This window comes from Pseudoalteromonas sp. T1lg88, assembly GCF_002964765.1.
GTDB lineage: Bacteria > Pseudomonadota > Gammaproteobacteria > Enterobacterales > Alteromonadaceae > Pseudoalteromonas.
In genome coordinates this window covers 846893-902316 of the sequence record NZ_PQCF01000032.1, presented here as the reverse complement: position 1 = coordinate 902316, position 55424 = coordinate 846893, and the positions used below count along the sequence as shown (strand labels likewise).

At 49.8% G+C, this 55424-nt stretch carries 52 protein-coding genes, 1 rRNA gene and 1 pseudogene; 29 read left to right on the top strand and 25 right to left on the bottom strand.

The window, feature by feature from the left end; translation table 11 throughout:
• The first annotated feature begins 158 nt into the window (after positions 1–158).
• From rrf to C2M34_RS15590, 14 genes are all read left to right on the top strand, one after another.
• A 5S ribosomal RNA gene (gene rrf / locus C2M34_RS15655) occupies positions 159–273 on the top strand.
• Positions 274–618: 345 nt separating this feature from the next.
• On the top strand, positions 619–1665 hold the full coding sequence (locus C2M34_RS15650) for a DUF2066 domain-containing protein (protein ID WP_105199775.1): 1047 nt from the start codon (positions 619–621) through the stop codon (positions 1663–1665).
• 6 nt (positions 1666–1671) lie between these two features.
• On the top strand, positions 1672–2373 hold the full coding sequence (gene hda, locus C2M34_RS15645; RefSeq protein WP_105199918.1) for a DnaA regulatory inactivator Hda: 702 nt from the start codon (positions 1672–1674) through the stop codon (positions 2371–2373).
• 93 nt (positions 2374–2466) lie between these two features.
• Positions 2467–3447, top strand: coding sequence for a phenylalanine--tRNA ligase subunit alpha (gene pheS / locus C2M34_RS15640; protein WP_105199776.1), 981 nt, complete (start codon positions 2467–2469; stop codon positions 3445–3447).
• Positions 3448–3460: 13 nt separating this feature from the next.
• Positions 3461–5848: a phenylalanine--tRNA ligase subunit beta gene (gene pheT, locus C2M34_RS15635; RefSeq protein WP_105259282.1), complete on the top strand. Its 2388-nt coding sequence runs from the start codon at positions 3461–3463 to the stop codon at positions 5846–5848.
• Between the two features lie 2 nt (positions 5849–5850).
• Positions 5851–6153 (top strand): integration host factor subunit alpha, encoded by a 303-nt coding sequence (gene ihfA / locus C2M34_RS15630; RefSeq protein WP_105189518.1) that lies wholly within the window; start codon positions 5851–5853, stop codon positions 6151–6153.
• Positions 6154–6475: 322 nt separating this feature from the next.
• The gene (locus C2M34_RS15625; protein WP_105199778.1) at positions 6476–7921 is read left to right on the top strand and encodes a glyceraldehyde-3-phosphate dehydrogenase; all 1446 of its coding nucleotides are present in this window, start codon (positions 6476–6478) and stop codon (positions 7919–7921) included.
• 119 nt (positions 7922–8040) lie between these two features.
• Positions 8041–9168: a M14 family metallopeptidase gene (locus C2M34_RS15620; RefSeq protein ID WP_105213517.1), complete on the top strand. Its 1128-nt coding sequence runs from the start codon at positions 8041–8043 to the stop codon at positions 9166–9168.
• Positions 9169–9535: 367 nt separating this feature from the next.
• Complete coding sequence (locus C2M34_RS15615; RefSeq protein ID WP_105259281.1) at positions 9536–11050, top strand: alanine/glycine:cation symporter family protein; 1515 nt, start codon at positions 9536–9538, stop codon at positions 11048–11050.
• A gap of 170 nt (positions 11051–11220) precedes the next feature.
• A complete protein-coding gene (locus C2M34_RS15610) occupies positions 11221–11550 on the top strand; it encodes a hypothetical protein (protein WP_105199781.1) in 330 nt (109 codons plus the stop codon).
• Positions 11547–11828, top strand: a complete 282-nt coding sequence (locus C2M34_RS15605) for a YeaC family protein (protein ID WP_105199782.1) — start codon at positions 11547–11549, stop codon at positions 11826–11828. Before C2M34_RS15610 ends, C2M34_RS15605 begins: the two co-directional genes overlap by 4 nt.
• Positions 11818–14520: a DUF349 domain-containing protein gene (locus tag C2M34_RS15600; protein ID WP_105259280.1), complete on the top strand. Its 2703-nt coding sequence runs from the start codon at positions 11818–11820 to the stop codon at positions 14518–14520. Before C2M34_RS15605 ends, C2M34_RS15600 begins: the two co-directional genes overlap by 11 nt.
• On the top strand, positions 14517–15086 hold the full coding sequence (locus C2M34_RS15595; protein ID WP_105259279.1) for a DUF1439 domain-containing protein: 570 nt from the start codon (positions 14517–14519) through the stop codon (positions 15084–15086). Before C2M34_RS15600 ends, C2M34_RS15595 begins: the two co-directional genes overlap by 4 nt.
• Positions 15087–15166: 80 nt before the next feature.
• Positions 15167–16597, top strand: coding sequence for a sigma-54 interaction domain-containing protein (locus C2M34_RS15590; protein ID WP_105259278.1), 1431 nt, complete (start codon positions 15167–15169; stop codon positions 16595–16597).
• 82 nt (positions 16598–16679) lie between these two features.
• On the opposite strand, the gene C2M34_RS15795 is transcribed toward C2M34_RS15590, so the two are convergent.
• The gene (locus C2M34_RS15795; protein WP_199878813.1) at positions 16680–17117 is read right to left on the bottom strand and encodes a hypothetical protein; all 438 of its coding nucleotides are present in this window, start codon (positions 17115–17117) and stop codon (positions 16680–16682) included.
• Between the two features lie 13 nt (positions 17118–17130).
• Complete coding sequence (locus C2M34_RS15790) at positions 17131–17328, bottom strand: hypothetical protein (protein WP_199878812.1); 198 nt, start codon at positions 17326–17328, stop codon at positions 17131–17133.
• A 361-nt stretch (positions 17329–17689) separates the two neighbouring features.
• Here C2M34_RS15790 and ccoG point away from each other — a divergent pair.
• Positions 17690–19068, top strand: a pseudogene (ccoG, locus tag C2M34_RS15580) (cytochrome c oxidase accessory protein CcoG).
• Between the two features lie 95 nt (positions 19069–19163).
• Here ccoG and C2M34_RS15575 read toward each other — a convergent pair.
• Both C2M34_RS15575 and C2M34_RS15570 read right to left on the bottom strand, forming a co-directional pair.
• Positions 19164–20075: a M14 family metallopeptidase gene (locus C2M34_RS15575; RefSeq protein ID WP_105259277.1), complete on the bottom strand. Its 912-nt coding sequence runs from the start codon at positions 20073–20075 to the stop codon at positions 19164–19166.
• Positions 20076–20222: 147 nt separating this feature from the next.
• Entirely contained in the window at positions 20223–20630 is a 408-nt protein-coding gene (locus C2M34_RS15570) for a hypothetical protein (protein WP_105213524.1), read from the bottom strand.
• Between the two features lie 185 nt (positions 20631–20815).
• Between C2M34_RS15570 and C2M34_RS15565 the strand changes: the two genes are divergently transcribed.
• The 5 genes from C2M34_RS15565 to C2M34_RS15545 all read left to right on the top strand — a co-directional run bounded on the left by C2M34_RS15565 (position 20816) and on the right by C2M34_RS15545 (position 25884).
• On the top strand, positions 20816–21373 hold the full coding sequence (locus tag C2M34_RS15565; RefSeq protein WP_105199789.1) for a GbsR/MarR family transcriptional regulator: 558 nt from the start codon (positions 20816–20818) through the stop codon (positions 21371–21373).
• A gap of 268 nt (positions 21374–21641) precedes the next feature.
• Entirely contained in the window at positions 21642–23810 is a 2169-nt protein-coding gene (locus C2M34_RS15560; protein WP_105259276.1) for a prolyl oligopeptidase family serine peptidase, read from the top strand.
• Between the two features lie 69 nt (positions 23811–23879).
• A complete protein-coding gene (locus C2M34_RS15555; protein ID WP_158681470.1) occupies positions 23880–24395 on the top strand; it encodes a GNAT family N-acetyltransferase in 516 nt (171 codons plus the stop codon).
• Positions 24396–24749: 354 nt separating this feature from the next.
• Complete coding sequence (locus C2M34_RS15550; protein ID WP_105199792.1) at positions 24750–25304, top strand: cytochrome b; 555 nt, start codon at positions 24750–24752, stop codon at positions 25302–25304.
• A gap of 1 nt (position 25305) precedes the next feature.
• The gene (locus tag C2M34_RS15545; RefSeq protein WP_267894362.1) at positions 25306–25884 is read left to right on the top strand and encodes a YceI family protein; all 579 of its coding nucleotides are present in this window, start codon (positions 25306–25308) and stop codon (positions 25882–25884) included.
• Positions 25885–25901: 17 nt separating this feature from the next.
• Here C2M34_RS15545 and C2M34_RS15540 read toward each other — a convergent pair whose 3' ends face one another.
• Complete coding sequence (locus tag C2M34_RS15540; RefSeq protein ID WP_105259274.1) at positions 25902–26783, bottom strand: TIGR02285 family protein; 882 nt, start codon at positions 26781–26783, stop codon at positions 25902–25904.
• Positions 26784–26992: 209 nt separating this feature from the next.
• Between C2M34_RS15540 and C2M34_RS15535 the strand changes: the two genes are divergently transcribed.
• On the top strand, positions 26993–28183 hold the full coding sequence (locus C2M34_RS15535) for an isocitrate/isopropylmalate family dehydrogenase (RefSeq protein WP_105259273.1): 1191 nt from the start codon (positions 26993–26995) through the stop codon (positions 28181–28183).
• A 21-nt stretch (positions 28184–28204) separates the two neighbouring features.
• Here the strand turns inward: C2M34_RS15535 and C2M34_RS15530 are convergent, their stop codons facing one another.
• The 3 genes from C2M34_RS15530 to C2M34_RS15520 all read right to left on the bottom strand — a co-directional run bounded on the left by C2M34_RS15530 (position 28205) and on the right by C2M34_RS15520 (position 31094).
• Entirely contained in the window at positions 28205–28594 is a 390-nt protein-coding gene (locus C2M34_RS15530) for a hypothetical protein (protein ID WP_105199795.1), read from the bottom strand.
• A gap of 115 nt (positions 28595–28709) precedes the next feature.
• A complete protein-coding gene (locus C2M34_RS15525) occupies positions 28710–29642 on the bottom strand; it encodes a LysR family transcriptional regulator (protein WP_105213530.1) in 933 nt (310 codons plus the stop codon).
• Positions 29643–29852: 210 nt separating this feature from the next.
• Positions 29853–31094 carry a DNA-binding protein gene (locus tag C2M34_RS15520; RefSeq protein WP_105259272.1) on the bottom strand — a complete coding sequence of 414 codons (1242 nt, stop codon included), beginning with the start codon at positions 31092–31094 and terminating at the stop codon, positions 29853–29855.
• Between the two features lie 175 nt (positions 31095–31269).
• Here C2M34_RS15520 and C2M34_RS15515 point away from each other — a divergent pair, with 175 nt between their 5' ends.
• Positions 31270–32238 carry an NAD(P)H-quinone oxidoreductase gene (locus C2M34_RS15515; protein ID WP_105259271.1) on the top strand — a complete coding sequence of 323 codons (969 nt, stop codon included), beginning with the start codon at positions 31270–31272 and terminating at the stop codon, positions 32236–32238.
• Between the two features lie 52 nt (positions 32239–32290).
• Here C2M34_RS15515 and metG read toward each other — a convergent pair whose 3' ends face one another.
• Entirely contained in the window at positions 32291–34324 is a 2034-nt protein-coding gene (gene metG / locus C2M34_RS15510) for a methionine--tRNA ligase (RefSeq protein WP_105259270.1), read from the bottom strand.
• A 168-nt stretch (positions 34325–34492) separates the two neighbouring features.
• Here metG and apbC point away from each other — a divergent pair, with 168 nt between their 5' ends.
• Positions 34493–35578 (top strand): iron-sulfur cluster carrier protein ApbC, encoded by a 1086-nt coding sequence (gene apbC / locus C2M34_RS15505; protein ID WP_105199799.1) that lies wholly within the window; start codon positions 34493–34495, stop codon positions 35576–35578.
• Between the two features lie 2 nt (positions 35579–35580).
• Complete coding sequence (gene dcd / locus C2M34_RS15500; RefSeq protein WP_105199800.1) at positions 35581–36171, top strand: dCTP deaminase; 591 nt, start codon at positions 35581–35583, stop codon at positions 36169–36171.
• A gap of 67 nt (positions 36172–36238) precedes the next feature.
• On the opposite strand, the gene C2M34_RS15495 is transcribed toward dcd, so the two are convergent.
• Positions 36239–37015 (bottom strand): CLCA_X family protein, encoded by a 777-nt coding sequence (locus tag C2M34_RS15495; protein WP_105259269.1) that lies wholly within the window; start codon positions 37013–37015, stop codon positions 36239–36241.
• Entirely contained in the window at positions 37012–37593 is a 582-nt protein-coding gene (locus C2M34_RS15490) for a tRNA-uridine aminocarboxypropyltransferase (RefSeq protein ID WP_105199802.1), read from the bottom strand. Before C2M34_RS15490 ends, C2M34_RS15495 begins: the two co-directional genes overlap by 4 nt.
• Before the next feature lie 115 nt (positions 37594–37708).
• Here C2M34_RS15490 and C2M34_RS15485 point away from each other — a divergent pair, with 115 nt between their 5' ends.
• Both C2M34_RS15485 and C2M34_RS15480 read left to right on the top strand, forming a co-directional pair.
• Positions 37709–38062 (top strand): Hpt domain-containing protein, encoded by a 354-nt coding sequence (locus C2M34_RS15485; RefSeq protein ID WP_105199803.1) that lies wholly within the window; start codon positions 37709–37711, stop codon positions 38060–38062.
• 74 nt (positions 38063–38136) lie between these two features.
• On the top strand, positions 38137–39354 hold the full coding sequence (locus C2M34_RS15480; RefSeq protein WP_105199804.1) for a pyridoxal phosphate-dependent aminotransferase: 1218 nt from the start codon (positions 38137–38139) through the stop codon (positions 39352–39354).
• Positions 39355–39413: 59 nt separating this feature from the next.
• On the opposite strand, the gene C2M34_RS15475 is transcribed toward C2M34_RS15480, so the two are convergent.
• From C2M34_RS15475 to C2M34_RS15450, 6 genes are all read right to left on the bottom strand, one after another.
• Positions 39414–40088 carry a M15 family metallopeptidase gene (locus C2M34_RS15475; protein ID WP_105199805.1) on the bottom strand — a complete coding sequence of 225 codons (675 nt, stop codon included), beginning with the start codon at positions 40086–40088 and terminating at the stop codon, positions 39414–39416.
• Positions 40085–41212 carry a succinyl-diaminopimelate desuccinylase gene (dapE, locus tag C2M34_RS15470; protein ID WP_105199806.1) on the bottom strand — a complete coding sequence of 376 codons (1128 nt, stop codon included), beginning with the start codon at positions 41210–41212 and terminating at the stop codon, positions 40085–40087. The genes C2M34_RS15475 and dapE overlap by 4 nt, the downstream gene beginning before the upstream one ends.
• An 8-nt stretch (positions 41213–41220) precedes the next feature.
• On the bottom strand, positions 41221–41568 hold the full coding sequence (locus C2M34_RS15465) for an ArsC family reductase (RefSeq protein ID WP_105199807.1): 348 nt from the start codon (positions 41566–41568) through the stop codon (positions 41221–41223).
• A gap of 176 nt (positions 41569–41744) precedes the next feature.
• On the bottom strand, positions 41745–42128 hold the full coding sequence (locus C2M34_RS15460; RefSeq protein WP_105199808.1) for an ACT domain-containing protein: 384 nt from the start codon (positions 42126–42128) through the stop codon (positions 41745–41747).
• Between the two features lie 250 nt (positions 42129–42378).
• Positions 42379–44529: a phosphate acetyltransferase gene (gene pta, locus C2M34_RS15455; protein ID WP_105259268.1), complete on the bottom strand. Its 2151-nt coding sequence runs from the start codon at positions 44527–44529 to the stop codon at positions 42379–42381.
• 3 nt (positions 44530–44532) lie between these two features.
• Complete coding sequence (locus C2M34_RS15450) at positions 44533–45732, bottom strand: acetate kinase (RefSeq protein WP_105259267.1); 1200 nt, start codon at positions 45730–45732, stop codon at positions 44533–44535.
• 177 nt (positions 45733–45909) lie between these two features.
• On the opposite strand from C2M34_RS15450, the gene yfbV reads away from it, so the two are divergent.
• Positions 45910–46356, top strand: coding sequence for a terminus macrodomain insulation protein YfbV (gene yfbV / locus C2M34_RS15445; RefSeq protein WP_105199811.1), 447 nt, complete (start codon positions 45910–45912; stop codon positions 46354–46356).
• Here yfbV and rlmA read toward each other — a convergent pair.
• The 8 genes from rlmA to C2M34_RS15405 form a co-directional block, all read right to left on the bottom strand.
• Positions 46341–47150: a 23S rRNA (guanine(745)-N(1))-methyltransferase gene (gene rlmA, locus C2M34_RS15440; RefSeq protein WP_105259266.1), complete on the bottom strand. Its 810-nt coding sequence runs from the start codon at positions 47148–47150 to the stop codon at positions 46341–46343. The genes yfbV and rlmA overlap by 16 nt on opposite strands.
• Positions 47147–47776, bottom strand: coding sequence for an energy-coupling factor ABC transporter permease (locus tag C2M34_RS15435; protein ID WP_105259265.1), 630 nt, complete (start codon positions 47774–47776; stop codon positions 47147–47149). The genes rlmA and C2M34_RS15435 overlap by 4 nt, the downstream gene beginning before the upstream one ends.
• A gap of 5 nt (positions 47777–47781) precedes the next feature.
• Positions 47782–48591, bottom strand: a complete 810-nt coding sequence (xthA, locus tag C2M34_RS15430) for an exodeoxyribonuclease III (RefSeq protein WP_105259264.1) — start codon at positions 48589–48591, stop codon at positions 47782–47784.
• Between the two features lie 127 nt (positions 48592–48718).
• Complete coding sequence (glsA, locus tag C2M34_RS15425; RefSeq protein ID WP_105259263.1) at positions 48719–49726, bottom strand: glutaminase A; 1008 nt, start codon at positions 49724–49726, stop codon at positions 48719–48721.
• A 59-nt stretch (positions 49727–49785) separates the two neighbouring features.
• Positions 49786–50550 carry a hypothetical protein gene (locus C2M34_RS15420; protein ID WP_158681468.1) on the bottom strand — a complete coding sequence of 255 codons (765 nt, stop codon included), beginning with the start codon at positions 50548–50550 and terminating at the stop codon, positions 49786–49788.
• Positions 50454–51257, bottom strand: coding sequence for a hypothetical protein (locus tag C2M34_RS15415; RefSeq protein WP_105259261.1), 804 nt, complete (start codon positions 51255–51257; stop codon positions 50454–50456). The genes C2M34_RS15420 and C2M34_RS15415 overlap by 97 nt, the downstream gene beginning before the upstream one ends.
• A gap of 8 nt (positions 51258–51265) precedes the next feature.
• Positions 51266–52357, bottom strand: coding sequence for a DUF481 domain-containing protein (locus tag C2M34_RS15410; protein WP_158681466.1), 1092 nt, complete (start codon positions 52355–52357; stop codon positions 51266–51268).
• A 287-nt stretch (positions 52358–52644) separates the two neighbouring features.
• Positions 52645–53937, bottom strand: a complete 1293-nt coding sequence (locus tag C2M34_RS15405) for an anti-phage deoxyguanosine triphosphatase (RefSeq protein WP_105259259.1) — start codon at positions 53935–53937, stop codon at positions 52645–52647.
• Between the two features lie 160 nt (positions 53938–54097).
• On the opposite strand from C2M34_RS15405, the gene C2M34_RS15400 reads away from it, so the two are divergent.
• Positions 54098–54916 (top strand): glucosaminidase domain-containing protein, encoded by an 819-nt coding sequence (locus C2M34_RS15400; protein WP_105259258.1) that lies wholly within the window; start codon positions 54098–54100, stop codon positions 54914–54916.
• The coding region (locus C2M34_RS15395) for a DUF2987 domain-containing protein (RefSeq protein ID WP_199878811.1) at positions 54909–55424 on the top strand (516 nt) is incomplete at its 3' end. The genes C2M34_RS15400 and C2M34_RS15395, both read left to right, overlap by 8 nt.

The following is a 55424-nucleotide window of genomic DNA, read 5'->3' as shown; positions in this document are numbered from 1 at the left end:
TAACCTGTACTAATTACCCGTGAGGCTTAACCATACAACACCAAAATGGTGTGAGACTGTTAAGTTAGAAGTTAGAAATTAAAGACTGAAGTAGACACATTACTTATAAAGCTTTCCGAATTTAATACTGATTGCAACAGCGATTAGTAACCAATTTGCTTGGTGACAATAGCGTTCTGGACCCACCTGACCCCATGCCGAACTCAGCAGTGAAACGGAACAGCGCCGATGATAGTGTGGCATTTGCCATGTGAAAGTAGGTCATCACCAGGCTCCTATTCAGAAAAACCCGCTCAATGAGCGGGTTTTTTGCTTTCTGGCGTTTATGCTTTTTATTCCAATATATTCGATTGCAGCAATAAAGCGGGTTTTTTGCTTTCTGAATTTTAGGTTTTACACAGCGTTTATTGTTTTGCTGGGGTAAACTCATTAAGTCGCTTCATTAGTTCCTTACTCAAAAATTCAGAAAAAAGTAGGGGAGCAATTGCACCAAAATTAGCCGCCTGTGAGTAGCTAATTAACCAGGGATTCAGCTAGTTAACTAATCTTGGCTAACCCTTTGCTTTGTCACTGGCTTTGTTTTAGGATCAGGGCATTCACACTAAGGTTTAAGACGACGTGATCCGTAATTTATTACTGTTAGTTATAGCTTTTGGCGCTTTGCCGCTGCAGGCAATTGAAGTAAAAGACTTATACCAATATCGCCAGCCGGTCGAAGATAAAACCCGGACTAGTCGAGCTACCGCGAGCCAAAATGCGCTGCTTAATGTCCTTGTTAAAGTGACAGGTGACGCCAATGCGGCCGAAAACTCTAAGGTGCGTGCTGCCTTGCCCGATATCGCTAGTTACATGACTAAATATGAGTACGCGGATAATAAGGGTGAATCTTATTTACAGGTAGAATTCGATGGCAACAAGGTTAACGCCTTGGTGCGTGACGCAGGCCTTCCCTTATGGGGCAATCGTCGTCCCTTGGTGGCTATCTGGTTAGCCATAGAAGATGGTTGGCGTCGTGAACTTATGACCGCCGACTCTTACCCGCAAATTCAAGAGCAAATTGCCGAGCGAGCATCCCGTCGTGGTGTCCCCGTGGTAACGCCGTTATTTGATTTAGAGGATCACCAACATGTGACCGTGGCCGATGTTTGGGGTAACTTCAGTGACTCTCTGGATATTGCCTCTGAGCGCTATATGGCTGAGCGGGTTGTATCTGCGCGTCTTTATAAAGATGAAAACACCGACGGCTGGGCCTTGGAGTGGCGTTTTACCAATGAAGATCAGTTTGAAGGAGTAAAGCATCAGGGCGAACAACAAGAGGTTGTGGGCGATATGATTGATGCCTTAGCCAGCGCTTTGGCGAGCGAATATGCAATTGATGCTAGCTCCAGCTATGAAGCGCAACAGCAAACCCTAAAGCTATATAACACTCAGAATTTTGTCGATATTGAATATGCCGTGCGCCGTTTAAAAAGCTTAAGTGTAGTGACCGATGCGGCGGTGACGCACATCAGTCAGGAGCTGGTTGAAATCCGTATTAGCCACACAGGTGGTGTGGAAGATCTCAAGAAAGCGTTAACCCTGGATTCTTACTTTAGTGACTATCGCGATCCGCAGAAGTTTTACTACTCCAATAGTAATGATGCGCTCGAGTACGCGTGGCAGTAATCTATGATGCTTAGCTCGCAATTAGCACTGCCGGTGACCTTGCCGGATGACGAAACCTATGCCAGTTATTTTGGCGGTGAGGATTCCCTAGAGGTTAGTCATCTGCGCTCGTCATTTAATCAGTTGAACGAGCAGTTTCAATATACCTATTTATGCGGTTTAGGTGATTCCGGAAAATCGCATTTGCTTTATGCCACCTGTGTTCATGCTCAGGAGCTTGGCTTGTCCAGCATGCTGTTATCACTGAGCGAAGTGCAGCATTACGGCCCGCAAGTGCTTGAAGGGGTGGATGCCCTCGATGTGGTCTGTATCGATGATTTACATCTTATTGCCGGGGATGAAGCCTGGGAAAAAGCGCTTTTTAACTTCTTTAACCGCTTTAACGAGCCAGGTAAGCTCTTACTTATCTCCGCCGACTTGCTGCCTGATATGTTGCATTTGGATCTGCCTGATCTCGAGTCGCGCTTAAAGTGGGGCACCACCTTGCAAATTCGCTCCATGAGCGATGATGATAAGGCGCAGGCACTGACCAACCGCGCCAAGATGCGCGGCCTGGAGCTATCCGATGAATGTGCGCGTTTTTTACTGACGCGTCTTAGTCGTGATATGCGTGCCTTACTGGATGTACTCGATACTTTGGATCATGCATCCATGGCGGCACAACGCAAGCTCACCATTCCTTTTATAAAAGCCACACTAAAGCTGTAGAAACAGGCGCGCGGGGCTAGAATCAATGCGGCCCTTTGGTTATCATAAGTGGCTAAATAAACACTTTAAATTATCACCCTAGTCAGGTATCCGATGAACTTAGAAGCGATTTTGGCTGACGCCTTAAAGGCGGTTGAAACAGCCAGCGAAATCGCGCACCTAGAAGATGTGCGCGTAAACTACCTTGGTAAGAAAGGTGAAATAACCGGGCTACTTAAAACACTTGGGCAAATGGCGCCAGAAGAGCGTAAGAGCGCAGGCCAAGTAATTAACCAAGCAAAACAAGAAGTTACTGAAGCAATCAATGTTAAACGTGAAGCACTGAGTGCTGCTGCGTTAGAAGCTAAACTTGCCGCTGAAACAATTGATGTCACCTTGCCGGGTCGCAATATGGCCTCAGGCGGTGTGCACCCGGTTACCCGCACCATAGAGCGTATTGAATCCTTCTTCGGCGAGCTTGGCTTTGCCGTTAAGTCGGGCCCTGAGGTAGAAGATGATTTCCACAACTTCGATGCCCTGAATATTCCGGCTCATCACCCGGCCCGTGCGGATCACGATACCTTTTACTTCAATCCTAAGTTGGTATTGCGCACCCAGACCAGTGGCGTGCAAATTCGTACCATGGAAACCGAGCAACCGCCGCTGCGTATTATCTCGCCAGGCCGCGTATACCGTAACGACTACGACCAAACTCATACGCCTATGTTCCACCAGGTTGAAGGCTTGATGGTAGATACGGACGTCAGCTTCACCGAGCTTAAAGGTATTCTGCACGACTTCCTGCGTAACTTCTTTGAAGAAGACATGGAAATCCGTTTCCGTCCGTCATATTTCCCATTTACCGAGCCTTCGGCGGAAGTAGATGTAAAGGGTAAAGACGGTAAATGGCTTGAGGTATTAGGCTGTGGCATGGTGCACCCGAACGTATTACGTGCGGTAAACATCGACCCTGAAAAATACACTGGCTTTGCCTTTGGTATGGGTGTAGAGCGCCTGACCATGCTGCGCTATGGCGTTAACGACCTACGCGCTTTCTTCGAAAATGATATGAAATTCCTAAACCAGTTCCGTTAAGAGGTCGTGATAAATGAAATTCAGTGAAAAGTGGTTACGCGAATGGGTTAACCCGGCCATCGACGCGAATGAACTGGCAGAGCAACTTTCTATGGCTGGCCTTGAAGTAGACGGTGTTGATGCCGCTGCGGGTCAATTTGAAGGTGTAGTTGTAGGTGAAGTGGTTGAATGTGGCCAACACCCGGATGCAGATAAACTGCGTGTGACCAAGGTTAACGTGGGCGAAGACGAGCTACTCGATATCGTCTGTGGCGCGCCAAACTGTCGCCAAGGCCTAAAAGTGGCCGTAGCGAAAGTGGGTGCCGTTCTTCCGGGTGACTTTAAAATCAAAAAAGCCAAGCTTCGTGGCCAGCCTTCACACGGCATGTTATGTGCGTTTGTTGAGCTAGGTATCAGCGAAGAAGGCGACGGCATCATGGAATTGCCTCTTGATGCGCCTATCGGTCAGGACCTACGTGAATATCTTGCTCTCGACGACAAGATTATCGACGTTGATTTGACGCCAAACCGCAGCGACTGTTTAGGTATTAAAGGCCTGGCTCGTGAAGTGGGTGTACTGAACAACCTAGACGTTAAAGAGCTTGAAATTCCTGCGGTTGAACCAACAATCGACGATAAGATCAGCATCGAGCTGGTGAATGAAGAAGCATGTCCGCGTTATCTTGGTCGCGTGCTAAAGGGCATTAACCTGGATGCGCAAACACCACTGTGGATGGTTGAAAAACTGCGTCGCAGTGGCATTCGTTCAATCGACCCGGTCGTAGATGTGACCAACTATGTGTTGATTGAGCTAGGTCACCCTATGCACGCCTTTGATCTTAATGCCATCGAAGGTGGTATCAAGGTACGTAGCGCCAACGCCGGTGAAGAGCTGGTATTGCTTGACGGCAACACGGCGAAATTAAACGAATCAACTCTAGTGATCGCCGATCATAACAAAGCCCTGGCCATGGCCGGTATCTTTGGCGGTGAGCACTCGGGTGTAACCGAAAAGACCTCAGACATCCTGCTTGAAAGTGCTTTCTTCAACCCAGTTGCGATTGCCGGCCAAGCACGCAGCTATGGTTTGCATACAGATGCCTCACACCGCTATGAGCGTGGTGTAGATTTCGCTCTGCAGCGCGATGCCATGGAGCGTGCTACTGCCTTGCTGCTTGAAATCGTTGGCGGTCAGGCTGGCCCAATCGTTGAAGCGGTTGCCCCTGAGCAATTGCCTAAGGTAACGGCGGTAACACTTCGTCGCGAGCGTCTAGACCGCGTAATTGGTTATCATATCGATGATGAAACTGTTACCAATATCTTGCGCCGCCTAGGTCTGGATGTGCAGTTCGAAAACAACACCTGGCAGGCGGATGTGCCTAGCTACCGTTTTGATATTCGCATCGAAGAAGATCTAATCGAAGAAGTGGCACGCGTATTCGGTTACAACAATATTCCTAACGAGGCGCCATTAGCCAAGTTGAATATGACCCGTCATAACGAAGGGGACGTAGCCATCAAGCGTATGCGCGACACCTTGGTAACCCGTGGCTATCAAGAAGCAATTACCTATAGCTTCGTTGATCCTAAGGTGCAAAATGCCATTCACGGTGAAGAAAACAGCCTGGTATTACCGCATCCTATCTCTATCGAAATGTCGGTGATGCGTAAGTCTTTAATGCCTGGCCTACTTAATACTTTGGTGTATAACCAGAATCGCCAACAGCCACGTATTCGCTTCTTCGAGCAAGGACTGAAGTTTATTGCCGATGAAAACGCCGAAAACGGCGTGCAGCAGCAGGCTGTGATTGGCGGCGTGGTTGCCGGCAGTTGTTATGGTGAACATTGGAATCTTGATAGCCGTGCGGCGGATTTCTTCGATGTCAAAGGCGATGTAGAGGCTTTATTGGCGCTGTGCAATACCAGTGCACGCTTTAGCTTTAAAGCCGAGGCCTGTGATGGTTTGCACCCAGGTCAAAGCGCGGCCATTTATGCAGATGGCGTAAAGGTTGGCTTTATTGGCGCTTTACACCCACAATTGCATAAGCAATTGGGTATTAACGGCACCGCATTTGTGTTTGAAATTGAAATCGCCGCGCTTAACAACCGCGTGTTGCCACAGGCTAAGGCTATTTCAAAGTTCCCATCGAACCGCCGCGATATCGCGATTTTAGTCAAAGACGAAGTAAATGCCGGTGATGTTTTGGCCGCGATAGAAAAAGTTGGCGGAAATCAATTGGTTGACCTAAACTTATTCGATGTGTATAAGGGCAAAGGTATAGAGCCAGATTATAAGAGTTTGGCAATTGCTCTGACACTGCAGGCGGTTGATAGAACGCTCGAAGAGAAGGATATCAACCAAGTTGTCGACAACGTCGTAGCCACTTTGGCTAAAGAGTTTAATGCATCGTTGAGGGACTAGATATGGCGCTTACCAAAGCCGACATAGCTGAACACCTATTTGAGAAGTTGGGGATCAATAAAAAGGATGCCAAAGAACTAGTTGAAGCGTTTTTTGAAGAAATCCGCTCAGCTTTAGAGAATGGGGAGCAGATCAAGCTTTCTGGCTTTGGCAATTTTGATCTTCGCGATAAGAAAGAGCGACCGGGTCGTAACCCAAAAACCGGAGAGGATATTCCTATTTCGGCGCGCCGTGTGGTTACCTTTAGGCCTGGGCAAAAACTGAAAACCCGTGTTGAAGTCGGTACCAGTAAGCTTGAGTCTTAATCATAAAAAGCAGCCTTAGGGCTGCTTTTTTAATGCCTGAAATTGGCCGCTATTCCTTGCCTGCACATTTATTTAAGTGCCCCTGTCCGGCACTGTGTTTTTGAACGCCGCTATTTCTTATCCCAATCTTTTAATTTTTCACCGTCTCTTATTGGGCTAATGAGTTAACAATAACTAGAGGTGGTTATTGTCGCCACTTTGCATTAGAATATGGGCGCCCGGCAACAGGCATATTGTCCTTGATCACGCTCTCACTTTGTGGTCGGAACAATGAAGTGCTGGGGTTGATATCCGTTCAAATCAAATTTCAAAGGCAGAAACAATGACCTTATCTCACGAGCAAGAATACTTAAACAGCTGGCAGGAACGCCAAGACTTCGCTGAAAGTATGCAACCTATTATTGGTAAACTGTACCGCAACCGTGGTATCGAAATTGCTGTATATGGCCGTCCGCTAGTAAGTGCCAGCACCATCGATATCATCAAAGCGCACAAAACCGTCGCTCAATTTGAAGATTCAAAACTGCGTTTACGTGAAAGCTTCCCATTCCTAGAAGCCATTAGCAAAATGGAGTTAAACTCTGCTCGTATCGATATCGGTAAGTTAGCCTACAACTACCTATACAAAGATGCAGCCAATGGTCGCTCTGTTGAAGAATACCTAAACGATGAACTAGCTGAAATCGTTAACGCCGGTGCAGCGAAAGAGCCGCGCGATGTAGTACTTTACGGTTTCGGTCGTATCGGTCGTCTACTAGCTCGTCTACTTATCGAAAAATCAGGTCCTTATGCTGATCTTCGCCTTCGTGCCATCGTTGTTCGTGGCGGTAAAGACGGTGACCTTGAAAAGCGTGCCAGCCTGTTGCGTCGTGATTCAATCCACGGTCCTTTCAACGGTTCAATCACTGTTGATCATGAGCGTAATGCTATTAAAGCAAACGGCAGCTACATCCAGGTGATCTACGCGAACTCACCAAGCGAAGTTGATTACACGGCTTACGGTATCAAAGACGCACTCGTTGTTGATAACACAGGTATCTGGAAAGACGAAGCGGGCCTAGGTCAGCACCTTGAAGCTAAAGGCGCGGCGAAAGTACTACTTACCGCTCCTGCTAAGGGCAATATCAAGAACATCGTATACGGTGTTAACAACAGTGATATCAAAGCAGAAGACAAGATCGTGTGTGCGGCAAGCTGTACAACTAACGCCATCACACCTACTTTGAAAGCTCTTAACGACAAGTTCGGTATCAAGAATGGTCACGTTGAAACTGTACACTCGTACACCAACGACCAGAACCTGATCGACAACTACCACTCGGCTGAGCGTCGTGGTCGTGCTGCTGCATTGAACATGGTTATCACCTCTACTGGTGCAGCTAAAGCGGTATCTAAAGCGCTTCCAGAGCTTGAAGGCAAGCTAACTGGTAACGCTATCCGCGTACCTACGCCTAACGTTTCAATGGCTATTTTGAACCTGAACCTTGAGACCGCAACGAACGTAGAAGAGCTTAACGCCTTCCTACGTGACACGGCGCTTTACTCAGACCTGCGCGACCAAATCGACTACACAGCATCGACTGAAATCGTATCGACTGACCTTGTAGGCAGCCGTTACGCCGGTGTGGTTGACTCAAAAGCAACGATTGTTGACGGTGACCGCGTAGTACTTTACGTTTGGTACGATAACGAGTTCGGCTACAGCTGTCAGGTTGTACGTTGTATGCAAGACATGGCTGAGGTTACTCACCCAAGCTTGCCACGCTAATAAGCGTATAGAACAAGACTAGCCGGCACCGAGTGTCGGCTTTTTTATTGCTAAAACTGGCTTTACCGACCTATTACTAGGGAAGGGCCAGGTTATCTCATTAACAATAAGGATCAGCAATGAAGATCACCAGTAATTTCGACAGTGGTAATATCCAGGTTATCGCTTGTGAAAACCCGATGAATATCCAGCTAGAGATCAATAAGGACAACCAGTCTGATTTTTATCAGTGGTTTCATTTTCGCCTAGAAACCACGCCATTTGTTGAGCACCGTTTGCAGATCAACAATCTGGCGCAGTCGGCCTATCCGGAAGGTTGGGACGATTACCAGGCGGTTGCTTCTTATGATCGTCAAACCTGGTTCCGCGTTCCTACCCGTTATGAAGACGGCACCCTGGTTATCGACGTTGAGCCGGAATGCTCACAGATGTTCTTCGCCTATTTTGCACCGTACAGCTACGATCGTCACCTGGACCTGATTTACTGGGCACAAAGCCACGCCATTTGTGAAGCGCAAAACCTAGGCCTAACACTGGATGGTCGCGATATGACGGTTTTGCGTATTGGTGAGCCGAGCGCTGAGAAGAAAAATATCTGGATCACTGCGCGTCAGCACCCGGGTGAAACCATGGCCGAGTGGTTCGTTGAAGGTTTGCTGCACAAGTTACTGGACGACGAAGACCCCCATGCTGCTGCACTGCTATGCAAAGCCGTATTCTACGTAGTGCCGAACATGAACCCGGACGGCAGCGTTCGTGGTCATTTGCGTACCAACGCCGCCGGTGTAAACCTTAACCGTGAGTGGGCCACACCAAGCATGGAAAAGAGCCCGGAAGTCTTCTTGGTGCTTAACAAGATGCGCGAAGTGGGTCTGGATATGCACCTGGATATTCACGGTGATGAGTCTATCCCTTATAACTTTGTCGCCGGTAGTGAGGGGATCCCAAGCTATGACGCACGCCTAGAAGAGTTAGAAAATACCTTTAAGCAAGCGCTATTAACCATCACGCCGGAGTTCCAGGATGAGGTTGGTTACGATAAGGATGCACCGGGCGAGGCCAACTTGACCGTGGCATCCAGTGCGGTTGCCGAAGAGTTTAAGGCCTTGGCTTACACGGTAGAAATGCCGTTTAAAGACAATAACAACCTGCCAGACTTGGATTATGGTTGGTCAGACCGTCGCTCTTACCAGTTCGGTCAGGATACCCTCAGCGCCATAGTTGCTGTGGTTGATAAGTTGAGATAACAGGCTTTAACTTGGGCATTGGCTATTGCTGTGCCCATCATTGAGTTTAAAGCGATAAAGGCATGGTTTGGTTAACGATCCATGCCTTTTTTATTGCTTTCAATTTAGCCGGGATAAACCCAGCTAAAAGTTTAACGCATTAAAATGAAACAAGATTTACTTACGGGGTAAGCTCTACTCGAGCCCATAGGTCGAACGGATTGAAAATTAAGTGTTAACAAACTTAGGCAGTATAAGTTAATATTCCAAAGGTTGAAGAGTGAGGTAAGTATGCTTGCTAATTCTCACTGCCTTATGTCGCGCATTCTCAGTAGCTAACGCAGAGTATCGTAACTAAGAATAAGAAATATAATTATAGAGGATATCTATGGAAGCTTTTGTAAGCGCCGTTAATGACATTGTGTGGAGTAGTGCACTCATTTATCTCTGTCTAGGTGCAGGTCTATTTTATTCCGTATTAACCCGTTTCGCCCAGGTTAGGCATTTCAAAGAAATGTGTAAATTGCTGCTGAGCTCGAATGAATCGAGCCGAGGCATCTCATCTTTTCAGGCCTTGGCGGTTTCCTTATCAGGTCGCGTAGGTGTAGGTAATATCGCCGGCGTTGCTGCTGCCATAGGCTTTGGTGGTCCGGGTGCTATTTTCTGGATGTGGATAGTGGCATTTTTGGGTGCCAGTACTGCGTATGCCGAGTCTACTCTGGGGCAAATTTATAAAACAGAAGAAGATGGTCAATATCGCGGTGGCCCGGCTTACTATTTTGACCGTTGCTTGCAGCAAAAATGGTTGGCCATTTTATTTGCCGTATCGGCCATCGTTGCTTGTGGTGTCTTTTTACCCGGCGTGCAGGCCAATGCGGTAGGTAACGCCTTTACCCAGGTATTTGGTAACGGTGAGATGGTAGCGACTGGCTTTGGCGAGGTAGGCACCTATAAGCTGGTAGCTTTGGCTGTTATTCTGATTGTTCTGGCCTTTATTATCTTTGGTGGTATTAAACGCATCGCCCACTTTACCCAATTTGTCGTGCCATTTATGGCCTTGGGTTACATAGTTCTGGCTTTAATCGTGGTATTTCTAAACCTGGATAAAGTGCCTGGAATCTTCTCGCTGATCATCTCCGATGCCTTTACCGCCCAAGCCGGTTTCGGTGCGGCCATCGGCTGGGGTGTAAAACGTGGTATTTATTCGAATGAAGCCGGTCAGGGTACGGGCCCGCATGCAGCCGCTGCGGCTGAAGTTGACCATCCGGCGCAGCAAGGTTTGGTACAAGCGTTTTCTGTCTATGTAGATACGCTGTTCGTTTGTACGGCGACCGCGTTAATGATCCTTATTACCAAGCAATACAATGTGGTAGGCGACTTGCCAGCGGGCCAGTTTATTGTCCAAAACGTTGATGCAGCAACTGAGATTGGCTCTGCAGCCTTTACCCAAATGGCCTTGTTTAATGTCTTTGGTGACTTTGGTCATGCCTTTGTTGGTATCGCTTTGTTCTTCTTTGCGTTTACTACAATACTGGCGTACTTCTACATTGCCGAAACGAACGTTGCCTACTTAAATCGTTATGTCAAAGGCGGTATCCCGTTGGTGCTGGTGAAGCTGGTGATCATGTTTATGGTTTCATACGGCATGGTTAACAGCTCTGGTTATATCTGGAATATTGGTGACATTGGTGTTGGCCTAATGGCGTGGATCAACATTGTTGGTATCTTGGCGATTCTCTTTGTCGCTAAACCGGCTCTAATGTGTTTACGCGATTATGAAGACCAGAAAAAAGCAGGCGGCAAGATCACCTTTGATCCGGTTAAACTTGGCATTAAAAATGCGACTTTCTGGGAAGAGCGTCTTGCCAAGCAATCGACCAAACAATCGAAAGATGCCCAGTAAGAAGGGTCGCTTTGTTGATGGAAAGGGCGAGCTCAGAGCCATTTTTGAATCTCAGCGATTGGCTTAAATTCAAAAAAGACATCGACAAATAAAACCAGTACAATGAGGCGCCAAGTGGCGCCTTTTTTATTGGCGCGTGTATTGGCACCTAATTGCACCTAGGAGTAAGCATGGCAATAATTTCATGTCCGCAATGTCAAAAGTCGATATCCGACAAACATCAAGCCTGTCCCCATTGCAATGCCGTTTTTGGCGAAATGGATGCCGAGACCAAAAACCGTATGGCGGCGCGTTCTAAAACGCAAAAGCAGCAGTCGCTGATGAACCAGTCTTTTATCGCCTTAATTCTCTTCCTCGGTGGCTTTTTCGTGCTTTACTGGCATCATCCTGTGCCGGGCTCTTGGCAGCAAACGACCTGTTATGTGGCAATCGCCATAGGGGTTGTTTGGTATCTAGTTAATCGTGTTCGTCTCGTGCTTTTGAAAAGAAAAAAATTATGAATATTGACCAGTTAGTTCAGTCTATCACCCCTGAAGTTTACGAACGTTTGCAATATGGCGCCGCCACCGGCAAGTGGCCAGACGGTAACCCTTTAAGCGAACAACAAAAAGAGCAAACCGTGCAACTGGTTATGCTCTATCAAGCCAAGGTGCTCAAAAGCGACGAACAATTTACCGTTGGCGCCGACGGCCAGTTGGTGCAAAAGTCGAAAAAAGAATTAAAGCAGCAATTTAAGGCCGAAAACGAAATAGCCAGGTTCAGTGAAAATGATCTTTAAACAGTTATTCCAACCCAAGTGGAAGCATCCAAAAGAAACCACCCGACTCGGCGCATTAGCCCAGCTGGACAAACAACAGGATGCACACATAATCACAACCTTGGCCTGTGAAGATCCCAGTGCCAATGTGCGTACCGCGGCGCTGAAAAAGCTCAACGATGTGGGTCTTTGGTGGCAGGCGTGCCAACAGGACGGTGAGCCGAGCATCAAACGTCTTGCTAACCAAAAAGTGGCCGAGGCCATTTTGGCCAGCCCAGACGTCCTGAGCGATAGCGACAAAGAGCGTTATATCGATCGCTTTGCCGCCGATAAAACCTTGGAGCAACTGGCGCTGCAAGAAAAAACCGCGGCCGTCAAAATTAAACTGTTAACCCGTTTAAACAAAGCACCTTTGCTGGAGCAGGTATTTCGCAGCGCCGACGATGCATTGCAACTGCAATTGTGTGAGCTGGTGCTGAAATTACAGCTGACGGAAAAACTGCTCAAGGTCGCTAAGGGTGAGGCCAAGGACAAGCTGCAAAAGGTAATTGACGAGCAGCAACGCCAAGAGCAGATGCCGCTAGAGGTGGCAGAGCAAGTTAAGCTGATTCTAGCCAAGCTCAATGCCTTGCGTGAAAAAACCGATTATCAGTTGGTTAACAGCCAGTTTCTGCAGCTGGAAAAGCAATTCCAGCAGTTAGAGCTAGAGTGGCTGGACGAAGAGCTGCGCGGGCAAACACAAAGCAAGTATAAGCAGCTGGCGGCCAAACTCAGCGCGCACAGCGACAAACTAAAGGTCGCGTATGAGCAAGAGCAAGCGCAGCAACTAGCCAAGCAGCGCAGCGTTTTGGCGCTGGCTAATCTCAGTGCCTTGGCGGAAGAGATCAGCAATGCCATGGCCCTGCGTTTCGATGGTAATGAGCAAATTCAAACCGACTGGCTTTATGCGAAAGTAGCGCAGGCCAAGGACATGTTGCAAAGCCAAGACCTGCAGGCAGGTAGTGAGCTGCAAAGTCAGCAGCAAGAGCTAGAGCGTCTGTTTAAGCAGGTTGAGCAGCTGGCGGCCTACGAGCAAGACGTGGATGCCCTGCGTGAGCAGCTGGCCAGTTATGGCAACCTAAGTGTCCCCACTGATATCAGCGAGCTTGACGCGGCGCTTAGCGCTGAAGCCGAGCAACGCGCGCAACTGCAACAGGCCATTAAGGCGCTTCCCAAAGAGCTGGCGGCGCTTTGGCAACAACAATTTAATCAGGCCAAAAAGCACTGGCAGAGCCAGAATGACACCCTGATTCAGGAGCAAAAGCAACTGCAGAGCGTGGCGCGTAAAAAGGCGCGAGATATTCGCCGCCTTATTAATCAAGGTCGTTACCGCGTTGCCTTTGGCGTGTTTAATGGTCTGCAAGAAGCATATGCGCAATTGGCAGTACATTTTCAAAATGATCTAAGCCGCGAATACGAAAGCCTTGCCAAAACCCTGGATGATGCCAAAGACTGGCACCAGTATGCCGGTGAAGCGCAGCAGGAGCAGTTACTTGAAGCGGCGAAAGAGCTGGCACAGGGTGACTGCGATGATGCCAACGAGCGTTTAGCTCAGGTAAAGCGTTTGCGTAAAAGCTGGCAGTTGCTGGGCCCAGAGGTGGCGCAGCAGGCGAAAGAGGCGTTTGAGCAGGCGATCGAGGCGGCCTTTGCCCCTTGTCGCGAGTATTTTGCGGAGCAACAAGCGCTTAAAGAGCAGGCGATGGCCGAGCGCGAACAGTTAATCGCACAGATGCAAAGCCTGAGTGAGCGTGCCGCCGAGCTTGAGACGCGGGAGCTGGAACATCAGTTCAACGCGCTATTAAAACAATGGCGCGCCGCCAAGCACATAGAAAGTAAGCTTTATCATAAATTGAGTAAGGCATTTGGCAATGCGCAAGGTGATATGGCCGAGCGTGTAGCCAAATTCTATCAAGACAATGCTCATGCCAAAGAAGCGCTTTTGCAGCAGGCGGAAGCTTTGGACACCAGTGATGTGTTTGCAGCCACCAACAAGCTAAAAGAGCTACAACAGCAATGGCAACAAATTGGTTTTGCCGGTAACGCTAAAGAGCGTAAGTTGTGGCAGGCGTTTCGTCGTGTAAATGACGGTATTTTCAACCAGCGCGATGCCGCTAAGGCACAGCAGCAACAAGCCCATGCTGAGCAAAAGGCGGAGCAGGTGAGTGCCCTTGAAGCCCTTGAGCAACAACTGGCGCAGGCGCAAAGCAATGCGGATTTACAACACTTGCTCAATGATGTGCAGCAGCTGCAATTGGTGCGCGAACTGCAAGGTCAACGGCAACAACTTGCGGCTCGAATTGAGGCGGCGTTAAATGCCAAAGAGCAGGCGCTGCAAACTCGTCACTTCCAAGAGCTGCGTACCGCTTTGGCCGAGCAACAGGCTGTGCCTGCAGATTGGTTAAGTGGCACCCGCTTGGATTTAACCGCTGAGCAGTTGGTGCTACGCCTGGAGATCACCAATAATCTGGCCAGCCCAGAGTCGCTTTCTACGCAGCGTATGCAAGAGCAGGTGAGTATGCTTGATAATAAGCACCACGGCGTTGAGCACACCAGCGAGGAGTTGTTACTTGCTTGGTTAGCTGGCGTGGGCGTTAACGAGCAGGGTATTTGTCAGGGTGAGCAAGCCGAGATTGAGCGCCTGGTTGTAGTTTTAGATAAGATGGTATCAGTATGAAGCAATGGTTAGTGGGTATGGTATTGGCTGGTGTCGCTTTGTTAAGCGGCTGCGCCGGTCATGCACCCTTGAGTGTATTTTCTTTAACGAGCGGCGAGCTTGAGCAGAGCCTGTTACAACAAAGCGACCGTTATGGCGCCAACGCTACTGTAATGGGCGTGCCCATGGAGCTGACGGTGAACGATATTGGTGTGCAAATCGGCCCTGAGCATAGCCCTAATGGCATTGAGCTGGCGCTGGATAATACCGTGATGATGCAGGCTTTGGCGCTAAAGGTGCCGGTGCGAGTGCGCTTAAACATTGCCGCTGCGCCGTATTTTAACGCTAAGCAGGATGCCATCTATTTGCAGGATTTTAAAATCCTCAATGCGGATATAGATGCCATGGGTTACCGCGGTAAGTTGGCGCCCCTGTCTGAGCAGGTGCAGCAGTTATTGACTCAGGCACTGAGCCAATATCCTGTGTATAGCCTGAATAAGCAAGACCCGAAACAGGCCTTGCTGTCACGCTTTAAGTTGGCGCTAGAGGTTAACCCCGGGGTGATCACCCTGACTTCCGGGCTCTAATGCACTTGATTTAAACCTTGCGAAAATGTGTGAGCAAGCCCTAAAATGACGACATATCGTTACTTGCTGGCACATTTTCCATGGACTCTTCATTAAAACACTTTCTTCACGATCCCCGTTTACTACTTGATGCCGCCGGCGAGGGAATTTATGGCTTCGATCTCAGTGGCAATGCGGTCTTTATTAACCCCGCCGCAGAGCGTATGACAGGCTGGCAGGCAGACGAGTTACTGGGTAAAAAGATCCACCAGTTTCATCACCACAGCCATGCAGACGGCAGTGATTACCCAGCCGATCAATGCCCCATCTATCGCACCATGTTCGATGGACAAACCCGTCAGGTAAGTAACGAGGTGTTTTGGCGTAAGGACGGCAGCCTGTTTCCCGTTGAATACACCTCTACGCCTATTTATAAGGATCAACAACTGATTGGCGCGGTGGCGATATTTCGTGACGTATCCACTCAGCGCAGCACGGAGCAAGCCTTGCGTGAAGCGCTGCAAAGGGTGAGTCAGTTAAGCGAGCAGTTACAGGCGGAGAACCGTTATCTGTTAGAAGAGCTCAATGCGGATTGGCAGCACGGCGACTTGGTTGGTCAGTCGGCGCCTTTTCGCACCATGATGCAGCAGATTGAGCTGGTGGCACAAACCGATGCCAGCGTTTTGATCCTCGGTGAAAACGGCACCGGCAAAGAGCTGGTGGCGCGCCACCTCCATGCCCAAAGTGAGCGCCGGGATGCTCCCTTGGTCAAGGTCAACTGCGCCGTGTTTGCCGAAAGCCTGTTGGAGTCCGAGCTCTTCGGCCATGAAAAGGGCGCCTTTACCGGCGCGGCGCAAAGACGCAAAGGGCGCTTTGAGCTGGCCGACGGCGGTACCTTGTTTCTTGATGAGATTGCCGAACTGCCGATGTCTGCTCAGGGTAAATTGTTGCGAGTGTTGCAGGAGCAGGAATTCGAGCGTTTAGGAGGGCAGGAGACCATCAAGGTGGATATTCGCCTGATTGCCGCCACCAACCGGGATTTGTGGCAAATGGTGCAGCAGGGCACCTTTCGTATGGATCTCTATTATCGCCTCAATGTCTTTCCCTTAACCGTACCGCCGCTGCGTGAGCGCACCGAGGATATGGAGCTGCTGGTGGCTCAGCTGCTGGCCAAGCTGTCGCAGAAGTTAACTCGCAGTTTCACTGGGATCAGCAAGAAAAGTTTGGCCATGCTTAAGCGTTATTCATGGCCGGGCAATATCCGTGAGCTGCAAAATACTCTGGAGCGCGCCGCTATTTTAAGCCCGGGGCCGATTTTGCAAATACCCAGCTTGATGCTGGACGGTGCAGTTGGGGAGCCTGTTCACGATGCCATGCCAACCTTGGCCGAACACGAAAAGCAATATATCGAAGAGGTGTTAAGCCAATGTCAGGGCCGTATTAATGGCCGTGGCGGCGCCGCAGAAGTTTTGGCACTGGCACCAAGTACCTTGCGCTCAAAGATGAAGAAGCTTGGGATCTGCCGCGGTTAGCTTGAGTGGGGCGAAGTGTGATAGTGGGGCCTTAAGTCCTAGGCCTAACGCCCAGCGTTAATTGTTCCGATGCAGCTGCTTGTTAAACGATCCCAAGTTCGCGCCTCATTTCCTTGAACATCTTTTCTTGGATGTCAATTAGCTCTTTCCCTGATTCAGAAAACTCTTCTTCCATGAACTTTTGGATATAAGTGTTTGTTTCGTTGGGCTGGGTAAGAAACTGATCAGCATTAGAATTCATCCAGTTGAGAAACTCGATTGTTTTTTCCTGTGCTTGCTCAAGCAAGACAATATAGCTATCTAAAAGTAATAACAAATCTTCTCCAGCTTCAAGTCGAAGCCCACCAATTTCATTCTTAAAAGCAAGGAAATGATCTGAAATGTCGCTCTGCAGTGCGAATGTGCTTTTAATATAATTCAGTGTGTTTTCATCTGATGGATTTTGTATTAGGTCAAGAATCCCTTCTTGAAATGACTTGAAAAGTACTTTCCTTGCGCTTGCTGAATACGAATCCATCATAGAGTAGTATTTTTTATACTGAGCTAGCTTCCTCATATAAACGCTTCTTCTTATCTAAGTCGTATTCAAGATCTTTTTTTAAATGTTCAAGGTCTTGATCATATTCATGCTTGATCGATTGTTTCAGGCGTTCCTTAAGCCAAAAGATACCTATAATATTCACAAAGGCAGCCACAATTGCAGAAGTTGTAATTGTTGTAGTGAAGTCCAATCGATGCTCCTATCGGTCTAACAGCTTATTAGCAAGACCTTACAAGGTACGCTACCTCGTAAGGTAGGAGGTAAACCATGTATAGGCGAACTAATAAGACTATAAAAAGTAATAGTAAATCATACAGTAAACGAAATGATAACTCGGCACAATGCGAAGAGGATGCCTCACCAATTCAATCCTTTTCTAAGTATTCCGTCAATGGAGATAACGATATTTCGATAGATTCGGCGTTATGTCGTTATCAAACTTGCTTTTTATTTTTAAAATAACCAATAAAAACAATTGGTTGATTTAAATTCAAACCTGGCACAACACTTGCTTTAGGAGCTGTGTTCCCTAGTTAGTAAAAGCAAGTAATATGAAATTTGATGTTAAAGAAGAAGACCTGATCATTAAGCCCTATAAGCAATCCGGGCCGATTTATGTGCGTGAGCAAAAAGGGCGCTTTCAGCGAATTCGCCGAGTGCTTAGCTGGTGCCTGATGCTGGCTTTATCGGCCTGCCCTGGGTGAGTTATCAGGGTCAGCAGGCGGTGTTATTCGATGTTGCCCAACAGCAGTTCAGAATTTTTTCCGCCACCTTTTTCCCGCAAGACTTTATGCTGGTCGCTTGGCTCTTTATGGCGGGGGCCTTTGCGCTCTTTTTTATCACCAACTGGCTGGGCCGTGTCTGGTGTGGCTATATGTGCCCGCAAACCGTGTGGATGTTGATGTATACCTGGGTTGAGCACCGCCTTGAGGGCACCCGTAACCAACGTATAAAACGCGACGCTCAGCCCTGGAACGCCGATAAGTTGGCACGTAAGGGGGCCAAGCATCTGGTGTGGTTATTGATGGCGTTTTTAACCGCCACCACCTTTATGAGTTACTTTATTCCCGCGCACGAACTGTATAGCGACCTGTTGGGTTTGAGCTGGGGTGGTATCACTTTATTCTGGGTCTTCCTGTTCACCCTGTGCACCTATGGTAACGCCGGTTGGCTGCGGGAAAAGATGTGCATCTATATGTGCCCCTATTCGCGTTTTCAATCCGTGATGTTTGATAAAGACACCTTGGTCGTGAGCTATGATCAGGACAGAGGTGAAGCCAGAGGGTCAAGAAAGCGCAAGGCCGACCCGAAAAAATTGGGCTTGGGAGATTGTGTCGACTGTAATCTGTGTGTCGAGGTATGCCCGGCTGGTATCGATATTCGTAATGGCTTGCAATACGAGTGCATTAACTGCGGTCTGTGCATCGATGCCTGTGACCAAACCATGGACAAGTTTAATTATCCGAAGGGCTTAATCGCCTATCGCAGTGAGCATCAGCAAAACGGTGGCCGGACATCAATTTGGCGCTTAAAGCTGGTGGGTTATGCCTTGATGACAGTGCTGGTGTTTGTGGTAATGGCTATTTGGCTCAATGGTCGTACGGCGCTGGAAGCTTATATCACGCGCGACAGGGGAGAGTTGTCCCGGGTTGATTATCAGGGCCAGGTGGAAAACCCGTATCGTATCTCCATTATCAATAAATCCCAGCAAGTTCAGGAATATACCTTGAGTCTTGAGGGTTTGGAGCAGGGTCAGTTGCAGCTGCACGGGCAATTAAGATTGCAACCGGGTGAGCAAAAAGAGGTGCCGGTTACGGTGCGCATTGACGGTGAATTACTCGAGCGTAAGGTGACGCCCTTTAGCTTTGTGATAACGCAAAACGAAGGTGAGCAGCAGAGTATTCGCAAAGAAACCCGTTTTTATAAGTAGTAGCTTCAGCAAGATAGCCGAGCAATAAAAAAGACCCAGTCTAGCGCTGGGTCTTTTTATTTGTTTTTACCTAGGGTTGTAACCCTAAGCGCTGTTTATAAAGTGCGAACAAAATCCAAGGCGCCAACTACGGCGGCAACCTGAGCGGCGACGCAATTTTCTGGTGTGCTGCGTGGGCTATCCGGATAGACCTCGGTGGTGGTGACATAAGGAGCTAAAGTCAGGCCCATACAGAGGCCAAGTTTACGCCCCGCGTATTCAATCACTCCATGGCCGGAAATGGGCACACCAATCAACTGGTTGTTTATATCGGCTTCGGCAATATGGGTTACGGTTGCCACCTCGGCGTTAATGGCTTTTTGGAATTCCGGCTGTGGGCGCTCGGTGTCGGCCACCAGATAAAAGCCATCGGGAATATTCCAATTGTTATTGGTAGTGCCTTCTCTTGCCGCCAAGGCCGGGCGGAATTCCGAGTTATCCGTATCCGTGGTTTCATGGAGATCTATATGTACCAGCACATCGCTGCTAAAAGGGGCGATAAAGTCGAGCAGCAACTGAGCTTCGGGGGCAGGCGAGCCTTCATAAAAGGAACGGTTCGGGTCGATTGCGTCCGGGTTCCAGCGGTTAATGGTTTCATAACCCCAAGGGCTTACACAGGGAACCACAAGAATATTGAAGGCTTCGCTATGCGCCGGGGTGAGCTCGGCGGCAAACGCTAGGGCACCGTGAATACCGCTGGTTTCATAACCATGTACGCCACCGGTAACCAGGGCAATAGGGCGCCCGGCCTGCCAACTTTTATGCTTAAGGGCAAAGAGGGGGTAGTCTTGCTGATAAGCAAGCAGTCCGTATTCGATAATCTCAAACTGAGCGCTTAGCGCCTGAATCTTGGTGACGACTTCATCCTGATAACTGCGGTGCACTTTTTGTGCCTCAAGCCATTGCTGCTTGTGCTCTGGGCCCCAGGGTTCACCCGGTGTGCCAATGGGATAAATGGTGTTGCTCATAACCCTTCCTGCTATTGTCTTTGTTTAGGCGCAGCTTAGAGTCTTGGCAGGGATTGTCAACCAAATTGCCTTTGTTGGCCAAGGGTATGGAGCATATATTGAGGCGTCGCGCCCCAAACTTTGAACGCGACTAAAACGTGCGGGAGGCTAGTTTTCAGCTAGCTTATTCTGGATATAGACAAGGGCGTCATCGAAATTTTCAAAGACGATATCGTTGGCGCTATTGGCGCGCCCTAAGGCACGACGAATTTGTTCTAACTGATTGATGGCAATAGCAGAGTTGATCACAAAGGCGGCGGCTTGGCAGCCATGGGCAAACATCTTCTCGGCCACAGACACCATAAGCACTTGTGCCTCGGGTGTAGCGGCAAGCACATCCTTGGAATTACTGATATAACCCCAACGTTCAAGCTGATGCTCTTTCACCAGGGTTTCTAATTGAGTGGCGAAGGTGGCTATCATGCGCTCATTGATGGCACCGCTGAACTGGCCGACGATCACATCTCCTTGTCGGGTTAGTTGATATGAACCATTGGCGCCGGAATAATTAAACATATGTCCCCCTAGGTTTGTGAAGGCGAGATTCTCATCACATTGTCCCTATTGTAACTGCAACTATGTGTATTTAGGATGTTTTTTCATGGTTTATTTGATGTTGACCAGGTTAAGTGTAGTTGATGCTTGAATGGAGTTGTTAAGATGAGGTATTTTCAGAACATAATGAACATTTAGGGTTGGTGATGGAACTAACAGATAAAATGCAGGCCTTTGTGATGCACTGTGGTGAGATGGGCAGTCGCTGGGGCTTTAATCGCACCATAGGCCAGATGTATGCGCTGCTACTTATTAGCGAGGAGCCACTGAGCGCCAACGAATTATCGCAAACCCTGCATATTTCTCGCGGTAATGTCAGCATGGGTATTAAAGAGCTGAACTCCTGGCAGCTGATCGCCACTCGGCATAAGCCGGGCGATCGTAAAGAGTATTACCAGCCGGCGGGCAGCATTTGGCAAATGGCCAACCGTGTATTTGAGCAGCGCCGTAAGCGCGAAATCGACCCGACCTTGAGCCTGTTGCGCGATAACCTCCTCGAGGAACCAAGGGATCAGCAGGAGCGCTACGCCCAGCAAAGGTTATTAGAAATTCATGATTTACTGGAAATGATCACCGAATGGGCCTCCGAACTGCAGCGCTTAAGCCCGGAAAAACTCTCCACGCTAATGAAGCTCGGTGCCGGCGTGTCAAAAATCCTCGATTTTCGCGATAAGCTCAGCCCCAAAGACCGCACAGAGTCCTGAGTTACTCATTAATTAGCCCGAAAAGTGCAATAATACTAAACGCGTATATCTATATAACGAAACAGTTGAGGTGTTTTTGCGCAATTAGGTTAATAATTAGTTATAGGTTTCCAGCCAAAGATAACCAATCTCGCTCGTCGAGTTGGTTTTCTTCTTTTTTGGCCCTTCTTAATTATCCCCACGCCTTGTACCTGCTCGCACAACACTAGACAAATGGCCGTCTAGCCGCTAACGTAAGTCGGTTTATTACAACAAGAATGGATTTTTTATGCTTAAAAGAACACTGGCTGTCGCCGTGTGTGTGGCCCTAGCTGGTTGCAACGACAAACCGGCTGCAGAGGCAAGCGCACAACAAGAACAAAAAGTAGAACAAACTCAGGTTGCAGCAGCGGCCATCAGCTACCCAATTACACGTAAAGGCGAAGTGGTTGACAGCTATTTCGATCAGCAGGTTGCAGATCCATATCGTTGGTTAGAAGACGATATGAGCAGCGAGACGGCACAGTGGGTCGAAGCGCAAAACAAGGTCACCTTTGGCTACCTGGAGCAGATCCCGTTTCGCGACGAACTTAAGCAACGTCTAAAAACCCTGATGGACTATGAAAAGGTCAGCGCCCCATTCACCGAGGGTGAGTACACCTATTTCTATAAAAATGACGGTCTGCAAAACCAATACGTGCTTTATCGCCAAAAGGGCGAGGGTGAGGCGGAAGTCTTCCTAGACCCTAACACCTTTAGCGCCGATGGCACCACATCACTGGCGGGTATCAGTTTTAGTGAAGACGGTTCATTGGCGGCCTACCAAATCTCAGAAGGCGGCAGTGACTGGCGTAAGGTGATTGTGCTGGATACCAAAACCAAGGAGCAAATTGGTGAGACCCTGGTTGATGTGAAGTTCAGCGCCATTTCCTGGTTTGGTAATGATGGCTTCTATTACTCAAGCTATGACAAGCCTAAGGGCAGTGAATTGTCGGCGAAAACCGATCAACATAAGCTCTACTACCATAAGCTGGGTACGGCGCAAAAAGACGATGCCCTTATCTTTGGTGGCAGCGATGAGCAAAAACACCGCTATGTTGGCGCCGAGGTGACTTCGGATGCGCGCTTCCTGGTAATTTCAGCGGCCGTCTCAACATCTGGTAACAAGCTGTTTATTAAAGACTTGAGCAAGGAAAACAGCGAGCTGGTTACCATTATTGACGACCTGACCTACGACAGCTCGGTGCTGGATAACAAGGGTGATACCCTGTTTATCGTTACCAACAAGGATGCGCCGAACAAGCGCGTAGTGACCGTTGATATCAAGGATCCAATGCCTAAAAACTGGCAGGACCTTATTCCTGAAACAGAAAACGTGCTGAACATCTCTAAAGGCGGAGATTTCTTCTTCGCACGTTATATGGTTGATGCCATCTCTCAGGTGAAGCAGTTCGATAAAAGCGGCAAGCTAGTACGTGAAATCGCGCTACCGGGCGTGGGCACGGCGTCGGGCTTTGAAGGTAAAAAAGAACAAACCACCTTGTATTACAGCTTCACCAACTATAAAACGCCAAGCACCATCTTCAGCTTTGATGTGAACAGTGGTGACTCGGTTGTTTATAACAAGTCAGGCGCTCAGTTTGACCCGGCGTTGTATGAGTCTAAGCAAGTATTCTATAGCTCAAAAGACGGTACCAAGGTACCTATGATCCTAACCTTTAAAAAGGGCACTGAGCTTAACGGTAAAAACCCAACCATTCTTTATGGTTACGGCGGCTTTAACGTGAGCCTGACTCCTCGCTTCTCGGCCACTACGGCGGCTTGGTTGGAGCAAGGCGGCGTATATGCTGTGGCTAACCTGCGTGGCGGTGGTGAGTATGGTAAACAGTGGCATAAAGCCGGTACGCAGATGCAAAAGCAAAACGTATTCGACGACTTTATTGCTGCGGCCGAGTACCTGATCGCTAACAACTACACCTCAAGTGACTACCTTGCGGTACGTGGTGGCTCTAACGGCGGTCTATTGGTAGGTGCTGTGATGACGCAACGCCCGGATCTGTTTAAGGTTGCCTTACCTGCGGTAGGGGTACTGGATATGCTGCGCTATCACACCTTCACCGCCGGTGCAGGTTGGGCCTACGATTACGGTACGGCGCAAGACAGTAAGGAAATGTTTGATTACCTTAAGGGCTATTCGCCGGTACATAATGTAAAAGCGGGCACCAGCTATCCGGCAACCCTGATCACCACGGGCGATCATGATGACCGCGTGGTTCCAGCGCATTCATACAAGTTTGCTGCCGAGCTGCAATCGAAGCACCAGGGTGAGAACCCTGTGATGATCCGCATTGAAACCAATGCCGGTCACGGTGCAGGCACGCCGACCAGTAAGATAATCGAGCAATACGCCGATATCTATGGCTTTACCCTGTATAACATGGGTGTTAAAAAGCTTTAATACTGAGAAGCTTATGCTAATTTGAAAGCCGGGCCTAGTGCTCGGCTTTTTTGTTTTAGGGAGATGACAATGCAGCTAGATTCTTTTGAATCGTCAAGACTGGTACACCAACCCTTAAGTAAAGAGTATTGGCCGCTGTTTGTAGCGCTTCATCAAAATCAAGAAGTGATGCGCTATGTCGCCGACCTCGCGCAAATCACGCAGATCAGAGCGCGCTTTGACGCCCGGCTGGCATCAGGGGCAAAGGCTGATAGTTGGCGGGCCTGGGCGATACTTAACGAAAACGGCAAGGAGATAGGAGTAACCGGCTTTTTACCTCAAGGCGAGCACAGCGCCGAGCTGGGTTTTTTACTCTTGCCCGAGTATCAAGGTCAAGGTTATGGCCAGGAGTCATTACAAGCCTTACTGACCCATGGCGAGCGGCGTTTTGCAATTGCACAATATCGGGCTACGGTTACTGCAGGCAATCTGGCGTCGCGAGCACTGTTGCTTAAATGCGGCTTTACTCAGCTCGCCAGCGCCCGCAATGGCTATTGTATTGACGGTGTCGAGGTCGAGGACTGGCTGTTTCAACTAAGTTTGTAATTGTGCATATACGCACAGTGCATGGTGCCTAGGCGCCATGTTCACAAGGCAATGGCTGGGATAAGCTAGAGTAATAGGGTCTGTTTATCATTGCGGTTTACTTTATGTTCGATCTAAACGCATTCTGATCACGACGATCGTTATGATGCATAGCACGCTATGTACATAGCGAGCAACACAGAGCAGGATGCGTTTAGATGAACCCGTAGGGCAGCGCTTGTAGCGCATTTCTACTGTGTTGTTACATGTTTATGTAGAATAACTACACCACACATGTGCCGCCTTGTATAAATACACTACAAACTGCTGCAGAAACGAACAACAAAGGTCAACAGACCCTAAGGAGTAAGAAGTATGTTGAATAATACTGAGCATGGTTATGGCTGGATGCACATTGCCTTGCATTGGTTGATGGCCATCGCCGTCTTTGGGCTTTTTGGCTTAGGCCTGTATATGGTCGAGTTAAGCTATTACGACAGCTGGTATAAAGGGTCGGTTGATTTGCATAAAAGCATAGGCCTGACCTTAGCAATGCTGTTGGTGCTGCGTTTGGTCTGGCGTTTAACTCAGGCGCGACCTCAGCCGGTGGACCGCAGCTTAATATGGCAAAATCGTTTTGCTCACTGGGTGCATATCATTTTGTACCTGATATTGGTGGTGATACTTATTTCTGGCTATCTTATATCTACGGCAGATGGCCGCGGTATTGAGGTTTTTTCCTTGTTTAGCGTTCCTTCGCTAGGGGAGTTTGTTGACAACCAAGAAGATATTGCTGGCATGGTGCACGAATACGCAGCCTGGAGCCTGGTTATTCTTGCTGGTTTACATGCCTTGGCGGCCCTTAAACACCATTTTATTAATCGCGATCATACCCTAGTGCGTATGTTGAAAGCGAAAAAAGGAGATTAATGTGAATAAAGCTCTAACTAAACTAACTCTGGCTGCAGCCATGATGGCCGCCAGTGGTGCTGCCAGCGCGGCGGATTATGTTATCGATACCCAAGGTGCCCATGCTTTTGTGAATTTCAAAATTCAACATCTTGGCTATAGCTGGTTACATGGCCGCTTTAACACTTTTTCTGGCGACTTCAGCTATGATGCGCAAAAGCCGAATGAGTCCAAAATCAAGGTGGTGATCGACACCGCTAGTATCGACTCAAATCATGCCGAGCGTGATAAACATTTGCGCAGCGGTGATTTCCTCAATGTGAAAAAACACCCAACGGCCACCTTTACTAGCACCAATATTGAGTTTACTGATGCTGATAATGCCAAGGTAAGCGGTGAATTCACCCTAAATGGCGTGACAAAACCTATCAGCTTTGATGTAACCAAGGTGGGAGAAGGTAAAGATCCTTGGGGTGGCTATCGCGCCGGCTTTAGCGGCCACACACGCTTTGCCCTGGCCGATTATGGCATAGAGCAAGACCTGGGGCCGGCCTCGACCCATGTGGAAATTGAACTGTCTATCGAAGGCGTGCGTCAATAACCTTCTTTCTCACACGCCTACAGCGCTTGTTGTAGGTGTGGTCTTAATGCCGTGGGCAACCATTGCAACATCACATCCTTGTAGGTATCGCTTGCCACCACCTGCTGCAGTGCCGGTGCCAATACTTTTAACTGTTGTTTTCCTAATTCATTGTTACTGCAGGCGATATAGCCATAGCTTAGGGCCGGTGCCTCGCTGACAGGGAAAATACTGAGTTGCTTATCTAAACCCATTTTCTCGCTTAGATATTGAAATTCGCTGGGATAACTTAGCAAGATATCGAGACGTTTTTTGGCCAGCATATAGGTGAGGCTGGCAAGCACATCGCGCCCGGGTCGGGTTGTTAACTGGGATTTAGGCACCTGGCCTATCACAGTATCCAGCTCATTGCCGTAGGAGCGTCCCATGGGCAGGCCTAAACGCAGATGATGCTCGCTCAGCAAATGGGTCAGAGACTGAGGTGCGCCCGGGGTTAAGCCCAGTTTTTGTGCCACTTCTTTGTGCATCACCAGAGCCGGTGATAAACCTATGGTGGAATACTGTTCGCTAAAGTGTAATTCAGAGCGTCGTTGCTCGGTTTTATACAGGGATAATAAACAATAGGTGCTTTGCTTATGGCGCAGCTCGGTCAATAAATGGCTGCTGGGGATGGCCATATATTTAAAGTCATACTCCGGCAACTGCTGTTGTAGTAAGTGGATCACTTGTTCATCGCGCCCTTGGCCGACATTGGTGCCATTGAAAATATAGTAGGGTTCGAAATCCAGGGTGAGCCAGGTAATGCTGTTGCTGTTTATCCCGTAAGCTGTGCTGGAAAGAAGCAGGGCGATCCCTAGGGTTAGACGTTGCCCAGGTCGCTGCCGAAAAGCTTGTTGTAAACCATGTCTTAGATACCGCATACAAGTTACCGCTAATACTAATCAACCTTTTGAGTCTAGCACCGCTATAATTTTAGACCCATGAAATATATATAAAAATGTAAATGTTAGGCCCAGCTATAACCTCCTGCCTGGCTATTAATATGATGAATAATCAATACGCTAGCCCGAAATTAGCCAAGTAACTAAGACCTTGGTATAACTTAAAAAAAGTGACCAGGAGCGCCCTTATGACCCAGCAGCAAAGTTTAGCGGTCGCCTATATAGATGGTGATGGCATAGGCCCCGATGTGATGCCCTTGGTACGAGGGTTAGTGGATCTTGTACTCGAGCGCTGTTATGACGGCAGACAGATAATTAGCTGGCAGCCATTATTACTTGGCGAGCAGGCGGCCCGAGAGGGGGATGGTGAATGGTTCCCACAGGCCACCATATCAGCGCTGCGTGACCTTAAGGTAGCATTGAAAGGGCCCATGAGTAGTGCCATTGGCGGTGGTTTTCGCTCGCTTAACATTGCCCTGCGTGAAGAGCTGGATCTGTTTTGCAATATGCGGGAGATCAAGGCCTTACCCGGTTTACCTTCGCCGCTCAAAAATCCCGACGGCATAGATTTGGTGGTTTTTCGCGAATGCAGTGAAGATAGCTTTGCCAGTATCGAGCTGGCAGCCAATAGCCCGGATGCAGCACGTTTGATTGAGGTATTGGAGCAGGAGCTTGGCTACCATAGGCTACGCTTTGTCGATAACTGCGCTCTGGCCATTAAAAACTGCTCACAAGCGGCCACCGAGCGGCTGATAAAACAAGCCGCCGACTATGCCATTAGCCAGCGGCGTAAAAAAATCACCTTGGTACATAAAAGTAATGCCTGGCAGCTCACCGAAGGCCAATTCCAACGCTGGGCGCTCGATTACCTGCGTAAAGACTATCAACTGACAGTAAGTGATTGTCAGCAGCACTATCTTTTGCCCGGTGCCGATGGCACTCAGATACAGGTTGAGCAGATGATGTTGGATCAGGTGATGCAGCGACTGCCGCAGCAGGCTGGCAGTTTTGATGTGATGGTGTGCAATAACCTGGCAGGAGATCTTATCGCTGATTTAGCTGCGTCCCTGGTCGGTGGCGTGGGGATCATCCCGAGCGTCAATTGCAACCAGGAGCTGGCCTTGTTTGAGCCCAGTCACGGGCCGTTTCGGCGTATTGCCGGTAGCGGCCTGGCCAATCCCTGTGCCAGTGTTTGGGCGGCGGTCTTGATGTTAGAGCACTTGCAGTTGGACGTGGCGGCATCAAGCCTGTTTGCCGCTTTAACTGAGGTGGTTGCCAGCCATGAACAGCTGTTTCAACTTGATACGCGCAGTAGTCTCGAGCAGGGCGTACCCACAAAAGAGGTGATCGCCGCCATAATTAAGGCCTTGCCATGCTAAACAAAGCCTTGGTTGTTTTTGTTAAGCGGCAATCGCACCTTGGAGCAATTGGCGAGCACGTATGCGGGCGGCGTCCTTGCTGCCTAATCGCGGTGCCAGACCAAGTTCATCAAGCAGGATAAACAGCATGGAGACCGGAATGGGGCAGTTGTTTTCATCAAGAATATCTGCTTGTGTGTTGTTGACACTGGCGGCATTCGGGTAGTGCTCGCGTAGCGCATCCAAGGTCACACTGTTGTCGCCACAGGCGCGGCAGCGGCCACCAAACTCATCGTTAAGCTGTGCCAAGGCTTGATAAAATTCTTCAAGGTTCATGGGCGAAGCACAGGCTTGCAGCTGAGTGCGAATAAATAGATCTAATTCGGTATTAATATGAATGCAGTCGTAGTGTTTGTATTGGCGTCTTAGCATGGGTGCCTCCATCGGCTTGTTGTTGCTATATATTTACCTTAGGGCCAAACACTCTATTAATGAAATGGATGATATCGATTTTTGGTATTGATGCTGTAAATTGTCTGTTTGAGTCTTAGGTGTACCGCTGCAATTGTTGTCTTAGCCAAATATGGGCCGGGCTATGGTGCACCAATGGGCTCCAGAGCATGGATACGCCAATGGGGACTATGGGGAAGGGTACGGCGCACAGGGCCAAAGGCGCGTTGCTGGTGGCGATAATATGCTCCGCTAAGCGTCTCGGCAGGGTGGCTATCAGCTGCGAGTTAGCACAGAGTGAGGGGATCAGGCTGTGATGGCGGGCGTAGACGCGAATATTGCGACGCTCGCCCAGTTGCACCAGGGCTTGATCAACCCAGCCTAATTTTTGCGGCTCGCGGTTTTTTATCATCGGCTCTGGACCAAAACCGCTGCGGTTAAGCCAGACATGCGGGCTGGCCAGATAGGTTTCAAGATCCAGACGTTGTTGCAGCGGGTGCTGCTGTGCACTCAGGCAGCAATAGTTATCCCGCCACAGGGTGGCCTGATGAAATGAGGCGGGCATACGGGTAAAGCGATCGATGGCGATATCGACCTGACCATGCTCAAGCTCACTGAGGGTGACATCGCTGGGGTTAATGAGGTCGATATTAATGCCCTGATAGGCACTGAGCACCTCGCTAATAAAGGGCACGAGCAAGGAAGCCACCAAAAACTCATTGGCCATAATGCGAAAGGTATGTTCGCTGCTGCTTGGGTCAAAGTCTTGTTCTTGTGTGGTGATAGCCTGCGCCAGGGTCAGAAAGTGTTCTAACTGGGGCTGCAAAGCCAGGGCTTTTTCGGTGCACATCATGACACTGCCACTGCGAACCAATAAAGGGTCGCCAAACAGATCGCGCAGCCGTTTCAGGGCGTTACTCATGGCACTTTGTGTCAGTGCCAGCCGGTTTGCTGCCGCAGAGACGCTGCGCTCCTCGATAAGGATATGCAAATACACCAACAGATTGAGATCGACCTGACGTAAGTTCATGCTATAGACACAAAAAAATAGAGGTACCTAATACTCTATCCTAGCTGCTGGAATAAAGCTAACCACAGCAACGGCTTAAGGTATTTTCATTGCTGATAGTGATTATTCGCCGCTGCTTGGAATAGCAGAAAAAGGAAGTAAGGGGAGAAAAGTTGCGGTGATGGCAGAGGGCATAATTAGTTAAAAGGCGCCTACTCGGCGCCTTAGTCTTTATGCTCTTTGGGCTGAGCTCATGCCATCACCCATGTACTTTTTTGCTTCTTCGTCGTCCTCCGAACGCAAACGCTCAAGCTCGGCATGGGTTTCAGCCAGGCTTGATTCCAACTCGCTAAGACGGCTTTGCGCCAGGGTAGCACTTTTAGACAAGCGCTCCAGCGTTGAAGTTGAATTTTGCTTCAAGAAGGTGATTTGTTCGCCTAGGCGTTTATTCTCATCAATAATACCCTGAGCTTCAGAGTCTTTATTCGCTAGGCGATCTTCAAGCTCTTTGATCTTTTGCTGGAATTGATCGTTACTGGCGGTCAAACGCTCAATGGTGGACGCCGAGTTATTCTTTAAGAAACGCACCTGCTCATGCAGTTTTTCATTGTCCTGCTGGGCTTGTGTATGGGTTTCTTTAAGTTCTTGCAGCTCTTGAGTTTGCGCCTTGTTTTGCTCACGCAGCTGACGAATGTCTTCGCGCTGGCTCTCTTGGTGCTTGGCGGCAATGGCGCTTTGCTCTTTGAGCATGCTGTTTTCAGTCTTCATGCGCTCAACTAAAGGCTGTTGCTCTTCTAACTGCTGTTGCAAACGTTCGATTTGCACGTCGATATCAGATTTTTCCTGCTCTAGCTGGTTGTGCTTATGCGCAAGCTCGTCACGTTGCTGCAGCAATTCATCACGCTCTTGGGCAAGGGCCGCATAATCATTATCGAAGTTATCGATACGCTGTTTCAGAGTCGCAATTTTTTGTTCGTTTTCTGACTGGGCTTCTTCAAGTTGCTGTTCAACGCCGGCCAATTGATTTTTATGCTGCTCTAATTCGGCAGCTTGCGTATCAATTTGCTCCTGACGAGCGGCAATCTTGTCATTTAATTCTTCATTTTGCTGGGATAGCTTCTGATATTGCTGCTGCAAGTTATCCAGGCTTTGCACTGCGAGTTGCTCGGCCTGAACCATTTCTTCTAGCCGTGCCTGTACCGGGGCGAGCTGGGCATTGGCAAAAGCCTGAGACTGTGCCCTGAAGGCTTGCACAAATTGTTCTGAAAACTCAACTTCCATATCGCTTACCTTGACTGGCTGCTCTGTATCTTGTGGACGAGCGGAGCGGTCTTCGCTGCGCCATTGGCGGTAATGTTCAAGCACGCTAGAGCGTTCTCCGTTAACACGTTGTAATAAAACTTCCAGTGTGATTGGCGTACCGGCGCGATGTAACTCATCACAAACGGTTTTAATTTCATTATATTGAGTCATCAATCTATCCTCCCAGCAGATTTTTTAGGATAGCATTAAAACTGCGGCTGATCAGAAATTCTAATAAAAATATTCTAGTTAATTTCTCAGCAGCGGCTCATAATTACTATTTTAGTTGTAGTTCTATCCTAACAGGTACTACCTCAATCATACTACGACAATTTGGTATTACACAATGCTAACAATTGATTTAAATGAAAATAAACAGCTAGTTATAGTTGAGTCAGCAAGGGTTCAGGCAAAAAAAGAGCAATTACTGATAAAAGTGCGTGCTGCGGGCGTTAATCGCGCCGATTTATTGCAGCGTCAGGGTAATTATCCGCCACCTCCCGGGGACAGCCCCACTTTAGGCTTAGAAGTGTGTGGTGAAGTGGTAGCCCTAGGTGAAGGAGCCGACAATAAATGGCTGGGTCAACAGGTGATGGCGCTATGTGCTGGCGGCGGGTATGGTCAGTTTGTGGCCGTGGATCAGGGTCACTGTCTGACGCTTCCTTCTAATTTTAGCGCCTTGGAAGGGGCGGGCTTCTGTGAGGTGTTTTTAACCGCCTATGATGCTCTGCGCCAGTATCCTGGGTTCGGCGCCGGGCACACCCTCTTGGTTCATGGTGGCGCCAGTGGCGTTGGCACTGCTGCGATTAAGTTGGCCAAGTATTTTGGCGCCAAGGTGGTGGTCACTGTGGGTAATGAGCAAAAACGCCAGGCTTGCTTGCAACTTGGTGCAGATGTGGCGATAAACTATCGTCAAAACGATTGGTGGGAACAAATGCGCGCCGAGGGTTTGAATGCCGACTTGGTGATAGATCCGGTTGCCGGTGACTACCTTAATGCCAATCTTAAGGTTTTGGCTCAGGACGGCAAAATCGTCATTTTAGCCATGCTCGGCGGGCGTTATTGTCAGCAACTGGATATCGCCAGGGTATTACAAAAGCGTGCATCCATAATCGGCTCTACTTTGCGTAATCGCAGCAGCGAGTATAAAACGGTTTTGGTTAAGGAGCTGCATCAAAGGTGCGAAGCGGGCATGCTCAGTGGTGAGTTAACGCCTGTGATCGACTCGGTTTACCCTTGGAGGGATGCGGAGCAAGCCCATCAGCGTTTGGCGCAAAACGCTAATATAGGCAAGGTGATCTTGGTGCATAAATAGAAAAGGCCAGCATTATGCTGGCCTTTAATCATTGTACTGACTGGTGAGGAGTTTACATCACTCGCATACCTGGCTTGGCGCCGTCATGAGGTTCCAGCAGATAAATTTCATCCTTGCCAGGGCCCGCCGCAAGCACCATGCCCTCGGAAAGGCCAAAGCGCATCTTACGCGGCTTCAGGTTGGCAACCATCACAGTTAGTTTGCCAATCAGCTGCTCTGGGCTGTACGCAGATTTAATGCCGGAAAATACCTGACGTTGCTGACCACCCAGATCCAGGGTGAGCTTAAGCAGCTTATCGGCACCTTCAACATGCTCGGCATTGGCGATGAGGGCTACGCGCAGGTCTACCTTGGCAAAGTCATCAAACTCGATCTCATCCGCCAGCGGATCTTTTTTCAACTCGCCGTTGTCGGCTACTTGCTCTAGTGCTTGGCTTTGTGGCGCCAGGCTTTCTTTCGATTCATCGACCATGGTATTAACCTTATCCATTTCAACACGCTGCATCAGCGCTTTAAATTTATTGATAGGCTGACCTAGCAGCGGCTTATCGACACCATCCCAAGCCAGCTCATCGTTTAAGAAGTCGCTAACATTGGCGGCCATGCCCGGTAAAATTGGGCGCAAATAAGTCATCAGGATACGGAACAGATTTAAGCCAACGCTGCATACCTCATGGGCTTGCTGCGCGGTGTCTTCGCTTTTAGCCAAAACCCAAGGCGCTTGTGCATCAATATATTGGTTGGCTTTATCGGCCAGGGACATAATGGTGCGTACCGCACGACCGAATTCACGGTTTTCATAGTGTTCGGCGATGGTGTCTTTGGCCGCCGCAAACTCGGCCAACAGGGCCGGCTCGGCATTGGTGTCACTTAGCTTGCCATCGAACTTTTTAGTGATAAAACCGGCACAGCGGCTGGCGATATTGACCACCTTACCGACAAGATCTGAGTTAACGCGCTGGGCGAAATCTTCCAGGTTTAAATCCAAATCGGTAATGCCACCGCTTAGTTTCGCGGCAAAGTAATAACGCAAGTACTCGGGATCAAGGTGATCCAAGTAAGTACGAGCCTTAATAAAGGTGCCTTTTGACTTAGACATCTTGGCGCCATTGACGGTTACAAAACCATGGGCGAAGACATTGGTCGGCTTTCTAAAACCGGCGCCTTCAAGCATGGCCGGCCAAAACAGGCTGTGGAAGTAAATAATGTCTTTACCGATAAAGTGATACAGCTCAGCGTCGGAATCTTCGCGCCAAAAGGCATCAAAGTCGATACCGTTTTTATCACACAGGTTTTTAAAGCTGGCCATATAGCCGATAGGGGCGTCCAACCACACATAGAAGTATTTACCCGGTGCGCCTGGGATTTCAAAACCGAAATAAGGGGCGTCGCGGCTGATATCCCACTGCTGCAGGCCATCGGCAAACCACTCGTCTAGCTTGTTGGCCATTTCTTCTTGAATACTGCCCGAATGCAGCCAACCTTTAAGCATGCCTTCAAAAGCAGGCAGGTCGAAGAAGTAATGCTCTGAGTCGCGCAGCACAGGGGTGGCGCCTGACATCGCAGAGCGTGGTGATTTTAGTTCGGTCGGCGAGTAGGTGGCGCCACAGACATCACAGCTGTCGCCGTTTTGGTCTTCTGCATCACAGCTTGGGCAGGTGCCGGTTACGAAGCGGTCCGGTAGGAAGATTTGTTTTTCCGGGTCGAACAACTGCGAGATGGTGCGCTTTTTAATATAGCCACCGTCGTTAAGGCGGTTATAAATAAGTTCGCTTAGCGCCTTATTCTCATCCGAGTGGGTGCTGTGGTAGTTATCAAACTCGATATTAAAATCGGCAAAGTCACGTTGGCGTTCAACGCTAACCTTGGCAACCATTTCCTCAGGGCTGATCCCTTGCTTCTGTGCGTTAAGCATGATCGGCGTGCCGTGGGCATCGTCCGCACAGACGTAATAGGTTTCATGTCCTTGGGACTTTTGAAAGCGAGCCCAAATATCGGTTTGAATGTACTCAAGCATGTGGCCCAGGTGTGTAGGACCGTTTGCATAAGGCAGGGCGCTTGTAATGAGAATTTTTCTCTTTGCCATAAGGTGCTTATTCCATCTCAGATAGGCTCACCCAGATCATCGACTCAAGGCGCTGTAGCGCGATGAAGTTTCGTTGCCTAGGGTGAATAGACTGGTGTTAATGCCCTGAATGTTACATAATTTGGCGGCACATTTCATTACGCTTCTTTAATTATTTATGCAGTTACTATGTTTGGATTAGGCTCAGGTAAAAAACCCTCTTTGTTTTCAAAACGCCGGGGTTCACAATGGCAGGAAGAATATAGGCAACATCTGGGTCGCTATCGTAGCGCCGCCTTTCCCGTAGGGGTGCCAGAGACCGCGGTACAGGCCAGCAGTGAGCAAGGTTTATGCAGGCTTGTTATGCCCTTCGCCTGTGCCCAGGAAGCGCCGGAACTCGGTGCTTTTCTAAGCAAGCAATTGAGCCGCCAGATACAGGTGGAAATTGAAGTGCAGTTGGCGGAAAAACCGCGTTTTGCCAACATTAAACACATTATTATGGTGGCCTCCGGCAAAGGTGGTGTGGGTAAATCAACCTGTGCCGTCAATTTGGCCATGGCACTGCGCCATGAAGGTGCCCGAGTCGGCATCCTTGACGCCGATATTTATGGTCCTTCTATTCCCTTATTGCTGGGTCTGCAAGGTCAGAAACCTCAGGCCAAAGACGAGAAAACCCTGCTGCCCATGGAAGCCCATGGTCTTAAAGCCCAGTCTATCGGCTTTTTAGTAGACCCGGACGATGCCACCGTATGGCGCGGGCCCATGGCATCCCAGGCCCTGGTACAACTGTTGAATGAGACCCAGTGGGGCGAGCTGGATTATCTGATTGTCGATATGCCACCGGGTACCGGCGATATTCAGCTGACCATGTCGCAAAAGGTACCGGCATCGGGAGCGGTGATCATCACCACACCCCAAGATTTAGCCCTGGCCGACGCGCAAAAAGGGGTGGCCATGTTCAATAAGGTGAACGTGCCCATTATTGGTTTGATGGAAAACATGAGTCAATTCCAATGTCCCCATTGTGGCGAGTCGAGCCATATTTTCGGCGCCGACGGTGCGCTACAGCTATCCCAGCGCTATGGTGTGCCTATTTTGGCGCAATTACCGCTGGCGATGGAAATTCGTCAGTGCTCCGAACAAGGCGGTGACCTGAGCGACGACTATCAGGATATGGCGGCCTATTTTGCCGCGGCGGCGCGCCTATGCGCCAGTCAGCTTTATTATCAACAAGGCGCTCAGCAGGGCGTAGACATTATTATAACGGACGACTAACCATGCGTTTATCAGATACCCATATAAAAGAATACCTAAACGATCAGCGCATCGTGATCACCCCGCAGCCCGACGAGCAGATGATCTCAGGCGTTAGCGTCGATTTGCGTTTGGGTAATAAATTTCGCGTGTTTCAGGATCACTGCGCGCCGTATGTAGACTTAAGCGGCCCTAAAGAGCAGCTTAACGCGGCGATGGAGTCCATTATGAGCGATGAAATCGTCATCAAAGAGGGCGATGCGTTTTTCCTGCACCCGGGCGAGCTGGCCTTGGCCATTACCTATGAATCTGTGACCTTGCCGGCGGATATCGTCGGCTGGCTCGACGGTCGCTCGTCATTGGCCCGTTTGGGTTTGATGGTGCATGTGACCGCGCACCGCATCGATCCGGGCTGGAGCGGCAATATCGTGCTTGAGTTCTATAATTCCGGCAAGCTGCCACTGGCGCTGCGCCCGAATATGAAAATCGGTGCGCTGAGCTTTGAAACCCTTTCAAGCCCGGCGGAAAAGCCCTATAACGCTCGCGCCGATGCCAAATACAAGGGGCAAAACAGTGCCCTGGCAAGTCGCATTGGCGATGAAGGCCAGCAATAAGTCAGCCTAAAGCTTAGGTCTTTACCTTTAGTATGTATACCGCCCTGATCTTCGGGGCGGTTTATTTTTATCCGAGCGATTGCCCTAAAAGCGCAAAATATTCCCGAAAACACGGCGCCAGCTTTGCCGCCTCCTCCTCATTAGGGTAAGCGCCCAGCTTTGCCAGCTCCCCCTGCTTGGTACCACTGACCAAATACTGGTTTTTTATCTCGGCATTTTGCACATAGTGCTCAAATGCGCGAGCGCTCAGCTCTTCTGGCATGGCCAGGTAATATTGACCGGCACTGGCATCAAGTAGAGCACAGCGCTTTAAATAGGCGGAGCTATCTGTGCTCTGCTCGTTTAACAGGATGTGCTCTAAGAGCTGTAACAGGGGTTGATTAAGCCGGTGTGGATTATAGTCATCCCGGGTCAGCCAGAGTTTGCTGGCAAACGCACGCTGGGATGTTGGCCCGGTAAATAAAAAACGACTGATGTAATGATCAAACGCATGCCACCATTCATGGGCAAAGGCGCCACTGCCGGCGTTTTTCGCCAAGGCCAGGGTGCGGGTGCTGCTTTGGTAGTGGGCTTGGACCCCAAGGCGGCCGCCCTGAGCAAAGGCCAGGGTTAAGGTTTGACGCAGGCCAATGACTTGCGGGGGAACGGCCAGTATTTGGGTGAGATCCGCTAAGGCATCATAAACCAGGTTCGCCGCTCTTTGGCGCTCTTCGTTATTGACCCAGCGGCCCACACTGATGGCTCGCAGGCCAAAGGTGGTGCGCACTTCACTGAAATCCACATCCACGCCAAAGCGATAATCCGGACCACGGCGGTACTTGTGGTCCATAAGCGACGAGGTCATTTTTGATAACGCTGCTTTACGGCGGCGGGCATCTGCTTGGTTTGCATGGTGACAAAACCATCAAGCAAGTGCAGCAAGGGGTGAGTGTCGAGCCCTTCTAATTGCGCCAAACAATAGGCGCTGGCCTCTAGCGTTGACAGGCTTTGCTCACGGTTGGCCTTGCGAATATGGTAGCGATTGGCAGGAACCTGGGCAAAACTCAGCGCCTTCAGCTTATGCAGCCAGGGGTTTTGTTGCCATAACCTATGCACCTTACTCCAGGTGCCATCGAGGACAATAATATGCTCAATGGGGGCGGTGCATTGCTCCACCGGCTCCGCTGTGTCAGTGGGGTATAAGAGCGCACAGGCTTTATCTGCAATGGCGCGCACTTCGGAAAAATCCTCAGGGTGCTCGCCCACACACAGCTGCATATTGGTCAAACCCAGTTGCAACAAGGGGGTGGTGCTTTTGGCCTGCTTTTGTTCATGAGGATGTTGTAAAACCCAAAGCTTAATGCGGTTGTTTACCTTGGTGACAAAGGGGCAAACACAGCTGCTGGGTGGGTAATGACAGTGAGAGCAAAGAAGGCGAGCCATAGTGACAGAGGGTTTTACTGATATATGGCGTTATTGTACTGGTTTTAGCTATTTGCTCCAAGTTGCGCATTTGCTATCCTCGGGCTGGACACTGAAGACCAAAGGAAAAGGCAGTATGGATATAAAAATTGATGAATCGGCCTTGATGGCGATGCATGATTTACTCGGCGAGCATTTCGATGAGATCTTAGTATTTTGTTTCAGTGAATTCAGCCGCTTACATAGTGCCTTTCAAGAAGCGCTGGGCAGTGAGCAAAGCGATGCCATTCGCAATATCCATAGTTTAAAATCCAACGCCGCCCAATTTGGCGCCGTCACCTTGGCGGATACGGCGCGCATCATAGAGCTTGGTTTGAGCCAGGGTGACCATCAAGCATTACAGGCGCAAATCGATGCGCTTCCCAGTGTCATAGAGCAAAGTATTGTGCTGATCAAACAGTGGCAACAACAAATTGAAATTAATTCATAGATAAGGGCATTTCGCATATAGCTATTTCCCTCTTGTGCCGATAATCTAACGGTAATAATCATAAGGGGGAAGGCATGTCAGAAATATTAAAAAGTCAGAAGTTACATGGGGTTTGCTACGATATTCGTGGACCCGTGTTGGCTGCAGCCAAGGCCATGGAAGATGAAGGGCAAAAGGTACTTAAGCTTAACATCGGTAATCCTGCGGCGTTTGGCTTTGATATGCCCGAAGACATGCTTAAAGATATTATCCGCAACCTCAGCTCGGCGCAGGGCTATTGCGACTCCAAGGGTCTGTATTCGGCGCGAGTGGCGGTTTATCAGCACTATCAACAGCGCGGTTTGCATAACCTCAGCATAGACAATATTTTTATCGGCAATGGTGTCAGTGAGCTTATCCAAATGGTCACCCAGGCACTGGTGAATAATGACGATGAAATCCTCATCCCGGCGCCGGATTATCCCCTGTGGAGCGCTTGTGTCACCCTGGCCGGCGGTAAGGCGGTGCATTATCGCTGTGACGAGCAGCAGGACTGGTTCCCGGATATCGAGGATATTCGCAGCAAAATCACCTCCAGAACCAAGGCCCTGGTGCTTATTAACCCGAATAACCCAACCGGTGCTGTGTACAGCAACGACCTCTTGCTTGAGTTAATCACTTTGGCTCGCGAACATAATTTACTGTTATTGAGCGATGAGATTTACGAAAAGATTCTTTATGACGGCACCAGTCATAGTTCCATCGCCTCCTTGTGCGACGATGTACCTGTGATCACCTTTAACGGCTTGGCGAAAACCTATCGCGCCGCTGGCCTGCGCATCGGCTGGATGGTATTGAGCGGACCCACGCAGCGCATGAGCGATCTGATTCAGGGCTTAGACATGCTGGCCTCCATGCGTTTATGTGCCAATGTGCCGGCCCAATACGCGGTGCAACAGGCTTTGGGTGGGGTGCAGTCCATCGATGCGCTAATCGAACCCGGCGGTCGTTTATACGAGCAGCGCAATATTGCCTGGAAGGGATTGAACGATATTCAGGGAGTTAGTTGTGTGAAGCCACAGGGCGCGCTTTATGCTTTTGCCAAGGTGGATACCAAGCGCTTTAATATCACCAATGATGAAACCATGGTGCTTGATCTGCTGAGACAGGAAAAAATCCTCTTGGTGCATGGCCGCGGTTTTAACTGGCCGGAGCCGGATCACTTCCGTGTTGTATTTCTGCCTCATAAGGATGAGTTGGAACCGGCGATGCAGCGCTTAGGTCGTTTCTTTGAGCGTTATAAACAAGAGTAGTAAGTTCGAATTTAAGAAAAGCAGCGCACTGGCGCTGCTTTTTGCTTTTTATGAAGTCTTTATTCTGGGTCGCAGAGTGTAAGTACGTAGCGTTCATAGAGCTCATCAAGGTGAGCAATAATCACTTCTTTCCCTACCACCTCAGATTCAATCAGGGCATCGGCTATGGTGCTCGGATTTTGCCAGTTTTGTAATGTCTCGGCACTGGCTATATGGCTGATATGCCAGGGCTCGGCGGCAACACCGCCCTGGTATTTTAGATAGGGGCGATAAAAGCCAAACTCCTGCAGGTGCTCCCTTAGCCAGAGGTTAAGGTTGGCAAAGGGGCCGGTGTCGGCATACTCATCCGGGCTTAGCTGCAATTGATAATCCTCGGCTACCACACTTGGGTCCCAGACATCGAAATCACTGCCGAAGTGATGGCGGCTGGCACCCGGCAGCGCCGAGTAAAGCATAATGGCATGCAGGCGATCCAATGGTGACAGGCTAGTCAGGTCAACCACTTGCTGCTGGGCATCAAAAACAGGTCGTACACCTTGATACTTGTTATTCCAAATCATCGCCTGGCGGGAAAAGGAGCGAAACGCCGAGGCGATACGCAAGTCAATGCCATCGGCTTGAGCGCCTTGTTGCAGGCGCTGGAAGTCTGCCAGTGCCTCCCGGTTGAGGCTATGGCCTTGCCAGTCACACAAGTGTTCTTCACTGCGCCCGGTGGCGCACAAGGCGAGCCTCATGTGAGCAGCCGCCTTAGGATCCCTTCGTAGATCAGCGCCAGTTTTTCCAGGTCATCACTACTGACACATTCATCGACCTGATGAATGGTGGCGTTACGCGGGCCTAGTTCAATCACTTTAGCACCTGTGGGAGCAATAAAGCGGCCATCTGAGGTGCCGCCACTGGTTTGCAGCTCGGCCTGATAGCCCATTTGCTCTTCAATGGCACCTTGTACCGCTGCGGTTAACTCGCCGGGCTCGGTGATAAAGGGTTGGCCGTTGTGCGTCCAATCGAGGTCGTAATTAACCTTATGCTCACCTAGCAGGGCCACTACGCGCGATTTAATCTGCTCGGCGGTCAATTCTGTGCTATAGCGAAAGTTAAATTGCACCTCCAGCTCGCCAGGGATCACATTCCCCGCGCCCGTACCGGCATTGATATTGGAAATTTGCATGCTGGTGGCAGGGAAAAATTCGTTGCCCTCATCCCATTTTTCCTGACACAGGGCCTGTAAAAAGCCGCTGGCCTGGTGCACCGGGTTATCGGCCAAATGAGGATAGGCGACATGACCTTGTTTGCCCTTAACGGTCAAATACGCGGTGAGTGAGCCTCGGCGGCCATTTTTAACTACATCGCCGAGCTTGTCGGTGGAGGAGGGCTCGCCGACAATGCACATATCGATTTTCTCGTTGCGCGCTTCCAGGGTGTCAATCACCCTTGTGGTGCCGTTGATAAAGGGGCCTTCTTCATCCGAGGTGATCAAAAAGGAAATTGATCCCTTATGTTCGGGATGCTTGGCAACAAAACGCTCGGTCGCCACTACCATGGCGGCAAGGGAACCCTTCATGTCGGCGGCGCCGCGACCATGCAAATAGCCCTCATGCTCGGTGGCGGCAAATGGCTCAAAGCGCCATTTTTTTTCATCGCCCACGGGCACTACATCGGTATGGCCGGCAAAGCACACATTGGGCTTGCCCTGACCCTTGCGCGACCAGGTGTTAAGGGTATCGATGAAAAACATAGGCTCATTGGTAAAGCCTATTTTTGCCAGACGCTCGGCGATAACATGCTGACAGCCTTCGTCTTTAGGGGTTACCGAAGGACGGCGGATCAAGTCTTTAGCCAAGTCAATGACTGCGCTCATAGTCTTTCCTATGCAAAAATGGCGTCGTATTCCGCCGCTTTAAAGCCAATTAAATGATGCTCGTCGGTGCGCAGAATTGGGCGTTTGATTAAGGCAGGTGATTCCAGCATCAAGGTCATGGCCAGTTCCTTATTCAGCCGCTGCTTTTGCTCGTCGCTGAGCTGGCGGTATGTGGTGCCGCGTTTATTAACCATGGCTTCCCAGCCGAACAGGGCTTCAAGTTCAGTAAGTAGCGCTAAATCCAGCCCCTGTTTGCGGTAGTCATGGAATTGGTAATCTACATTATTATTTTCTAAATGTTTTTTTGCTTTTTTAATGGTATCGCAGTTGCTGATACCGTACATAATAGTGGTCATAATCTGTCTGTAGCTTTAGTTGCCGATAAAGAGTAAGGATTCATTGGCCGCAACCTGTTGATAGCAAGAGCAAATCAGCGGCGACGGCGCGAGATTAATGATCATGATAGCGGCCAAGGGCGCAGATTTAAACTGCCGCAGGTCGAAATAAGCAATTTCTTCGCAGCGCCTATGTTTTATGAACGTACGTTATAACCTTCTTTTTTTAACGAGTTCACGGCGTTTTTAGCCTCTATGCCTTTAACCAGGATGTAATCCGTATCAAAGGTGGAAATGGCAAAGATGGAGATATTCGCCCGTGCCAGAACCCCGGAGATATTTGATAAGATGCCGGTAAGGGAAAAGCCCAGTGGCCCCAGAACCTCAAGTGCCACCCAACCAGGCTCCTGCTCCAGGCTATCAAGGGCGATATCACTGATACAGACGATGGACAGCTCTTCGGCGGTTTTACCAACAAAGTAGACCTCGCTTTGAAAAATAATACTCGGGATGGCAGCGGAGCTGTCGAAGCTGTGAATGGTAAATTCATGTGGGAGTAATTGAAGCGTTTGTTTGGCCATACCGTTCCCCTTGGGTTAAGTACAAGTTATACCCAATAAGGGCAATTTAATCCAATGCAAGTTGCTCACAATTGCTGTGGATAAGTTTGGGGGTAGGGTGGTCGGTAAGTTGTATCTATTTGAAATTGTTTAAATTATCTTTTTTGGTTGTTTATTGATCAACACCCGGTTGGTTGTTGCTAATAACGAAATAAACAGGGTGCCCCCGAAGGTGCACCCTTGTGATTATGTGGCTAACATAAGCGAGCAATTAGGCTTCGGCCTGATCCGCCTGAATTGCGGTCAGGGCTATGGTGTAGACAATATCATCCACCAAGGCACCGCGGCTAAGATCGTTGACCGGTTTACGCATGCCCTGCAGCATAGGCCCTATGCTGACTAAATCGGCGCTACGCTGTACCGCCTTATAGGTGGTGTTGCCCGTGTTCAAATCAGGGAAGATAAACACGGTTGCCTGACCGGCGACCGGACTGTTCGGCGCCTTTTTACGGGCCACATTCTCCATGATCGCGGCATCGTATTGCAGCGGCCCGTCGATGATCAGATCAGGGCGCTTTTGCTTGGCCAGCTCAGTGGCTTCGCGTACCTTTTCAACATCGGCACCGGCGCCTGAGCTGCCTGTACTGTAGCTGATCATCGCCACCCGAGGCTCAATACCAAAGGCGCTGGCAGAGTCGGCGGATTGAATGGCAATGTCCGCCAATTGGGCGGCGGTTGGGTCTGGGTTAATAGCGCAGTCGCCATATACCAGCACCTGATCCGGCAGCAACATAAAGAAGACAGATGAAACCAGGGACGAGCCCGGCGCGGTTTTGATCAACTGCAGTGGCGGGCGAATGGTATTGGCCGTGGTGTTAACAGCGCCTGATACCAATCCATCTACCTGGCCTTGGGCTAACATCATGGTGCCCAGCACCACATTGTCCTTTAGCATTTCTTCGGCTACCACTTCGGTCAGACCCTTGCTCTTACGCAGCTCCACCATGGGCGCCACATAGTCGCGACGGATCTGATCTGGGTCGACAAGATGCATGCGCTCATTTAGCTCAACCCCTTGTTGTTCGGCTATGCGGGTGATCTCCGCTGGGTCGCCTAGTAACACGGTATTGGCAATGCCACGCTCGCCACAAATCGCCGCCGCTTTTATGGTGCGCGGCTCTTCGCCCTCTGGCAGCACTATGGTTTTATCGGCGCGACGGGCCTTGTCTGTTAACAAATAACGAAATGCCGGAGGCGACAGCTTACGGGTTTTTTGCGATTGCTGCGCCAGGCTATCAAGCCAGTCGGAGTCGATAAAGGTGGCCTGGTGTGACTTTACCTTATCGACTCGCTGCTCATCATCGCAGGGGACTTCTAAGTTGAAGTTGTGCAGCAGCAAGGAAGTGCGCCAGGTATCGTGCTCAGTAGCAAGAATAGGCAATCCGGTTTGCTCCATGGCCTGGTGGCAGAGCTCCATAATGCGCGGCTCTGGGTTAATTCCACCGGTCAGTAAGATGGCGCCTATCTTGGTACCGTTCATGGCCGACAGGCAGCCAGCGACTAACACATCGGAGCGATCGCCCGGTGTCACCAGCAGCACACCGGGAGTGATATGGTTGAGCAGGTTAGACACGGTGCGCGCACAGAAGGTTACTCGGCGCAGACGACGGTGCAGCAGATCGCCCTGGTGGATAATGCGGGCATCCAGGTAGTTGGCCAGGTCAATAACACGAGGCGCTACTAGCTCAAAATCCCAGGGGATGGTGCCAAGGAGTTGGAACGGATGCTTGCGAAATAGCGGCATAGACGCTAGGCGGTTCACTTCGTTGTCCAGTAAATCCGGATTGAACTGCTCCACCAGGTCGGCCCGGGCACGGCCTTGCTCATCAAGCGGGGCATTAACCTTGTTAAAAATACAGCCCAAGACTCGTGGGTGGGCAATGCCCCCATAGTTGCCGGCGGCGATTTCCAACTTGTCTTCAAGCTCTTCCACCGTGTCGTTGCTCGGGGTCAGCACAAAAACGATATCGGCGCCCAGAGTCTGTGCAATTTCACGGTTAACACGCCCGGCATAGGGCTGGTTACGGGTTGGTACCATGCCTTCGATAATGGTGATTTCATCGTCATTTATACCACTTTCAAAGCGCTCAACGATTTCTTCGAGCAAGGTGTTACCATGGCCATCGCCGATCATTTTTTCTGCATAGGCGAGGGAAATAGGCTCGGGCGGATTAATACTAGAACCAATTTTAACTATGGCGGTGGATTTCTCCGGGCCACACTCACCGCGGCGCGGTTGGGCTATGGGTTTGAAGAAGTTGACCTTCAGGGCTTTTTGCTCCAGTGCCCGTACCAAACCCACTGAGACTGAGGTCAGTCCCACACCGGTGGACACAGGGATCAGCATAATACGTCTAGACATGATTTAGGCTCCTTTAGCCAGACGCGCAGCGTCCTGACAGATCATCCATTCTTCATTGGTCGGTACCACCATGGCGGTCATTGGGCTGTTAACGCTGGTGATCACGCCACTTTTGCCAAAACGGGCGGCGAGGTTGCGTTGCTCGTCAATTTGCCAGCCGAGGAAGCTCAGATGCGCAAGTACCTTGGCACGAATAATATCTGAGTTTTCACCTATGCCGCCGGTAAAGATGAGGGCATCCAAACCGTTTAAGGGTACCAGGTAAGCGGCAATTTGCTTGGCCAGACGATAGCAGAAGATATCCAGCGCCAAAGTCGCCTGCTCGTGCCCCTCTAAATAGGCTTCTTCTATGGTGCGACAGTCATTGGACAGTTCGCTAATGCCTAGCAAGCCGCTTTGCTGATTCAACATGGTGTTGACCTCGGCGACCGAGTACCCAAGCTGACTGGTAAGGAAGTCGAATAAACCCGGGTCGATATCGCCGCTGCGAGTACCCATAACCACGCCTTCAAGCGGAGTCAGGCCCATGCTGGTATCGACGCTGGCACCATTTTTAATGGCGCACACAGAGCAACCGTTGCCCAGGTGGGCGGTGATCAAGCGATGATTGTCCGCAGCTAACCCGAGCGCCTCAACAGCCTGGGTGGAAACATAATGATGGCTGGTGCCATGGAAGCCGTAACGGCGTACACCGTGTTCTTTATATAAAGAATAAGGGAGCGCATATAAAAACGCGTGTTTTGGCATGCTTTGGTGGAAAGCGGTATCAAACACGGCCACCTGCACCAGTTCAGGAAATGCAGCTTGCGCTGCCTGAATACCGGTCAGGTTGGCAGGGTTATGCAGTGGCGCTAATTGGGCGGTCTGGGTAATGGCGTCAAGCACGTCCGGGGTGATCAACTGGGAGCCGGTAAACTGCTCACCACCGTGCACTACACGGTGGCCAACGGCGATTAAATCTTTAGCTAGATCATATTGGTGGATCAGCGTGACTAGGGTGTCGATGGCGATTTTGTGATCGGCACCGGCGGGTAAAGCGTTTTGCTCTTTGTTGCCGGCGAATTTATACTTTAAGGAGGCGTCGTCGTTATGAAGGCGCTCGGCTAAGCCACTTAACAGTTCATCGCCGCTGCTGGCGTCGATAACTGCGAATTTTAGACTTGAGCTGCCGCAATTTAAAACTAGGACGTGTTGTACAGACATTTGGTAGACCCGTGGTTGAAAATCAGAAATTAAACCCCACGTTTACCTAAAGTAATAGCTTTTAACCTGGTCATAATAACTATGACCAAAGGCTACATTTAGACTAAGGTATTATTGCAGTGGGACCGACTATTTTACCTTATTATTGCTACTAAGCGATAGTTGTAAGGGGCGTAAATGCAAAACAGTATGATGACACAAATTCAGCAAGGGCATAGCTACGCCAAACTCTGGCCGCTGCGCCGTGAATTGGCGCCCATGTTTGTGGAAAATCGGATTATCAGTGCCACCTTGTTTGCCATTAAGGTGATGCCGTTGCTGGCGCTCACAAGCCTGGTGGTGCAATTACAATTACTGGGTCAGCATTATCTGGGGCCGGCGCTGGCCTGCGCCTTATTAATTCTCTCCCTGCCGGTGCAAGGTCTGCTGTGGCTTGCCAAGCGAGCTTCCTCGCCGCTGCCACCTGCTTATGCGCATTGGTATAAAGAGCTGTATACGAAAATGGTGGCCCAGGGCTATCGTGGTGCCCCGGCCAAGGCCAAGCCGCGATATCGCGAACTGGCCCTGCTGCTTAAGGATATGTTCGATAAAATGGACAAGGCCTTTCGTCAGGATATCTTCTGAAATTCGCTGAGGTAAAACTCGGCTTGCACCTTAAATTCTGCTCTTGCTGCAAGCTGTGCCAACTGCTCGACACTGAACTTCCAGGCAAAGGGGGTCATCAAGGCCAAATCTCTTGCCTGTTCACCTGTGAGGGTGAGGGTACGGCTCAGTAGTTGCTCGGCGCTGCGAGTAAAGCCTGTGGGCGTGTCTAGCTGTTGATGCTCGCGCATTTCATTATAGATAATCTCTTTTAGCTCGGCCAAATGCTTGGGGCCGGGCGAAGCCACCACCAGATATCCCTGTGGCGTCAATAAGCGGGCGCTTTCTTCGGCAAAGATGGGGGCAAATACACTGGTAACCACGGATGCAGAGCCTGTATTAAGGGGGATCTGCTTGCTTGAGGCCACCGCAAATTCACAGTTGTTATAGCGTTTGGCGCCATAGCGTACAGCGGGTTTGGCAATATCTATGCCGTACACCTGTCCCCGGTGCTCTAGCTGGTTTGCCAGCTCATGGGTGTAATAGCCTTCACCGCAGCCCATGTCTATCACCCCCGTCTCGCTTTGGTGTAAAGCAGCGACACGTCCGGCTAACGCCTGGCGCAGAAACTGATAATGGCCGGCGGATAGAAAACGGCGTCTGGCTTGCACCATGTCCTGGTTATCGCCGGGTTGTTTTGATTTCTTATATTGCACCGGTAATAAATTGATATAGCCTTCTTTGGCGTAATCGAATTGGTGGCCGGTGTCACAGCTTAGGCTGTTACCCTGACGGGTTAAGGGCTGTTGGCATAAGGGGCAGCAATAAGCACTCATGGTGCAAGGTATTCCTTATCATAAAAGGTGCGCACCCAGTGCGGGCGGTAGATCACCAGCAGGGTCATGGCCATGCCGCTGAGCATGGCTTCGGGGAACCAGATAAGCGCACTTAAAATCACATAGTTATCCATCAGCATAGACCATTCATAGGTGCCGATAGCCCAGTAATAGAGCGCACCGACAAAGATCTTCAGGCAATTGGCCAACGCCGCACAGAGAAAACTACAGATGAAGATATAGATAAATAAATGACGTGGCAGCAGGTTATAAACCAGCACAAAAACGCCATAGCTAAAGTAAATGGGAATAAGTGCAGTGGTGATAGCAAACACCACAGCGTTTTCCCAAGGTATGGTTGAAAAGCTCGTAAGCAAGGCGGTGGCAAGTACAGCCGCCAGGCTGGCTAAACGCCAACCTAAGATCAAGGTCACCGCGGTAATGCCGAGAATATGTATATCCAGGCCCGGGACTATCCCCGCCTTAATGCGCCACAGCAGTGCCAACACCAGGGCACAGGCAAACAGACCGGTTTGTCTTGCCGGACGTTGCCACAGACCGCTCACACTGGCTTTATCCAGGGTGAAAAACAGTATAAGTAAGAAGGCAATAAAGCTTACGAGCATGGCAATTAGCCCTCGAAGGTACTCCAGACAGGGGCGTGATCCGAAGGTTTTTCGATGCCGCGCAGTTCATAGTCTATGCCGCTTTCCGCCAGGGATTGCGCCAAGGCAGGAGTGGCCAGAATAACGTCGATACGCAGGCCGCGGTTGTCATCAAAGCCCTTGGAGCGGTAGTCGAACCAGGAATATTTGTCGTCAGTATCCGGGTGCAGTTGTCTAAAGGTATCCACCAGACCCCAATTTGTGAGGGTGGCCAGCCATTGTCTTTCTTCCGGCTGAAAGGAGCATTTACCGGTTTTTAGCCAGCGCTTTTTGTTGGCCTCACCGATGCCGATATCCAGATCGATTGGCGAAATATTAATATCACCCATCACCACTAACTTGCTGTCTGGGCTGTATTGAGTGTTTAGCTCGGCCATCAGATCGCTGTAAAACTGACGCTTATAAGGGAACTTGGTCTCATGGTTGATGTTATCGCCCTGGGGGAAATAACCATTAAGCACGGTGACATCTTCCCCCTGAGCATTTTCCACTGTCACCGCTATCATGCGCTTTTGGTGCTCTTCGGTGTCGGTGGAGAAGCCCTTTTTCACCATTTTTGCCGGCTGTTTGGTCAGCATGGCGACGCCGTAATGGGCTTTTTGACCATGGAAATACACGTGATAACCCATGGCCTCGACGTCAGCGACGGGGAACATTTCATCATGCACCTTGATTTCCTGTAAGCCGATCACATCCGGTTGATGCTTGTCGATAAGTGCTTGAAGTTGATGAAGGCGAGCGCGTAAGCCATTAATATTGAAAGAGATTATTTTCATTGGCGATAAATGATGAAAGTTATTATAAGTAGGGCGTCAGTGTAGCATTTTGCGTTCTTAGAAGGAATCGCCAGAGCCAGGCACAGGGCGCTTTTTAACGCCCCGTGCCGTGAATCAATCACTATGGTTAGTCGAGGTGACTAAAGATATTGGCCTTGGCTTTATCGGCAATATAATCAATGGCCTTTTGCGCTCTGACGCTGTTACCGGCCGCATCGAGGCGCGGTGAAAAGGCGGCGATGGCGAACTTACCCGGCATAATGGCAATAATGCCGCCGCCGACCCCACTTTTCGCCGGTAAGCCGACCGTATAGGCCCATTCGCCGCTGGTTTCGTACAAGCCAGCCGTGCTCATGACCGCCAGCACCCGCTCGACATTATCAGCGCGCATCAATTGTGCGCCGCTGATGGGGTGGGTGCCGCCGTTGGCGAACACTGAGGCCATAATAGCCAGGTCTTTAGTGGTTACGCCCACGGAGCACTGGCGGGTGTAAATATCCAGGTTGATATCCACATCGCCGTAAAAACGCCCGTAAGATTTAAGCAGCTCGGCAATGGCCAGGTTATGGCCATTACTGCTGGACTCGGAGCGATACACATCCTCAAGTACGTCCAGCTTGGTGGTGGCAAATTGTCCATACCAGGCACTGATCGCCTGCCATTTTTGTGCGGCGCTATCGCCCTCTATCAGGCTGACCGTGGCCATGGCTCCGGCATTCACCAAGGGATTGACAGATCTGGCCGGATTAAGCTCAATGGCGGTTACCGAATTAAAGGGCAGGCCGGTGGCGTTGGCGCCGATTTTATCCAAGATGGCCTCGGGTCCTTGTTGCTCCATGGCCAAAGCCAGGGTAAATACCTTGGAAATAGACTGAATAGAAAAGTGGCTGTCTATGTCGCCCTGGGTAAAAATCTTGCCGTCTGTGGTAACCAGGGCAATGGCAAATTGCTCGCTGTCGACCTTGGCAAGAGCGGGAATATAATCCGCATTGGCGCCGCTTTTTTCGTCTTTATACAGGGTATGGGCCTGAGCAAGTATCTGCTCCACCTTGGCTGTGTCATAGGGGCGGGCATCGACTTGAGTTTGCAGGCCGAGGGCCGATATCAATAGTAGCGAGTAGAGTATTTTCTTCATGTATATCAGTCCTTATCGTCCTTAAACTGCAAATAGGGCGTGAATCGCGCCTTAAGTTCCTAATATTTAAAACCAAAAGAGGTTTGCAAACGTAAGTTGTCGCCCTTATCGCCACGATAATTCTCGAGCTCACCATATTGCAGCTCAATACCGAGACGCGACATTGTGGTCGGGTTGTAAATCAGGTTCACCGTACTGTAGAGGCTGTTATTGAACGACAAGGGATGCTGGGTGATGATGTTGTCTATATCCACATAACTGATGCCGATGGAAGAGGTGTAGTTGTCGTTCCATTGTTTATCCAAATAGATAAAACCCGCCGTGGCGCCTATGGCGGTGAGCTCGCCATTGCCGTCGAGTCCTGCATCACTGCCGCCGGTGATATCGGCGTAATAATGGCAGCAGGGATCGTTTAGGTAGCGGCCTATGCCTTTACCGTTGGCGATTTGAAATTTCAGACTGTGACTGTAATTTACATCATAGGTGCCGGTGACATTAATGCCCCAGCCCCACACCTTATCTTCTTGCAGGTTTGTTTTGTATCCCAAATAGCGCAATAGCAGTGCGGTTTTGATATACCCCTGATCAAATTGATAGGTATAACTGGCGCTGGCATCGGGCCAATCGTTTTGTTCGCTATAGTTCAGGGACTCAGGATCAATATTAACCGGTAACGCCAGATCCGCATCTGAACGTTCGATACCTAAGGCCCAGAAGCTGCCATTGCCTAAGCTGCGGCGATAACGAATTTGCGGGTGACGGGCAAAGACCATGGCCGATGGGCCCCAATAATCGAGGATATTGGGAAAGGAATTGATGTCCATAAAGCCGCTAAAGGTCTGCCCAGCTCCCCAGTGCCAAGCTCACCCCAAAGGTGAGTGAGGTTAAAATCGGCATTACCGTCGCCATCGAACATATCAAACTCAAAGCGGGTGGTCATATCGCCGTGCTCGGTTGGGGTGTGACTGCGAAAGGAGAGCTTGGATTGTCCCGCGTTGAGCAAGGTCTTATCGTCGCTGGCATCTTCGTCAAAGAGAATGGACGAGGTTTGAAAGGCGCCGCGATTGGCCATGTCGCCATCGTTATAAATGGCATCGAGCCAAATTTGCCCGCCTATTTGCAAGGTGGTGTCCGAATCGCTTAAAAAGATGCTCTTTGGTGGCGTTTTAAAACGGTAGCTGGGACGTTCATACTCCTGATAAAGGCGGCCATTAAGCTTGCTTTGAGGTTGTTCGGTTTGGGTTTTGACCGTAGCCAAAGGACGCTTAATGGCAGCAATTTCAGCGTCTTTAAGCTTGAGCTGCTGTTCTATTTCGGCATCTTTGCGCTTTAACTGCTGTTCTAACTCAACAATACGACGCTCTAGCGCGGCCAAGCGCTCTTCAACGGTGGCACCTTGTACCGCCGGTGTTAGCAAGAGTGCCGTCAGGGCAAGGCCTAAGGCTTTGCCACCGACTTTGGTGGAGGCTTTTCCAGCGGCGCGACTTTGCGGTGAGAGCTGGGTTCGTTGTGCAGGATTTAAGGGAGCCATGTCCACTCCTATAACTCGACGGCAAAAGTTACGATCATCTTATAGTCATCCTTTTTCGGCACTGTGCCATCGGCATTGGCGATAGGAGATTGCAGATGATCCCAAAGCAGTGATATGTCGAAATCAATATCACTGGTGATATCTATTGAGGCACCCATCAGGGCATGCTGGGCATTGCCACCGGCCGCTTGCTCGGCAAGGGTAAAACGATAGTCAAAGGTTAAATCTATGTCCGAGGTCAGCTCGTAATCCATATTTGACGAAAAATAAACTGAGGTCGTTGAGTTGCTGCTGGGAGCGTCAATACCGACATTGGCAAATTGCGTTCTTTGATAGGCAGGACCCATGCCTATATCCCATTCCCAGCGCTGATTATCAATGACGTAATAACCTATACCGGCGCCGAGCGTGTATTTATGGTCGATATTCTGAAATGGGTCGCGATAGTATTCGAAAAACACCGGGCGAAAATACAGGGACTTGGTATAAAACCAGTCAAAGGTGCCGCTAGCACGGACATTGTTTTCAGTGACCTCTTCATCGTTGCTGGTGCGTGCCGCCAGGGCGTTGATCAGCAACCGATTGGTGGCGGTGCGCCGTTTGATATCAACGGTGGCGGAGAGCTCACTTTGCTCTGTGTTGCCCCGACTTAAATTAGCGCCGACACCCACCTTGGCATACCAGGCGCCACCGGCGTCCTTGGCGCTGGCGGCGATAGACACCAGATCTTTGGGTAAATAGGCCAGCTTAGCTGCGCCTACCTGTACATAACTTGGGCCGATCAACAAGGCGCCTTCGCTGACATGGCCGTCGTTAAAGCGCACGCTATGGGCTCGCCCGGAAATCACCATGTCGACGTCTTCACGGTCGATAAACAGGGTGTCGAGTATGTCGCTGTCAAACTCAATTTGTTTGTCGTACATGGCTTTAAATTCACCTTTTAGCCATTCGCCTGAGCTCAGGCGGATCCAGTCGTATTTATCTATATCTTTAACAATGGCTTGGCGTTCTTCCAGATATAAAGGTGCTTGCTGCCCGGCGCCGACGCTAGGTGTAAGCACCAAGGCGAAAATGACAATAACCAGGGCTATAAATGGCATCCGATTTCCTTTATAGGGGTATCCGATTAATACCAATTCACTTAAATAGCTAATCATTCTAGCGGGCTCAATATCATGCTAACGGCGTTGGAATTTATCTTTGTAGCAAAACTACATAAGAAAAATTCCGCCTTGTTATCACATCATTTAGCCAACGCTATCTTTGATCACATACTCAACATAATTGGTATAAGGCGAATAAATGCAAGCAATTACATCAATAATAATAGGCCAATATGGCGAGGGTACAACTGACCGCAGTGGCAAAAACGTCAGAAAAGGGAGGGTTAATACGAACTGCTGCTAAATAAACGTTGGTGGGTTTTATAGGCATATTCGTCGGTCATGCCACTGAGGTAGTCACACAAGACTCTGTAGGTGCTGGTGCCGGTTTTTTCCGCCTGACGATAGGCGACGGCTGTGGTTTCCGGCAATAAACGCAGCGGATCGCTGGCAAAGGCCTCGAATAATTCGATGATCAGTTTCTGGCCATTAAATTCTATCTGCTGCATGTGTGGGGCACGAATAAGGCGCTTATAAATAAAGGTTTTTAAGCAATCCAGTAGCACCTGATAACTTGGCGGCAAGACCACCTGATAGCCAAGCATAGCGCAGCTAAAGTCGCCGTCGGTGGGTACCAATTTAGCTTGTGTGATAAAGAGGTTCACCAGCTCGCCTATAAGGTCCTTGCGCTGCGCCTCACACTGGAAGAATAATCGCTGCGCCATATTGGCACCTTCAAGCCAGGGACAGTCGAGCTCAGCCAACATAGGCTCGGCGTGGGACTGCCAGTCGTGAATGGTGATCTGCTCAGTGGCAATGGCATCTTCGAGGTCATGTACCGCGTAGGCGATATCATCGGCCAGCTCCATCAGAGATGCATCCACCGACTTATACAGGGTTTTGGCGCGAAAGCTATCCTGGGGCTGGTGACTTTGAAATAAGGCCCTGTCCGCGGCGCTTAAGGGAGCGAAGATCCAGTCTACCAAGTCACTGTCATCACTATACAGGCCCTTGGCCGGGCGCCATTCATTGGCCTTAATATAACGCTGCTGCGCCGGCTCGGATGGCTTGCTATGCCACAGGGTATCGAGCAGTGCCGGGTATTTTATAAAACCCAACAGGGTGCGGCGGGTCAGGTTCATACCAAAGCCCTGGGTGTAGGGTTCAAGCTTGGCGACAATGCGTAAAGTCTGAGCATTGCCCTCAAAGCCACCGTGTTCACGCATCATGTAATTTAGAGCAATTTCACCGCCGTGGCCGAAGGGTGGATGGCCTATATCATGGGCTAAACACAAGGTTTCCAGCAAGGAATCATCGGGCAGACAGGTGATATCTGGATGTTGTCGACTCAGATGGCGCAGCAAGCCACTGCCTATTTGCGCTACCTCTAAAGAGTGGGTGAGGCGAGTGCGGTGAAAGTCGTTCAGGCCAATGCCCATGATTTGCGTTTTTGCCTGCAGGCGACGAAACGCGGCGGCATGAATAATACGCGAGCGGTCGACCTGCCACGAAGAGCGGTTATCGTTGGGGCGATGCTTATCTTCACCTGTGCGTCTTTGTTGCCAAATATCGGCCATGCAGTGCTCGTAACCCTGAGTATTATGTACTGAGTGTAAACAATAAATAACTCCTTGTCTTGTATGATGTTAGTGGCAAAGTAGTGATTATTTCGTATTTGCTTCTGTTAGGATATAATGCGCCGTTTGTTTATCCAGACATATGAATACTAGAGGTGTCATGATCAAAAAACTGGGACTCATTCTATTTACTATCATCTCCATTACCGCCTTGGTGTACCCCTTTATCTGGGGGCCGCAGGAGCAGAGTGGGCAAGTTACTGAGTCAACGCCAGAGCAAGCTGTTAAAAAGCCAGTGGTGGAAAAGCCAAGGCACAATGTTAAACTGCCTGACTTTGCACAAGTTAACGATATTAAAGAAAAAAAATCCCTGTTTTTTGACTTTATTCGTGGCCCGGTGGAAAAAGCCAACAGCCGAGTGCGGGATCAGCGCGCGACTTTAGAAATCGCCCTGATGATGATTCAGTATCAGCAGGCCTTATCCGCCACTCAAGAGCAAAAGGTAGAGGATATTTTTGCCGAATATGGTCTTGTGGATGAAGAGATAAGCGAGCTGTCATTGCAACAGGCGCTGCGTCGCGTTGATGTTATCCCCAAAGAGCTGGTGATGATGCAGGCGGCCAATGAGTCGGCCTGGGGTACCTCGCGCTTTGCTCGTATCGGTTTGAACTTTTTTGGCCAATGGTGCTTTAGCGAGGGTTGTGGCCTGGTGCCTAAACGCCGCAATCAGGGGGCCAAACATGAGGTGGCCGTGTATCAGTCGGTACAAGAAGCGGTCGATGCCTATTTCTATAACATTAACACCCATAATGCTTATCGTGAGCTGCGCGATATTCGCGCCGAGTTGCGCCAGGCACAACAGCCACTGACTGCCAAAGATCTGGCCTATGGATTAATGTCTTACTCCGAGCGCGGTGAAGCCTATATTGAAGAGCTGCACGCAATGATAGACCATAATGAGGCGTATTTTGATGAATAAACTGACTTCCTGGGTATCTCCGTTATTAATCTTGTCGTTTAGCGCGGCTGCTGAGCCTGTGGTCATGTCGTATGACGGCTTTTATGACCGCATGGAAGTCGTGAACGAGGGCGAGTACCAATATGCACAGGTTGGTTTTTATTTAAAAACCTATGCCGATGCCAAGCCCTGTGAGATCGCAGCTGGGGAAATCTTAACGGAAAAGCAAAGTTACCCTTTAACTTACGACGACCAAGGTCAGCTGTTCCTGCCCTTTGATAAAGAGCTAGATACCCACAAAGCCATGGTGGTGGTGACCCCAGCCAATGCCGGCGGCTGTCAGTTAAGCATACAGATTGAAGCAAAAATGCCGCAACAGGGGATCACTGCAGGGCAGTTATATCAGGTGAATAATGAGCTTGAGGAGCTGTTGGCGGATCTTTCCGGCTTCTTCGTCGGCACCCTGATGTCTTTCTTGCTACCGGATCAGCAAGGTATTCAACTGCACTTTACTGGCTCTGTGCCGACC

Excerpts from the sequence above, each read along its gene's own strand:
- C2M34_RS15565 (WP_105199789.1), top strand. The coding sequence starts at position 20,816 with ATGGAACTAACAGATAAAATGCAGGCCTTTGTGATGCACTGTGGTGAG.
- rlmA (WP_105259266.1), bottom strand. The coding sequence starts at position 47,150 with ATGAGTGCTTATTGCTGCCCCTTATGCCAACAGCCCTTAACCCGTCAG.
- C2M34_RS15465 (WP_105199807.1), bottom strand. The coding sequence starts at position 41,568 with ATGACCACTATTATGTACGGTATCAGCAACTGCGATACCATTAAAAAA.
- C2M34_RS15625 (WP_105199778.1), top strand. The coding sequence starts at position 6,476 with ATGACCTTATCTCACGAGCAAGAATACTTAAACAGCTGGCAGGAACGC.
- C2M34_RS15575 (WP_105259277.1), bottom strand. The coding sequence starts at position 20,075 with ATGAGCAACACCATTTATCCCATTGGCACACCGGGTGAACCCTGGGGC.
- C2M34_RS15420 (WP_158681468.1), bottom strand. The coding sequence starts at position 50,550 with ATGGACATCAATTCCTTTCCCAATATCCTCGATTATTGGGGCCCATCG.
- yfbV (WP_105199811.1), top strand. The coding sequence starts at position 45,910 with ATGCAAAACAGTATGATGACACAAATTCAGCAAGGGCATAGCTACGCC.
- C2M34_RS15400 (WP_105259258.1), top strand. The coding sequence starts at position 54,098 with ATGATCAAAAAACTGGGACTCATTCTATTTACTATCATCTCCATTACC.
- C2M34_RS15535 (WP_105259273.1), top strand. The coding sequence starts at position 26,993 with ATGACCCAGCAGCAAAGTTTAGCGGTCGCCTATATAGATGGTGATGGC.
- C2M34_RS15620 (WP_105213517.1), top strand. The coding sequence starts at position 8,041 with ATGAAGATCACCAGTAATTTCGACAGTGGTAATATCCAGGTTATCGCT.
- C2M34_RS15600 (WP_105259280.1), top strand. The coding sequence starts at position 11,818 with ATGATCTTTAAACAGTTATTCCAACCCAAGTGGAAGCATCCAAAAGAA.
- C2M34_RS15530 (WP_105199795.1), bottom strand. The coding sequence starts at position 28,594 with ATGCTAAGACGCCAATACAAACACTACGACTGCATTCATATTAATACC.
- dapE (WP_105199806.1), bottom strand. The coding sequence starts at position 41,212 with ATGAGCGCAGTCATTGACTTGGCTAAAGACTTGATCCGCCGTCCTTCG.
- C2M34_RS15550 (WP_105199792.1), top strand. The coding sequence starts at position 24,750 with ATGTTGAATAATACTGAGCATGGTTATGGCTGGATGCACATTGCCTTG.
- C2M34_RS15475 (WP_105199805.1), bottom strand. The coding sequence starts at position 40,088 with ATGAGGCTCGCCTTGTGCGCCACCGGGCGCAGTGAAGAACACTTGTGT.
- C2M34_RS15490 (WP_105199802.1), bottom strand. The coding sequence starts at position 37,593 with ATGGCTCGCCTTCTTTGCTCTCACTGTCATTACCCACCCAGCAGCTGT.
- C2M34_RS15795 (WP_199878813.1), bottom strand. The coding sequence starts at position 17,117 with ATGATGGATTCGTATTCAGCAAGCGCAAGGAAAGTACTTTTCAAGTCA.
- C2M34_RS15520 (WP_105259272.1), bottom strand. The coding sequence starts at position 31,094 with ATGACTCAATATAATGAAATTAAAACCGTTTGTGATGAGTTACATCGC.
- C2M34_RS15460 (WP_105199808.1), bottom strand. The coding sequence starts at position 42,128 with ATGGCCAAACAAACGCTTCAATTACTCCCACATGAATTTACCATTCAC.
- xthA (WP_105259264.1), bottom strand. The coding sequence starts at position 48,591 with ATGAAAATAATCTCTTTCAATATTAATGGCTTACGCGCTCGCCTTCAT.
- hda (WP_105199918.1), top strand. The coding sequence starts at position 1,672 with ATGCTTAGCTCGCAATTAGCACTGCCGGTGACCTTGCCGGATGACGAA.
- pta (WP_105259268.1), bottom strand. The coding sequence starts at position 44,529 with ATGTCTAGACGTATTATGCTGATCCCTGTGTCCACCGGTGTGGGACTG.
- C2M34_RS15560 (WP_105259276.1), top strand. The coding sequence starts at position 21,642 with ATGCTTAAAAGAACACTGGCTGTCGCCGTGTGTGTGGCCCTAGCTGGT.
- C2M34_RS15595 (WP_105259279.1), top strand. The coding sequence starts at position 14,517 with ATGAAGCAATGGTTAGTGGGTATGGTATTGGCTGGTGTCGCTTTGTTA.
- pheT (WP_105259282.1), top strand. The coding sequence starts at position 3,461 with ATGAAATTCAGTGAAAAGTGGTTACGCGAATGGGTTAACCCGGCCATC.
- C2M34_RS15605 (WP_105199782.1), top strand. The coding sequence starts at position 11,547 with ATGAATATTGACCAGTTAGTTCAGTCTATCACCCCTGAAGTTTACGAA.
- C2M34_RS15405 (WP_105259259.1), bottom strand. The coding sequence starts at position 53,937 with ATGGCCGATATTTGGCAACAAAGACGCACAGGTGAAGATAAGCATCGC.
- ihfA (WP_105189518.1), top strand. The coding sequence starts at position 5,851 with ATGGCGCTTACCAAAGCCGACATAGCTGAACACCTATTTGAGAAGTTG.
- C2M34_RS15590 (WP_105259278.1), top strand. The coding sequence starts at position 15,167 with ATGGACTCTTCATTAAAACACTTTCTTCACGATCCCCGTTTACTACTT.
- dcd (WP_105199800.1), top strand. The coding sequence starts at position 35,581 with ATGCGTTTATCAGATACCCATATAAAAGAATACCTAAACGATCAGCGC.
- apbC (WP_105199799.1), top strand. The coding sequence starts at position 34,493 with ATGTTTGGATTAGGCTCAGGTAAAAAACCCTCTTTGTTTTCAAAACGC.
- C2M34_RS15525 (WP_105213530.1), bottom strand. The coding sequence starts at position 29,642 with ATGAACTTACGTCAGGTCGATCTCAATCTGTTGGTGTATTTGCATATC.
- pheS (WP_105199776.1), top strand. The coding sequence starts at position 2,467 with ATGAACTTAGAAGCGATTTTGGCTGACGCCTTAAAGGCGGTTGAAACA.
- C2M34_RS15495 (WP_105259269.1), bottom strand. The coding sequence starts at position 37,015 with ATGACCTCGTCGCTTATGGACCACAAGTACCGCCGTGGTCCGGATTAT.
- metG (WP_105259270.1), bottom strand. The coding sequence starts at position 34,324 with ATGGCAAAGAGAAAAATTCTCATTACAAGCGCCCTGCCTTATGCAAAC.
- C2M34_RS15515 (WP_105259271.1), top strand. The coding sequence starts at position 31,270 with ATGCTAACAATTGATTTAAATGAAAATAAACAGCTAGTTATAGTTGAG.
- C2M34_RS15485 (WP_105199803.1), top strand. The coding sequence starts at position 37,709 with ATGGATATAAAAATTGATGAATCGGCCTTGATGGCGATGCATGATTTA.
- C2M34_RS15410 (WP_158681466.1), bottom strand. The coding sequence starts at position 52,357 with ATGCCATTTATAGCCCTGGTTATTGTCATTTTCGCCTTGGTGCTTACA.
- C2M34_RS15570 (WP_105213524.1), bottom strand. The coding sequence starts at position 20,630 with ATGTTTAATTATTCCGGCGCCAATGGTTCATATCAACTAACCCGACAA.
- C2M34_RS15555 (WP_158681470.1), top strand. The coding sequence starts at position 23,880 with ATGCAGCTAGATTCTTTTGAATCGTCAAGACTGGTACACCAACCCTTA.
- C2M34_RS15435 (WP_105259265.1), bottom strand. The coding sequence starts at position 47,776 with ATGCTCGTAAGCTTTATTGCCTTCTTACTTATACTGTTTTTCACCCTG.
- C2M34_RS15615 (WP_105259281.1), top strand. The coding sequence starts at position 9,536 with ATGGAAGCTTTTGTAAGCGCCGTTAATGACATTGTGTGGAGTAGTGCA.
- C2M34_RS15415 (WP_105259261.1), bottom strand. The coding sequence starts at position 51,257 with ATGGCTCCCTTAAATCCTGCACAACGAACCCAGCTCTCACCGCAAAGT.
- C2M34_RS15610 (WP_105199781.1), top strand. The coding sequence starts at position 11,221 with ATGGCAATAATTTCATGTCCGCAATGTCAAAAGTCGATATCCGACAAA.
- glsA (WP_105259263.1), bottom strand. The coding sequence starts at position 49,726 with ATGAAGAAAATACTCTACTCGCTACTATTGATATCGGCCCTCGGCCTG.
- C2M34_RS15450 (WP_105259267.1), bottom strand. The coding sequence starts at position 45,732 with ATGTCTGTACAACACGTCCTAGTTTTAAATTGCGGCAGCTCAAGTCTA.
- C2M34_RS15480 (WP_105199804.1), top strand. The coding sequence starts at position 38,137 with ATGTCAGAAATATTAAAAAGTCAGAAGTTACATGGGGTTTGCTACGAT.
- C2M34_RS15540 (WP_105259274.1), bottom strand. The coding sequence starts at position 26,783 with ATGCGGTATCTAAGACATGGTTTACAACAAGCTTTTCGGCAGCGACCT.